This window comes from Flavobacteriales bacterium (assembly GCA_020435415.1).
In the GTDB taxonomy this organism is placed as follows: Bacteria; Bacteroidota; Bacteroidia; order JACJYZ01; family JACJYZ01; genus JACJYZ01.
This window is the reverse complement of sequence record JAGQZQ010000008.1, coordinates 1-57,671: the sequence shown is the minus strand read 5'-3', so window position 1 is coordinate 57,671 and position 57,671 is coordinate 1. Positions and strand designations below refer to the sequence as shown.

53 protein-coding genes and 2 tRNA genes (1 of these 55 running past the window's edge) are annotated in these 57,671 nt (G+C 47.1%); 35 read left to right on the top strand and 20 right to left on the bottom strand.

The features are described from left to right. From KDD36_02870 to KDD36_02825, 10 genes are all read left to right on the top strand, one after another. On the top strand, positions 1 to 147 hold the 3' portion of the coding sequence (locus tag KDD36_02870; GenBank protein ID MCB0395567.1) for a hypothetical protein. Its footprint begins 552 nt before the window's first position; the window shows 147 of its 699 coding nt (coding positions 553-699); its start codon lies off the left edge, out of view; it ends in the stop codon at positions 145 to 147. 217 nt (positions 148 to 364) lie between these two features. Further along, entirely contained in the window at positions 365 to 856 is a 492-nt protein-coding gene (locus KDD36_02865) for a sigma-70 family RNA polymerase sigma factor (protein ID MCB0395566.1), read from the top strand. Further along, positions 841 to 1,440: a hypothetical protein gene (locus KDD36_02860; GenBank protein ID MCB0395565.1), complete on the top strand. Its 600-nt coding sequence runs from the start codon at positions 841 to 843 to the stop codon at positions 1,438 to 1,440. Before KDD36_02865 ends, KDD36_02860 begins: the two co-directional genes overlap by 16 nt. Further along, positions 1,421 to 2,497: a hypothetical protein gene (locus KDD36_02855; protein MCB0395564.1), complete on the top strand. Its 1,077-nt coding sequence runs from the start codon at positions 1,421 to 1,423 to the stop codon at positions 2,495 to 2,497. Before KDD36_02860 ends, KDD36_02855 begins: the two co-directional genes overlap by 20 nt. Before the next feature lie 164 nt (positions 2,498 to 2,661). Beyond that, positions 2,662 to 3,360 carry a response regulator transcription factor gene (locus KDD36_02850; GenBank protein MCB0395563.1) on the top strand — a complete coding sequence of 233 codons (699 nt, stop codon included), beginning with the start codon at positions 2,662 to 2,664 and terminating at the stop codon, positions 3,358 to 3,360. A 147-nt stretch (positions 3,361 to 3,507) separates the two neighbouring features. Continuing rightward, complete coding sequence (locus KDD36_02845) at positions 3,508 to 4,596, top strand: T9SS type A sorting domain-containing protein (GenBank protein MCB0395562.1); 1,089 nt, start codon at positions 3,508 to 3,510, stop codon at positions 4,594 to 4,596. Positions 4,597 to 4,809: 213 nt separating this feature from the next. Beyond that, positions 4,810 to 5,463, top strand: a complete 654-nt coding sequence (locus KDD36_02840; protein ID MCB0395561.1) for a hypothetical protein — start codon at positions 4,810 to 4,812, stop codon at positions 5,461 to 5,463. 34 nt (positions 5,464 to 5,497) lie between these two features. Then, a complete protein-coding gene (locus KDD36_02835; GenBank protein MCB0395560.1) occupies positions 5,498 to 7,807 on the top strand; it encodes a PAS domain S-box protein in 2,310 nt (769 codons plus the stop codon). 78 nt (positions 7,808 to 7,885) lie between these two features. Beyond that, a complete protein-coding gene (locus tag KDD36_02830) occupies positions 7,886 to 8,395 on the top strand; it encodes a cation transporter (GenBank protein MCB0395559.1) in 510 nt (169 codons plus the stop codon). Further along, complete coding sequence (locus KDD36_02825) at positions 8,392 to 9,360, top strand: hypothetical protein (GenBank protein ID MCB0395558.1); 969 nt, start codon at positions 8,392 to 8,394, stop codon at positions 9,358 to 9,360. The genes KDD36_02830 and KDD36_02825 overlap by 4 nt, the downstream gene beginning before the upstream one ends. On the opposite strand, the gene KDD36_02820 is transcribed toward KDD36_02825, so the two are convergent. From KDD36_02820 to KDD36_02795, 6 genes are all read right to left on the bottom strand, one after another. After that, positions 9,340 to 10,578, bottom strand: coding sequence for an exo-alpha-sialidase (locus KDD36_02820; GenBank protein ID MCB0395557.1), 1,239 nt, complete (start codon positions 10,576 to 10,578; stop codon positions 9,340 to 9,342). The genes KDD36_02825 and KDD36_02820 overlap by 21 nt on opposite strands. Before the next feature lie 18 nt (positions 10,579 to 10,596). Next, positions 10,597 to 12,909, bottom strand: coding sequence for a TonB-dependent receptor (locus tag KDD36_02815; GenBank protein ID MCB0395556.1), 2,313 nt, complete (start codon positions 12,907 to 12,909; stop codon positions 10,597 to 10,599). Positions 12,910 to 13,082: 173 nt separating this feature from the next. After that, positions 13,083 to 13,472, bottom strand: a complete 390-nt coding sequence (locus tag KDD36_02810) for a hypothetical protein (protein MCB0395555.1) — start codon at positions 13,470 to 13,472, stop codon at positions 13,083 to 13,085. Between the two features lie 158 nt (positions 13,473 to 13,630). Further along, positions 13,631 to 14,077 carry a helix-turn-helix domain-containing protein gene (locus KDD36_02805; protein ID MCB0395554.1) on the bottom strand — a complete coding sequence of 149 codons (447 nt, stop codon included), beginning with the start codon at positions 14,075 to 14,077 and terminating at the stop codon, positions 13,631 to 13,633. Between the two features lie 17 nt (positions 14,078 to 14,094). Next, on the bottom strand, positions 14,095 to 14,427 hold the full coding sequence (locus KDD36_02800) for a type II toxin-antitoxin system HigB family toxin (GenBank protein MCB0395553.1): 333 nt from the start codon (positions 14,425 to 14,427) through the stop codon (positions 14,095 to 14,097). A gap of 590 nt (positions 14,428 to 15,017) precedes the next feature. Then, positions 15,018 to 15,091 (bottom strand) — tRNA-Asn (locus KDD36_02795). 371 nt (positions 15,092 to 15,462) lie between these two features. Between KDD36_02795 and KDD36_02790 the strand changes: the two genes are divergently transcribed. Beyond that, complete coding sequence (locus KDD36_02790; protein ID MCB0395552.1) at positions 15,463 to 15,810, top strand: hypothetical protein; 348 nt, start codon at positions 15,463 to 15,465, stop codon at positions 15,808 to 15,810. Positions 15,811 to 15,891: 81 nt separating this feature from the next. After that, positions 15,892 to 16,821: a sugar kinase gene (locus KDD36_02785; protein ID MCB0395551.1), complete on the top strand. Its 930-nt coding sequence runs from the start codon at positions 15,892 to 15,894 to the stop codon at positions 16,819 to 16,821. Positions 16,822 to 16,939: 118 nt separating this feature from the next. Here KDD36_02785 and KDD36_02780 read toward each other — a convergent pair whose 3' ends face one another. Continuing rightward, a complete protein-coding gene (locus KDD36_02780) occupies positions 16,940 to 17,605 on the bottom strand; it encodes a YceI family protein (GenBank protein MCB0395550.1) in 666 nt (221 codons plus the stop codon). A 17-nt stretch (positions 17,606 to 17,622) separates the two neighbouring features. Then, positions 17,623 to 17,907 (bottom strand): acetyl-CoA carboxylase biotin carboxyl carrier protein subunit, encoded by a 285-nt coding sequence (locus tag KDD36_02775; GenBank protein MCB0395549.1) that lies wholly within the window; start codon positions 17,905 to 17,907, stop codon positions 17,623 to 17,625. 354 nt (positions 17,908 to 18,261) lie between these two features. Here KDD36_02775 and KDD36_02770 point away from each other — a divergent pair, with 354 nt between their 5' ends. Continuing rightward, a complete protein-coding gene (locus tag KDD36_02770; GenBank protein ID MCB0395548.1) occupies positions 18,262 to 20,973 on the top strand; it encodes a M1 family peptidase in 2,712 nt (903 codons plus the stop codon). Here KDD36_02770 and rnhA read toward each other — a convergent pair. Further along, positions 20,959 to 21,432: a ribonuclease HI gene (rnhA, locus tag KDD36_02765; GenBank protein ID MCB0395547.1), complete on the bottom strand. Its 474-nt coding sequence runs from the start codon at positions 21,430 to 21,432 to the stop codon at positions 20,959 to 20,961. The genes KDD36_02770 and rnhA overlap by 15 nt on opposite strands. After that, the gene (purN, locus tag KDD36_02760) at positions 21,425 to 22,006 is read right to left on the bottom strand and encodes a phosphoribosylglycinamide formyltransferase (GenBank protein MCB0395546.1); all 582 of its coding nucleotides are present in this window, start codon (positions 22,004 to 22,006) and stop codon (positions 21,425 to 21,427) included. The genes rnhA and purN overlap by 8 nt, the downstream gene beginning before the upstream one ends. Before the next feature lie 45 nt (positions 22,007 to 22,051). Between purN and KDD36_02755 the strand changes: the two genes are divergently transcribed. Together KDD36_02755 and KDD36_02750 are read left to right on the top strand one after the other, a co-directional pair. Beyond that, positions 22,052 to 22,618: a hypothetical protein gene (locus KDD36_02755; protein MCB0395545.1), complete on the top strand. Its 567-nt coding sequence runs from the start codon at positions 22,052 to 22,054 to the stop codon at positions 22,616 to 22,618. Next, complete coding sequence (locus KDD36_02750; GenBank protein MCB0395544.1) at positions 22,611 to 23,834, top strand: TlpA family protein disulfide reductase; 1,224 nt, start codon at positions 22,611 to 22,613, stop codon at positions 23,832 to 23,834. Before KDD36_02755 ends, KDD36_02750 begins: the two co-directional genes overlap by 8 nt. Positions 23,835 to 23,838: 4 nt before the next feature. On the opposite strand, the gene KDD36_02745 is transcribed toward KDD36_02750, so the two are convergent. The 3 genes from KDD36_02745 to rpiB all read right to left on the bottom strand — a co-directional run bounded on the left by KDD36_02745 (position 23,839) and on the right by rpiB (position 27,289). Continuing rightward, positions 23,839 to 25,230: an iron-sulfur cluster-binding protein gene (locus KDD36_02745; GenBank protein MCB0395543.1), complete on the bottom strand. Its 1,392-nt coding sequence runs from the start codon at positions 25,228 to 25,230 to the stop codon at positions 23,839 to 23,841. A gap of 17 nt (positions 25,231 to 25,247) precedes the next feature. Then, entirely contained in the window at positions 25,248 to 26,234 is a 987-nt protein-coding gene (locus KDD36_02740; protein MCB0395542.1) for a M28 family peptidase, read from the bottom strand. 611 nt (positions 26,235 to 26,845) lie between these two features. Further along, positions 26,846 to 27,289 carry a ribose 5-phosphate isomerase B gene (rpiB, locus tag KDD36_02735; GenBank protein ID MCB0395541.1) on the bottom strand — a complete coding sequence of 148 codons (444 nt, stop codon included), beginning with the start codon at positions 27,287 to 27,289 and terminating at the stop codon, positions 26,846 to 26,848. Between the two features lie 664 nt (positions 27,290 to 27,953). Between rpiB and nadA the strand changes: the two genes are divergently transcribed. Genes nadA through KDD36_02715 form a run of 4 tightly spaced genes read left to right on the top strand, consistent with a single transcriptional unit; the run spans position 27,954 to position 33,413 of the window. Then, positions 27,954 to 28,889, top strand: coding sequence for a quinolinate synthase NadA (gene nadA / locus KDD36_02730; GenBank protein MCB0395540.1), 936 nt, complete (start codon positions 27,954 to 27,956; stop codon positions 28,887 to 28,889). 3 nt (positions 28,890 to 28,892) lie between these two features. Continuing rightward, entirely contained in the window at positions 28,893 to 30,434 is a 1,542-nt protein-coding gene (locus KDD36_02725) for a toxin-antitoxin system YwqK family antitoxin (protein MCB0395539.1), read from the top strand. Then, positions 30,421 to 32,649, top strand: coding sequence for a PAS domain S-box protein (locus tag KDD36_02720; protein MCB0395538.1), 2,229 nt, complete (start codon positions 30,421 to 30,423; stop codon positions 32,647 to 32,649). The genes KDD36_02725 and KDD36_02720 overlap by 14 nt, the downstream gene beginning before the upstream one ends. Before the next feature lie 14 nt (positions 32,650 to 32,663). Beyond that, positions 32,664 to 33,413, top strand: a complete 750-nt coding sequence (locus tag KDD36_02715) for a response regulator (GenBank protein MCB0395537.1) — start codon at positions 32,664 to 32,666, stop codon at positions 33,411 to 33,413. Position 33,414: 1 nt separating this feature from the next. Here the strand turns inward: KDD36_02715 and rnr are convergent, their stop codons facing one another. Beyond that, positions 33,415 to 35,550 carry a ribonuclease R gene (rnr, locus tag KDD36_02710; GenBank protein ID MCB0395536.1) on the bottom strand — a complete coding sequence of 712 codons (2,136 nt, stop codon included), beginning with the start codon at positions 35,548 to 35,550 and terminating at the stop codon, positions 33,415 to 33,417. 161 nt (positions 35,551 to 35,711) lie between these two features. Here rnr and KDD36_02705 point away from each other — a divergent pair, with 161 nt between their 5' ends. Genes KDD36_02705 through KDD36_02680 form a run of 6 tightly spaced genes read left to right on the top strand, consistent with a single transcriptional unit; the run spans position 35,712 to position 40,872 of the window. After that, positions 35,712 to 35,948 (top strand): acyl carrier protein, encoded by a 237-nt coding sequence (locus KDD36_02705; GenBank protein MCB0395535.1) that lies wholly within the window; start codon positions 35,712 to 35,714, stop codon positions 35,946 to 35,948. Between the two features lie 21 nt (positions 35,949 to 35,969). Further along, a complete protein-coding gene (gene fabF / locus KDD36_02700) occupies positions 35,970 to 37,220 on the top strand; it encodes a beta-ketoacyl-ACP synthase II (GenBank protein MCB0395534.1) in 1,251 nt (416 codons plus the stop codon). A gap of 4 nt (positions 37,221 to 37,224) precedes the next feature. Further along, complete coding sequence (gene rnc / locus KDD36_02695) at positions 37,225 to 37,947, top strand: ribonuclease III (GenBank protein MCB0395533.1); 723 nt, start codon at positions 37,225 to 37,227, stop codon at positions 37,945 to 37,947. Between the two features lies 1 nt (position 37,948). Continuing rightward, complete coding sequence (locus KDD36_02690; protein MCB0395532.1) at positions 37,949 to 38,371, top strand: IPExxxVDY family protein; 423 nt, start codon at positions 37,949 to 37,951, stop codon at positions 38,369 to 38,371. A 4-nt stretch (positions 38,372 to 38,375) separates the two neighbouring features. Then, positions 38,376 to 39,809, top strand: coding sequence for a pyruvate kinase (gene pyk / locus KDD36_02685; GenBank protein ID MCB0395531.1), 1,434 nt, complete (start codon positions 38,376 to 38,378; stop codon positions 39,807 to 39,809). Positions 39,810 to 39,834: 25 nt separating this feature from the next. Then, positions 39,835 to 40,872: a M42 family metallopeptidase gene (locus KDD36_02680; GenBank protein MCB0395530.1), complete on the top strand. Its 1,038-nt coding sequence runs from the start codon at positions 39,835 to 39,837 to the stop codon at positions 40,870 to 40,872. Positions 40,873 to 40,880: 8 nt separating this feature from the next. Here the strand turns inward: KDD36_02680 and KDD36_02675 are convergent, their stop codons facing one another. Beyond that, entirely contained in the window at positions 40,881 to 41,579 is a 699-nt protein-coding gene (locus KDD36_02675) for a T9SS type A sorting domain-containing protein (GenBank protein MCB0395529.1), read from the bottom strand. 86 nt (positions 41,580 to 41,665) lie between these two features. Between KDD36_02675 and KDD36_02670 the strand changes: the two genes are divergently transcribed. The 6 genes from KDD36_02670 (at position 41,666) to KDD36_02645 (ending at position 50,709) form a co-directional block, all read left to right on the top strand. Then, entirely contained in the window at positions 41,666 to 43,126 is a 1,461-nt protein-coding gene (locus tag KDD36_02670) for a hypothetical protein (protein ID MCB0395528.1), read from the top strand. Between the two features lie 198 nt (positions 43,127 to 43,324). Continuing rightward, positions 43,325 to 45,157: a carboxypeptidase regulatory-like domain-containing protein gene (locus tag KDD36_02665; GenBank protein ID MCB0395527.1), complete on the top strand. Its 1,833-nt coding sequence runs from the start codon at positions 43,325 to 43,327 to the stop codon at positions 45,155 to 45,157. Between the two features lie 84 nt (positions 45,158 to 45,241). After that, complete coding sequence (locus KDD36_02660; GenBank protein MCB0395526.1) at positions 45,242 to 46,126, top strand: fructosamine kinase family protein; 885 nt, start codon at positions 45,242 to 45,244, stop codon at positions 46,124 to 46,126. An 81-nt stretch (positions 46,127 to 46,207) separates the two neighbouring features. After that, complete coding sequence (locus tag KDD36_02655) at positions 46,208 to 49,621, top strand: isoleucine--tRNA ligase (protein MCB0395525.1); 3,414 nt, start codon at positions 46,208 to 46,210, stop codon at positions 49,619 to 49,621. Positions 49,622 to 49,624: 3 nt separating this feature from the next. Continuing rightward, positions 49,625 to 50,032 (top strand): TraR/DksA family transcriptional regulator, encoded by a 408-nt coding sequence (locus KDD36_02650; protein MCB0395524.1) that lies wholly within the window; start codon positions 49,625 to 49,627, stop codon positions 50,030 to 50,032. 20 nt (positions 50,033 to 50,052) lie between these two features. After that, positions 50,053 to 50,709, top strand: coding sequence for a lipoprotein signal peptidase (locus KDD36_02645; GenBank protein ID MCB0395523.1), 657 nt, complete (start codon positions 50,053 to 50,055; stop codon positions 50,707 to 50,709). On the opposite strand, the gene KDD36_02640 is transcribed toward KDD36_02645, so the two are convergent. The 3 genes from KDD36_02640 to KDD36_02630 all read right to left on the bottom strand — a co-directional run bounded on the left by KDD36_02640 (position 50,692) and on the right by KDD36_02630 (position 53,635). Further along, positions 50,692 to 50,949, bottom strand: a complete 258-nt coding sequence (locus tag KDD36_02640) for a hypothetical protein (protein MCB0395522.1) — start codon at positions 50,947 to 50,949, stop codon at positions 50,692 to 50,694. The genes KDD36_02645 and KDD36_02640 overlap by 18 nt on opposite strands. Before the next feature lie 290 nt (positions 50,950 to 51,239). Next, positions 51,240 to 52,763, bottom strand: a complete 1,524-nt coding sequence (locus KDD36_02635) for a DUF2330 domain-containing protein (GenBank protein ID MCB0395521.1) — start codon at positions 52,761 to 52,763, stop codon at positions 51,240 to 51,242. A 35-nt stretch (positions 52,764 to 52,798) separates the two neighbouring features. Beyond that, a complete protein-coding gene (locus KDD36_02630) occupies positions 52,799 to 53,635 on the bottom strand; it encodes an RnfABCDGE type electron transport complex subunit D (protein ID MCB0395520.1) in 837 nt (278 codons plus the stop codon). Positions 53,636 to 53,989: 354 nt separating this feature from the next. Here KDD36_02630 and KDD36_02625 point away from each other — a divergent pair. Next, a tRNA-Pro gene (locus KDD36_02625) sits at positions 53,990 to 54,064 on the top strand. Positions 54,065 to 54,239: 175 nt separating this feature from the next. Here the strand turns inward: KDD36_02625 and KDD36_02620 are convergent. Together KDD36_02620 and KDD36_02615 are read right to left on the bottom strand one after the other, a co-directional pair. Then, positions 54,240 to 55,163, bottom strand: a complete 924-nt coding sequence (locus KDD36_02620) for a methyltransferase domain-containing protein (protein MCB0395519.1) — start codon at positions 55,161 to 55,163, stop codon at positions 54,240 to 54,242. Positions 55,164 to 55,201: 38 nt separating this feature from the next. Continuing rightward, complete coding sequence (locus KDD36_02615) at positions 55,202 to 55,708, bottom strand: transcriptional regulator (GenBank protein ID MCB0395518.1); 507 nt, start codon at positions 55,706 to 55,708, stop codon at positions 55,202 to 55,204. 183 nt (positions 55,709 to 55,891) lie between these two features. Between KDD36_02615 and KDD36_02610 the strand changes: the two genes are divergently transcribed. From KDD36_02610 to KDD36_02600, 3 genes are read left to right on the top strand one after another with little or no spacing between them, the layout of a single operon-like run. Next, positions 55,892 to 56,173: a LapA family protein gene (locus KDD36_02610; protein ID MCB0395517.1), complete on the top strand. Its 282-nt coding sequence runs from the start codon at positions 55,892 to 55,894 to the stop codon at positions 56,171 to 56,173. Between the two features lie 29 nt (positions 56,174 to 56,202). Further along, a complete protein-coding gene (locus KDD36_02605) occupies positions 56,203 to 56,721 on the top strand; it encodes a DNA starvation/stationary phase protection protein (protein ID MCB0395516.1) in 519 nt (172 codons plus the stop codon). A 45-nt stretch (positions 56,722 to 56,766) separates the two neighbouring features. After that, entirely contained in the window at positions 56,767 to 57,396 is a 630-nt protein-coding gene (locus tag KDD36_02600; GenBank protein ID MCB0395515.1) for a hypothetical protein, read from the top strand. Positions 57,397 to 57,671 lie beyond the last annotated feature (275 nt).

Below are 57,671 nucleotides of genomic sequence, written 5' to 3'. Positions count from 1 at the left end.
TTGGGTGGTGAATCCAGTTTCTATATAAGGGGATACCTGTTTTTCCACAGCTATATCGCATTCTGTGGCATCACTGCCTTTGTGTGTTTCAGCTATAATCACCATTTCAGTGGCATGGTATGGAACAGTCCGTACCACAATGAATGACCCACTCCTTCCTAATTGTTGATACGATCGTATCTTCGTGCAACACATCAAAAACCTCCTCGTCTTTTGTATAACCGGTAAATGATCCTGGCAGGCCGCACGGCCGGAATTCACCGTTGCGACAACCAGAAAAATTGAGCTCAATTTGAAGTCGGTTTATCAGAACATACACCAGGATATTATTGACCGGTGCAGGCATGGAGATGCCGGCGCACAGATGCAACTTTATAAACTGTATTACAAGGCAATGTATAACACCAGTTTAAGAATTGTAAAGGATGTTGCTGAGGCCGAAGACCTGATGCAGGAAGCATTTCTGGATGCCTTCCGGAAACTGGACAGTTACAAAGGTGATGCATCCTTCGGTTCCTGGTTGAAAAGGATCGTCATTAACAAGAGTCTCGACACGATCAAGAAAAGGAAAATTGTTTGGGAAAGCCTTGATGATCATACCGGCCAGGTGAGGTCCGATGAGAATGAAAGTGAGCCCGATAATTTGAATTATGAAGTTGCAAGGGTGAGAGAAGCCATCTCTGAATTGCCGGATGGATACAGGACCATACTAAGCCTGTACCTTCTTGAAGGTTATGATCATGATGAAATTGCTTCTATCATGGATATATCAAGCTCTACATCCCGGTCACAATTTAACCGGGCTAAAAATAAATTAAGAACCATTTTAAGGGAAAACACATGGCAGACCCATTAGAAAAATTGTTCAGAGACCAACGCGCTGAGTTTGATCAGGCAGAACCACCTGCCGGTCACCTGGAACGCTTTGAACGTCGCCTGAAAGAAGATCAGCACGATCAGCGGAAGCATGGACCTGGAGGTAATTTCTTTACCCCATTGTCCAGAATTGCCGCCGTTCTTTTGATCGGGTTCATGCTGGGATACCTGTACTACGCCAATGACCCCATGGGTTTAAACAAAGCAGCACAAGAGCAGGGTATTGCCCAGGCAAGCCTCGACTTAAGCACCGTCTCCCCTGAACTTGCAGAGGCAAAGACTTTTTTCGACCGCATGCTCAGGGAAAAGATGGCTGATCTGTCACCCTATAAGGAGAAGGACAGCCTGATGTACAAAGAAATTGTGGATCAGCTGAAAGGCCTGGAAAAGGATTACAATGAATTGAGCCGGGACCTGGCAGGAAATCAGACCAGTGAACAGGTGATCAATGCGATGATACAAAACTACCGGCTGAGGCTTGACCTCATTGAACATATTCTGAATTTGAAAAGTCAGGGAGAAGAACTAAAAAATACCTACGAAGATGAAAACATGGAAAGCTAAATCACTAATTGCATTCGGTCTCGCCCTTACCCTGCTGGTGGCCAATGCGTGGGCCATCGTCATAGACGAGCTTACCCGGGAGTGGAAACAATCCTACGAGGTGAACAAAGACGCCACGGTAGAGATCCAGAATAAATACGGAAAAGTACACATCAATACCTGGGATCAGAACAAAGTGGATATCAAAGCCGTTGCCTATGTGGATGTAGATAATAAGGAAAAAGGGCAGAAACTTCTCGACGATATTCATGTGACCATGTCCGGCAGCGCGGACCATGTGAAGGCCATCACGGAGATCAACTGTCAATTAACAGGAAAAACCTGCAATAAACTTAAGATAGATTACACCATCTCCATGCCGAAAAGCAACAACCTCGTTGTACGAAACAAATTCGGGGATGTATTCGTGAATGCACTTGACGGAAACTGTGACCTGAACGTTTCTTATGGAACACTCACATGTGGCAGTCTGTCCGGGCAAAGCAACGTTGTAGATCTGTCCTTCGGAAAGGCCCACCTCGATAAGATTACTTCCTGCAAAATGAATAGCCGCTATTCGGATATCCAGATATCAGAGGTAAACCACCTGGATGCAGATTCGAAGTATTCCAGTCTTCAGGTGGATAAAACCCATAAATTATATAACATTTCTGAGTACGATAAGCTCGTTCAGGTAGGACAGGTAAGCGAGGCCCGAATTGATTGCAAGTTCTCCAACCATAACATCGGCAGGGTAGATGAATACTTGAGCCTGAAAGTGGATTACGGAAACTGCACCGTAAAAAATATCCCCAAAGGTTTCGATGAAGTGGATATTGACTGCAAGTTTGGTAGTGCCGTGATTTACTTTGAAGACGATGCATCCTTTCAATTCTCCGGCTCCTGTTCCATGGGTGGGCTGGACTTTCCCCGTGAAGCCACCAACCTTACCAAAGAATCCAAAGGAGCAACCACCTACCAGGTATCAGGGGTTGTAGGTGAAGACAAGGCACCAACGGCACGGGTAAAAGTAAGTGAATGTAAATACGGTAGCGTAAAGCTTAAGTTCAATCCATGATCAATTACTGATGATAGCGTAGCGGTAATTGGTTACGAAAAAGCGGAGAGCATTCTCCGCTTTTTTTGTTTGGCACCCGCCCGTTTTTCATTTTTTCCTTTCACATTTACCTATTAACTTAGAAGGGAAAACCCTTGCCAGAGTAAGTAGAAATACCTAAAAACATGCTAAGCTGTACAGTCATTGATGACAATCGCATGTCACAAAGCATGCTCAAGAATTTTATCGAGGAAACCGACGAACTGAGCCTTCAGGCGATTTACGATAACGGTACCGAAGCAACCATAGGCTTGATGAAATCCCCCCCTGACCTGATCTTTCTGGATATAGAAATGCCCGACATGACCGGAATGGATCTGATCAAGAACTTGCCGGATTTACCCATGGTCATTTTGGTGACCTCCCATAAAGAATACGCCCTGGAAGCATTTGAATACAACGTAGTGGACTACCTCGTAAAACCTGTGAACTATGCACGTTTTCTGAAAGCCGTGAAAAAGGCGCAGGAGCAGGCAGGGAAGGAAATTGAAACCACCAAAGCCCCCGACAAGGATGAGATATTCGTGAAAGCAGACGGAGCCCTTGTCCGTATCCGAAAAGCGGATATCTTCTATGTGCAGGCTCTTGGAGACTATATTTCCATCCACACCGCCAACCACAAATACACCGTATATTCCACCCTGGCCGAGATCAGTGAAAAACTCGGAGAAGAGAATTTTTTCCAAACACACCGCTCCTATATTGCACGCATTGATCGCATCATGGCCATAGACGATTTCGTGGCCGTTATGGATGGGCATAATGTGCCGGTCAGCCGATCAAACAAGAAGGCCTTACTAAGCAAGCTCAACCTGCTGAAATAGCCACAAACACTGCTTTTCGAACATTTTTGCCCTCCCCGTTCAGCGAGGTCGACATACCGTTCAACGAGTTGTTGGACCCGGTCAACTAATATCCCTTCTAAAGGGGAACGCTTTCCGGTAAACATGGGTGATTAAACAATCAAAACCATGAACCAACAAATCAACACCGTGAAAAAAGCAACCCTGATCCTCGCCTACCTCTCATTGATGATCTCCAATGCTAACGCTACTGTTTATGCCGCAGCTCAAAGCAACGGAATGAACGACGAGTGCAAAGGTTGCAAAGTGCTCAACGCAGATGACGCCCTTGGTTCTGATATGGCTACCTCAGCAACACTGAAAAGCCACGCTTCCAAAACCGGTACTTTTGTATACGAGCGCTTTTCCTTCACCGAAGACGGTATCGCCGGTAACAAGGTAGCCGTAGCCGCTTCAGGGTCCGCTGCCCTGACCGCAACAGAGCTCAGCTCTCTTGAAGTGACCCTGTATAACGACGGTGTTCAGGTAGGAAGCACCTTCACCGGTTCCGATATGACTGTTCAACTTCAGGCTTCAAGTCTGACCGTTTATGAAGTATATTTCTTCGCAGATGCAGACTTCGATGAAATTGAAGTGAAATTGTACGGTGGCGTTGCCGGTGCGGTAAAGCAAATGGAAGTTCATGGTCTCTCTCACACCCCCGGCGCACTGCCTGTCAGCTGGTTGTACCTGAATGCCACCAGCAACGACAACGGAGTGAACCTCGAGTGGGCCACTGCCACCGAGATCAACAACGACTTCTTCTCCGTTGAAGTATGCACTGATGGTGTGTCTTTCGAAGCCATCACAACTGTACAAGGTGCAGGAAACAGCACAACAACCAACACTTATAACATGAATGTTGAGGCTGCTCCCTTCACACGCTACTTCCGCATCCGCCAAACAGACTTCAACGGAAAGAACAGCTTCTCTGAAGTAGTGGCTGTAGCTCCTTCAGCAAGCATCAATGACCTCACCGTACGCCAATCAGATGGTGAAGGTCTTCTGCAAATCTCCTTCCTGCAGGACAACAATGCACCTGCTCGTGTAATGATCACTGACCTCAGTGGAAGAACGATCGCTACCAGCAGCCTCCAAAGCCAGGAAGGTATGAACAGTGTAACCCTGTATGACGTGAACCTGAATGGTCACACCATGTACGTGGTTACCCTGGTGTCAGGAAATTCAGTCCTGTCCCAAAAGATCCTGACACGATAGTCTGAGGCCTGTCTCAGCACGGTGATGGTATGGAAGCCTTTCCATACCATCATTGCATTTTACCCCACCTTCTATCCTGTTTATAGGTGATTTCCCTGATTACCATTCAACGAGAATAAAATACCATTCAACGAGAACCGGGCTCCAACCAACCAAAATCCGATTGATCAGGTGAACTTTTTAAGTAAACATACTTACTAAAACTATCAGACCATGAACCAGTATATGAATCTCCGCCAAGCTGCCACCCTGATCTTCTGCATCGTGATGATGCATATCTCTTCCTCCAACGCACAAATCATAAAGGGCACGGATACCCTCGCCGTAAGCTGGTTGTACATCGATGCCAATACTTCGGAAAACCTCGTGGATGTGAAATGGATCACTGATGCAGAAGTAAACAATGACTTCTTTACTGTGGAGGTGAGCACAGACGGCAACTCCTTCGAAGCCATCGCCAAGGTGAAGGGAAGCGGAACCAGCCCGATGACAAACTACTATAACCAAACCGTGGAAGCCGCATCGTTCCTCCGCTACTTCAGAATACGCCAAACCAATTTCGATGGTAGAAGCAGTTTTTCAGATGTGATCGCAGTGGCACCGGCAACAGAAGTTGGCGAATTTCGGGTTCAGCAAACACCTGACAACGGCGACCTTCGGATCTCCTTCCTTCACAATTCCGATGCACCTGCCTATATCGTAATCACCGATCTCAATGGAAAAATGTTCGCAGACAAACATATTCAAAGCCAGACCGGCCTGAATCAGGTAGACCTACAGAATCTGAACCTGACACCTCAATATAAATACGAAGTCACACTGGTATCGGGCACTTCCTCGAAATCACAAAAAATCCTGACGCGATAATAGCCCATCTCTCATCTATCTCAACTACATTTGTATGAAAGCTACCTCCGCCATCCTATTATCTGACATGGCAAACATCGATTACAAAACGCTGTTTGAAGATGCGCCTATGGCCTATCTGGCCGTAAACAATGAAGGGAAGATCAACAACGTAAACCAGGCAGCGCTCAGCTTATTTGGATACCGGTATAAGAAAGAATTAGTGGGTCTCAATGCCACCGATTTGTATGCTATCGGTAAGATCAGAGGTGCAAAGGCGCAACACGTATTTGACCAGTATGCCGACGGGAAAAACAAGGTCCGGTTGGAAACGGAGATGATCAAAAAAGACGGTTCCCTGTTTTGGGGAGGCATCCATGTCAACGCCATCAAAGACACCCAGGGAAACCTGATCACCCGGCGGGTGGCCATCATCGATATCAGCGATCGCAAAAAATCCGAAGAGAAATACCGGAAGCTTTTCCAGCACTCCAATGGATTGCTCTGTACACATGACATGGACGGTATTGTCCTCACCGTAAACGAGGCGTGCTGCAATGCATTGGAATACACAGAAAAAGAACTGATCGGGACCAGTATCGGAGATTTACTGGCAGACAATACCCGACAGGCTTTCGGACTTTACATCAAAGACATCCTGGCCAACCACCGGAGTGAAGGGGTTATGAAGATGGTATCACGTACAGGAAAAATACTTTACTGGAAATATAGTAACGTAACCCATGAAGAAGATGGGAAGATGACAGTTATAGGCTCAGCCATTGATATCACGGAACTGATCTCGCGGGAAAAGGAGCTGAAGCAAGCCAAACAAATGGCAGAAGACTCATTGCGTATCAAGGATATTTTCCTCTCCAATATGAGCCATGAGATTCGCACACCACTCAATTCTATGCTGGGATTTGCCGATCTGCTCTCCGACACCAGCCTCAACAAGGTACAGTCCGACTATACCTCCATTATCCGGGAATCCACAGAAAGGCTTATTGCGATTGTCAACGACATCCTGGATTTCTCAAAGATCGAATCCGGTCACATCGAGTTCCAGAAGGCGGCCATTCATCCCGACGAACTCATCGATTCCGTGATCACCATGATGTCCAGCAAAGCGTTGATGTATGGCAATAAGGTGACGGCAAAGTGCGACAAGAATTTACCAAAGGTGATCTATGGCGATCCTGTAAGGCTTACTCAAATCCTGATCAACCTTTTAAACAACGCAATCAAGTTTACAGATCAGGGCAAGATAGAAGTTGGTGCGAAAACGATCTCCAAAAAGAAAGGGAAAGCCATTCTCCAATTTTATGTGAAAGACACCGGCATCGGTATTCCCATCGAAAAACTGGAATCCATTTTTGACCGGTTCACACAGGTAGAAAGTGACCATGCCCGAAGATATGAAGGCGTGGGGCTCGGTTTGAGCATTGTGAGCAAACTGGTAGATCTCCAGGGCGGAAAGATCAGGGTAAGAAGCCAGGTGGACAAAGGATCGACCTTCCTGGTGGAGCTTCCCTTTGATACCGAAGGTGAAGACAGCCGGTCAAACAAACTTCAAAAGGGAATCGAACTGGATCATGTGGACCTGGCCGGACGCAAGATTCTACTGGTGGATGACAACCGGATGAACCGCAAACTGGTGATGGCCTACCTTGCAGATACCGAAGCCCACGTGGACCTCGCCATCAACGGTAAGATCGCAGTGGCCATGATGGTCAAGAAGCAATATGATGTGGTACTGATGGACATGCAAATGCCGGAAATGGATGGCTACACCGCCACAAAAGTGATCCGCAACGAACTTGAGGACAAGGTACCCATTGTAGCCATGACCGCCCATGCCCTGGCCGGGGAAAGGGAAAAATGCCTGGCCGTGGGCATGAACGAATACATCTCCAAGCCATTTAAAAGAGAACAACTGATGGGGGTACTGGGTATGTTGTTAAACGCAAAGGGTACCACCAAAAAACGAAAGACAAAGAAAGCCGCCTCCGGCTACCAGCATATCAGTCTGACCGAACTGGAACGGAATACACTCGGCAACAAGGAAGTGATGGAAGAGCTGGTGACCATCTTTCTCGAGGATGCGCCGAGAGAACTGCAACGATTACAAAATGCCGTTGCAGAGAAGGATTACGACCTGTTGCGTCAGATCGGTCACAGCCTCAAATCATCGTATGAGATGTTAGGTGCCAAGGCAGCCTTCCGGCTTCTCCGGGAGATCGAACACTGGGCAGCGGACAAAGAGCCAATACACCGGATTGCCGATAATACACGCTTGCTGTTGAACCTCCACCCGAAGGTGATCAGGGAACTGGATGGGGTGATGGGCAAAGATGGGAAGTGAACCCGGACCGTTCGATTCTACATTCATTTCTTGCACATATACCGTGATTGGCGTAATTTGTGTACATACGATCCATGTATGCGTACTCCGGTCAAACACCTCCTTCTGCTTTTCACTTTCATCACGGCAACGGCTTCTGCTCAGCTGCAATCCGTAAAGATCGGGGTGAACGGCCTCACCTGTTCACAATGCACGCGGAGCACGGAGCTTTCCCTACGCAAGCTCGATTTTGTAAAGGAGGTGGAAATGGACCTGGAACATACCAACGGTGTGATCACCTTCAAGGAAGGAGCAGTCGTGTCCTTTGAAAAGATCGCACAGGCAGTGGTTGATGCGGGCTTTTCTGTTCGTTATTTAAATATTGTATACAAATTCGATAATGAATCTGTCCCTGAAGGAGCCTGCCTTCAGACCGAACAATGGATTTTCCACTTCATTGAACCTGAAACCCCGGTACTAAACGGTGAGAAAGAGTTACAGCTGATCGGCGAAGCATACCTTACTCCCAAAGAATTCAAGAAGTGGAAGAATGTGATCAAGGATTCATGCCAGACCCCGGGTAGTACAACCTATCACGTGAAGCTGTGAGAATCAGATTTTTTACCGGTCTTATATTTCTGAGCATTTCTTTTTCCCTGAAATCACAGGAACTGTTTCCTTTGAACGATCCCGCAAGTAACATTCCAAGGGGTGCGCTCAGCATACGACTATCAAACAATTTTTACAAGAATGAATTGGGGGATGTAAAGCACATGTCCATGCTCCGTATGTCATACGGCATCTCCCCCAGATGGGCGATCATGTTGCAATCCACCGCATCAAACCACCATGGCAGGAATCTTCCGGAAAACTTCATCCAGCCGAACGGAGGTCTATCCGGTGGCTACCATATACATAACCACATCGGCCACATCGGTGATTATCCGTATGTATTCAACGGCTTTATCTTATCCCCGAAGTGGATGTTCTTAAAACGCGATGGAGAAAAGCGCCATCTCAGGGCAGCCTTGTATATGCAAGGTGCCTGGCTGAACATCGCTCCGCACCTCGCCGAAGGAAATCTGAATGGTCAGAACAGCGGATGCGGCGGCGGCGGTATGGTTACAGGCTTGTACAAGCGGGTTGCTCTTTCACTCAATGCTGGTGTTGAGTATCCCTTTGATTACCGGGATGACCCGGCAGGACTCCTGTTTAAATACGGCAGATCCTTGTACATGCATGGTTCTCTGGGTGTACTTACATTTCCATTCAGCTATAAAAGCTATGACCAGGTGAATGTGAATCTGTATGTGGAAATGTTAAGCCGCTGGTACCAGGATGCAGAAATTTATCTTCATGACGAAAACGTACCCGTCTCAAAGAAATCATACCCTGATCTGATCGCCGGGAACTATGTTGAGGCAGCTCCCGGCATTCAGTTCATTTTTGGTTCCAATACTCGCGTGGACCTGGTCACAGGGTTTCCGTTGTACAACCGGTCATACAACAAAGATTATCCCTTCTTTCAAATCCAGTTGCAACGCTACTTTTATTTAGGGCATCGGAACGGTTGAGTCCGGCTTGACCAACTTGTAGTACACCCTTTTGCTGCCGGATTCCTGTTGCGTCCACGCAACCAGAAAACTTCCATCCAACCCTAGTATAACAGGAAAGGAAGCCTGCATACCTTTTTGGCTGATGTTATACTGCGTACCGATGCCGTCCGGGTTGATCACTTCCAGAACGATCCGGTTATAGCTCTCGTCTCCTTCACCGAAAGACTGTTCCCATACAGCGCCGATCGACCCATCTTCCAATGACGATACCTGTGGATGACGGGCATCGGTATTGACCTGTTTTCTTTCCTCGAAATGTGCCCCCTGATCTTCAGAAACGGTACGGTATACCGCCGGTTTGCCACCTGCGGTGAACCAGAAAAAGTGCAGGTTACCCTGACTCCAGGTCATGGATGGACCGGTGTGCGGGCAACCATGTACAAACCAGTTGTCAGGGCTAACGCGGATGGGGTTGGTAAAACTTCGGGCGGAATCCACGGATCTGACCATGGCCATATCACGGATGCTGTCGTTGATGATGTCTCGGTACGCCACATGAACTTCCCCGAGGGGATCCACATACAACTCTGTGCGGCAACATTCACAGGCCAGACTATCAATGACCACCTCGTTACGGAAATCTTCCTTCGTGCTGGCAAACAACACGGGCCGGCCACCGCCTTTATTGGATTTATCCAACCACACGCAGCCCACCTCACCGGTTGGCAGACTGGCCAGATCAAAAAATGAGTGACCCGCTCCGGGTGTGGCATCGTTGTGAACGGTACGTGGTTCTGTCCAGCTTTTTCCCTGATCTTCCGACATCACATAACGTATTTCTCCGGCATACTTGTGAATGCTGTCTGCCAGACTTACGGCATACACGGCAACCACAGTACCATCCGCCTTGAAAGCTACCTTGTTCATGCTTTCCGGATGCGGCTTGGTTCCTTTGGAAGGGGTGACCGTCACCGGTTGACCGAAAGTTCTTCCACCATCACCGGACACCGCATACTTCAGGACGTAGGCATCCTGATCATGCAGTTTCTCCGTCCAACAGATCACCGGTCTGCCTTCATGATCCGTGATGAGGAAGGGATCACTTGCTTCCAGGCTATCGGTCGTTAATACGGTCGGTTGCACCACATCGGCAGCATGCCCGGGATCATTTTGAGGCGGTGGATTGTTACAACCCACCCCGGTCAAAACGATCATTAACATCAAAGAGGTTCTCATAACCTATTGTCTCTTAAATCATTTGTTTTTTCCCTGAAAAGCATAGCTCAGTCCGATGTTCACATTTGAAGGATCACCCAGCGTATAACTGTACCCCCATTGCGACTTGCTGGCCACCACCGCATAATGTTTGTCGGCCACGTTCAGCCAGTTGATCCAGCAACCCAGGCCCTTCCACTCGTAACCTGTTCTGAGGTTAAAAACGGTAAATCCATCATACTCCACCGTATTCGCCGGGTCCATGTAATAACTGTTCATGTGCTGCATCTCTACTCCGATGCGGAAGCCTTTCAGGCGAAGCGGTTTGTACATGACCTCCGCATTGGCGATAAAGCCTGGTGCATTGGCCATATCGTTCCAGGAGTAGTCCTTGCCCTGTTCTACAAAATCCACGAAACGATGAATGGCGTTGGTACCGCTAATGCGCACATAAATATCCTTCCTTGGCGTGACTGTGACACCGTATTCAACGCCCTGATGTTTGGTTTGCCCGGCATTCCGGTTCTCATAAGTGCCATCATCGAGGCGAACGGAAATGATTTCATCCGTGCCATCCAACCGGTAAATGCTGGCATCCAGGTAGAGCTTGTCCTTCACCAATTTGGCCCATCCACCGATCTCATAATTGTAAAATGTGGATGGCTTAAGTACAGGTACTTTTACCCCTTTGTACAATTCTGTGATCTGGGGTGGCACGAAACCCTGGCTGTAGTTTGCATAAACACCGGACTTCCCTTTGATATCATACGTGAAGCCCAGCTTGGGTGAAAGCGCATTAAAGCTGTTCCTGCTATCCGGTGATCCGGAATACGCCGAAGGGTCGAGTGCATTGTCCAGATCATACACAAAGTTGTCGTAGCGTACGGCGGCCACCACACGCAGGTGTTCCAAAGGAGATAGCTCCAATTGTGCATAGGCGGCTGAGTTCAGCACATCCACGGTATAGTCGGACAACAGCGAATCCGTGGTCTCATAGCTGATGTACTTGCCTTTCGGGCTCTTTGCAATAGGAATGTATTTGGCGTAGTAGCCGGAGGGACTGAAATCTTCAGACACACCAATGATCGCTACTACATTTTTCCAGTCAAACGATTGGCGATGTTGTATAACCCCCGCATAACTTTGAAAGTACGCATCGTTGATCTGGCCATGGGCCAGCAAGGGATCTCCGGTACCATTCCAGGGTTTGTAATCGTCCGAAACGAAATACGAAGGATTCTGTTTGATGCTGTTGTCGCGGAACAATGCCGTGAATGTGGTCTTGCTTTTCGGGTTCCAGCGTTGGGTCAGGGTAGACCGGGCACGCAATGCAGATACATCCCGGTAGGTGAAGGTATGCAGATTGGTATAGTTGTGTTCGGCGAACTTGTTGCTGTCCAGGCTACCGGTCATGTCCGAGTAATAGTCGATGAATGACACGCTGTTACTCAGGTCGGTCTTGTCGCTGAAATGGTAATCTGCACGAAGGGTCAGGCCCAGTTTATCAAAATCGCTATGCTCCATGAGGCCGTTTTTTCTTTTGGCATAATACCCGGCAACGGAGACCCCGAGTTTTTTCATGGTGGTGGATGCCTGGAAGTCGGTTCGCTTAAAGCCCAGGTTGTTGGCCTGAACCGCGACCTTGGCAGTCGGGACGGCGCTCGGACCGAAGGTGATGAAATTCACGGCACCACCAATGGCTTCCTGGCCGTAGAGCGATGAAGCGGGTCCTTTGATGATCTCGATATTCTTCACCGTGGCCATGTTGATCTCGATCAGTGCGTTGTGGTTGAACAGGCCGGCCGTGCGGATGGGAATGCCATCTTCGAGATATAGAAAAAGGCTTTTATATCCCAGGGGTTGGCGGATGGACATGGCGTGTTGCTCGTTGCCAAGGTTCATCATGTACACGCCGCTTACCTTGTTCAGCACCTGTTCCAGTGAGTTCGGCTTGGCATCGTTGATGACTGCCGGTGTGAGTGTGGCAATGGCGATCGGCGCATCTTTCCGTTCCTGCACTTCACGGCTGGCAGAGACGATGACCTGTCCGAGCTGCATCACAGATGGCTTAAGGGAAATAATCGTACCTCCCTTCCATGCAAACGTTTGTCCCTGGTAGCCGATATAGGAAACGGTGATGCTGTCGGCCTTTGCCGCTTTGATTTCAAAAATTCCGTTCAAATCCGTGGTTGCGCCGGTTTGTGTACCGGTGATCACCACGCTTACGCCTGTCAGTGGTTCTTTGGTCTGATCGTCGATGACCTTGCCCGAAATGGTTTGCTGGGCATACGCGGTATACGAACTGATCACCACCATGAACATGACCGCAATGAGGTTATGTAGTGGTTTCATTGATGTTGATTAATGGAAATTGGCAATGGACAAAAGACATCGGTTATTGGAAGGGTCACCATCTAGCGACGGTTATCCAATGACCATTGTCTGATTTCTAATGTCCTTTGTCTAATGACTAGCTTTAAAACATTGAGACACATCCTTCCGGTTCGGAAAGATGCTGTTCATCCTTATGAAAAGGAGTGGCGGGGTGGCGGGGTGTCAGGTTTGCCGGTGTAGGTGGTGAGGCTGTTTTCATTTGTAATCAAACGCGCGCCGTTATGGAGCGTACCAAAATCCTCGCATCCGGTTTCGCTTGTCACAAAAAAGGCAAGTACTTCTTTGATGGGTGTTACGGGTAGTTTATTCTGATCGGTACCTGCATCTTCGTCGGCGATTTTTTTGATCTGTGCGGTACGGTGACATTTCCCGTGGCATTTCATTTGGGGCTTGTCCTTATTGATACAAAGCACCTTTGCGATGTAGTCTTTGTTCACGGCATATTCAATGTAGGGAACCGCCGGCCTGAGCAGAATGGATAGGTACAGGGTAAGCAGCGATATGGAAACAATGCCGCGCATGCACTGCAAAGGTATTTTGTTTTGGGGAATAAAAGAATAGCGGAGGGAAAGTTTGAGGTCGCAAAATGCGACGTCAAAAAAATTATTATTGCTATGATTATGATAAAAGAAGTGAAAGTTTCAGCAACAGCAAAACAACAAGGGTGTGAATCCGAAGCCTACGCCTTTGCCCCGTCCAAATCTTTTTTTGTATTCATCAGGCGGGCATTGCGAAAGTGTTTGTTCACTTCATTGACAAGTGGGTAAGGACGGTTGAACGCCGACTGGTTAACCTTGAAATGTTTGGACAAGGCACGGATGGTTTCTTTGGACAGGCCCTTTTGGTAATTGAGGATCTTGGAAACGGTGCCTTTGGACAGCCCCAGTATTTCCAAAAGGTCTTTCGGTTTCAGGCTGTTCTCTTCCATCAGCGATCTGATCAGCTGTACAGGGTCCCGATCATCAAAGGTATTGTGCGCCTCATCCCACTTCTCGATCAGTAAGGTAAGCAGTTCGATCTCGTCGGATAAAACCTTTTTATCCTGAGATATTAAATCTTCCAGGATACGGCAATAGTCGTTGTATTGCTTCCTGGTTTTGATGATGGTGTATTTTAACTGTTTCATATTAACGCCCTAAAAAACTAATATTCACCAACTGTATATTGGTTTCCTTTGTCACACAGCTTTGTATAAGCCGCATGTGTTCCTATCCATTTGACAAATAAATGAACCCTGGTTTTTCCAAAATGATACTTGCATATCATCCGGTACTTGTTGCCCCCAATATCAAATACGACCCTTTCCGAACCACCACCCAGAATATCCGCGCTTCCAAAGGTTGATTTTATATCATTGGGTTCATTCCAATCAGCTCTCCTGATGACCGACAACCAAATCATAAAGGGTTGTCTGCTTTGGACATTTGCCACAGCATAATCCTCTATGGATTGTTTCTTAATCAGGTGAACTCTCATAATCTAACGCGAAGGTAGATAAAATGTTTCCCTTTGTGAAACTTTTTAATTAAGCCGAATATGACTATTTTTTGGATGATTTTAAGCTATTAGAATAATGCGTGTCCTCCTCATTTGTACTATGCTTTGCTATGCTTTTCCGGCATGGTGTCAGAATAGGGAGCACCTGGGTAGGATTGATGCTGAAGGCCATCAACCCTGCGACAGCCTTAAGGTTATACGGGAATTTGATGGGACTCAGGACAATTCACCAGAGAATGTCAAGGTCATTTGCTATGAGTTAGAATGTGCCGGAGGACAACGTCATATCTTCAAAAAGGTGATTCATCCGGTTGGAATGATTTGGTACTTTAAGAATGACATATCCATTTCCGCTGATTCTTTCGAAAAAGAATTGGGACATCGGTGAATATATCCTCAACAAAAACAACAAAGGTGTAACCCGAAGCCACATCCGTTGTTCCATACTCACACCTTTGCTCACAAAAAAACCCCGCTTCTTTCGAGGCAGGGTTTCTATTCGGATTTCCAGTGTGAGTTCTGGCGATAGCGTTCTCCACTCTCCATACTCAGACTCACTCTGTATTTTGCTCCTCCTCTTGGACTTGAACCAAGGACCCTCTGATTAACAGTCAGATGCTCTAACCAACTGAGCTAAGGAGGAGTGTTCCCTATTTTAAAGGGACTGCAATATTACGGCAATGCTGAAACTTTTGCAACTACGCTCCACTGATTTTCAGTGAAGAATGTTGATTTTTGTACCTTTTGCCTATGAAATCCAATACGTACATTAGGTGGCTACTCATTATTATCCTGTTTGGCGGGATACTTATGGCTTCCTGCGGCACTCCCAAACCAATCCTGAACCCTGCAATAAATATCGATACATTGTACTTAAGGGTGCATTATGACAACTCCATTGACTCCACGTTTGTTACAATATTTGACCAGAGATTAAATAACAGTATCTCCCGGTTCAACAAGCAACACCAGTCATTTCGTGCCATTCGTTCGGACACAGCTTCAAGCCATTTCATGAATATAGAAATCGATACGATCAGGATTGTAAGTTCAGGCAATGTTACGGGAAGCGCCATAGCCTCCACTATCGGATTGGTGGGATTGCCGCTGCTTTTGTTGAATACCGATGCTGATTTTGTCATCTTTTTCTGGGTCACACCAATGAATTACACCAAAATGACAGTATCTCTCTCTACCAATATAAATAAGTCGAAACTTGATAAAATCCCCATGGCTGCAACCTCTTCTGGTTACTTTGCAAACTATGAGAAGCGAACGATCAGACAAAGCAAGGCATTTGAAGATTTCCTATACCATCTACTCATGCAGATGGAGTACAAATATGATCTGCGTCGCCAGTAAAATTTCCTGTAGTTACCCCTCGGGTATTTGTTAGGCATTGCAATTTGTAACCGATATCTTTGGGCAAAATCGTAAATAGTTATGAGCTTATTAGTTATCGGAACAGTGGCCTTTGATGCCATCGAAACCCCTTTCGGAAAGACAGATCGCATCATCGGTGGTGCAGCTACCTACATCGGACTTTCCGCCTCCTACTTCACAAAAAACATCAACCTTGTCTCCGTTGTCGGTGACGATTTTCCTCAGTCCGGCATGGACATGATGAGCAAACGCGGCATCAATCTGGACGGACTCGAGATTCGCAAAGGAGAAAAATCCTTTTTCTGGTCGGGTCGTTACCACAATGACATGAACTCCCGCGACACGCTAGTCACCGAGCTCAACGTACTGGAGACTTTCAACCCGCAACTCCCTTCCGGCTATCAGAATCCGGATTTCGTGATGCTGGGTAACCTCGCCCCGGCCATCCAACGTCAGGTGATCGAGCAACTGAAGAACCGTCCCAAGCTGATCGTGATGGATACCATGAACTTCTGGATGGACATTGCCATGGACGAACTGCGTAAGACCCTTACCATGGTTGACGTTCTTAGCATCAACGATGAAGAAGCGCGCCAGCTGTCCGGCGAATATTCACTCGTAAAAGCCGCCAGCAAGATCATGGAAATGGGACCGTCCTACCTGATCATCAAAAAGGGCGAACACGGTGCCCTGTTGTTCCACGGGAAACACGTATTCTTCGCGCCGGCCCTGCCCCTTGAAGAGGTTTACGATCCCACCGGAGCCGGAGACACCTTCGCAGGAGGCTTTATCGGATATATGGCCAGCCGCAACGCCATTGACTTTGAGAACATGAAGCGCGCCGTGATCTACGGAAGTGCTATGGCTTCATTCTGTGTAGAGAAATTCGGAACCGAAAGAATCACCGAGATCGGAACCGACGAACTGGACAACCGTATCAACGATTTTATCCAACTGGTTCAATTTGACATCGACCTGGTGGAAGGTTGATGTTAGTACAGAGTAGATAGTAGTTAGTACAAAGTAGTTAGAGGGTAGATTCGTCTATAGCTGCTCGATTCTTCTAATGTCCAATACTATCTACTAACTACTATCTACTCTGTACTATTTAATCACATGTCTTAACCAACGTCGTCTTTACAAGAATCTCGCCTTCCGGCCAGAACTTGCTTACACCATCAGTTCCTGTGTGACGCTCTGAGCAAGCAGCCTGCAAAGCGGCCACCGCATCCTGGGCATTCCAATGATCAAATTCGATGTGCGCCCGGAGAGAAAGTTCTTCACCTTTAATGGTATAGGTGCCGCCAAAGTCCTGACTGGTGCCGTTCATATTCAGACTGATATTCACACGACCGCTGTCCAGGCCACCTTCAACGCCATTAACTGTTCCGGTCAATACATCGCCACCGGCCATGGTGCCAAAGAATTTTTCTACGATCTTCTTATCACGATCCGCATCTGAAGAATTCACGCTCGAGGTGTAGATGCTGAACGTGGCACCATTCAACACTTCCTGTGGGTATTCAACGGATTTGTCCTGCATCACCGTCAGGCTATCGAAAGTACCTTTCACTTCCACCCTTGCCGTATGCTTGTATGCGGTCCAGAAGGCCTTTGTGGTGGCACCGTCATAGGAATAATGGCAAACAGGTTGTGCTGCTGGTGCAGGTTCCGTTTCTGTTGTTGTTTCTTGCTGGCCGGGTTCACCGCCACATGCCGATAACAATACAGCGACAACACCAACCCATAGTGTTTGGGGGGATAACATTTTCATGATCTGGTTGAATTAGATTAAAACTCGATGAGAATTTCATTTTTCTCCACAGTACCACCCGCCTTCACACGGATCTGGCGAACGGTCGCATCCACCGGTGATTTGATGACGTTCTCCATCTTCATCGCTTCAAGCACAAGAAGAGAATCGCCCTCTTTCACCTCGGAACCATCCTCCACATGAATGGCCAGTACCTTACCCGGCATCGGCGCTTTGACCTCATTCACCTTTTTGGAGATAAGATCATCAAGACCCATGGAATGCAGCAACTGGTCAAATGCATTTTCCACCTTCATGGTCATGCGGTAACCATTCACATCCAAAATGCACGTTTTGCTTTCCTGGTCCCATGACACCAGGTAAACCCGGTATGACTGACCGTCACGAATCACATGCCATACGCCGGGACCATGATCCGATACGTCCAGCGCAAAAGGCTGATCGTTCAGGTTTCCTTCCCATTCGGGCCCCGAACCGGTCTCGACCTTGATCTCCGTACCGTTATGATGGGTAATGTGGTATTCAGGCATGCACAAATATAATGAATGGAGCGATTAAGTGGCGGACAAAGGATGGATTGTGTGGCAAGCCGTGCATCAGTGCTAAAAATAAGGCCGTCTATGAAATGTACCGTTTTTTAAGCATCTTTGACGACTATGATACACGGGTTTTCTCGCATCGGATGGTGTGCACTGTTTGCGACGGCCATCCTCTTCGGCTCTTCATGCCATACCAATAAAAAAACAACCGCCTATACAGGTGAAGAAATGGCGGAAGAAACAATGGACCTGCCTGCTATTCTGGTCAGGCCTATGCCATATCAACCCTCCGAGAAACGCATCAACGACCTGATCCATACCAATCTGAAAATACGGTTCGACTGGTCCAACCAATGGGCGATCGGTGAAGCGGACCTCACCCTCAAACCTTATTTCTACCCCACCTCCACACTGGACCTGGATGCCAAAGGTTTTGATATCCAGTCCGTGGAAATGATCCAGGTGAATGCCACACCACAAATGGCCGCATCCCTGGAGTACACCTATGATACAGCTCAGATTCACATTAACCTCGGGCACGAGTTCCAAAGAACCGACACCTACACCCTCCGTATCCGGTATACTGCCAAACCAAATGAAGGAGCGTCCGGCGGAAGCGAGGCCATCACAGACGACAAAGGTTTGTACTTCATCAACCCGGACGGCAGCGATAAGAAAAAGCCCAGACAGATCTGGACACAAGGTGAGACCGAGTCAAACTCACGCTGGTTCCCCACCATCGATGCACCCAACGAAAAAATGACACAGGAATTCCACATCACCGTGGATAGCTCCTTTAAGACCGTATCAAACGGTACACTGATGTATCAAACGGAGAACGGCGACGGCACACGCACGGATGTCTGGAAACAGGACCTGCCGCATGCCCCTTACCTGGCCATGATTGCCGTGGGTCATTTCTCTGAAACGAAAGACAAGTGGAGAGACAAAGAGGTTAACTACTACGTGGATCCGGAGTACGGAAAATATGCCCAACAGATTTTTGGCAACACCCCGGAAATGATTGAATTCTATTCAAAGAAACTCGGCGTGGATTATGCCTGGGACAAGTATTCTCAGCTGGCTGTTCACGACTACGTATCAGGCGCCATGGAGAACACCACGGCCGTCATCCACGGAGATTTTGTTCAGAAAACAGCAAGAGAGTTAATCGACCGGAATGATGAGGACGTGATCTCGCATGAACTTTTCCACCACTGGTTCGGGGACCTGGTCACCTGCGAAAGCTGGTCCAACCTACCGCTGAATGAATCTTTCGCTACCTACGGTGAATACCTTTGGTTCGAACACAAATACGGGCGCGAAGCAGCAGACATTCATCTGAACGACGACCTGGGCCAATACCTACAAGAGTCGCGGTTCAAGCAAGAGGACCTGATCCGCTACCGCTATTCCGACAGGGAGGATATGTTCGACGGCCATTCATACCAGAAAGGCGGACGCGTATTACATATGCTCAGGAAGTATGTTGGTGATGAGGCTTTCTTTGAATCCCTTCACCGGTATCTCGAAAAGTATCGCTTCAAAACCGCTGAAATACATGATCTCAGACTGGTCTTTGAGGAAGTCACCGGGGAAGACCTCAACTGGTTCTTCAACCAATGGTTTCTGGACAAGGGACATCCCAGTATACTTATCGAATATGCATACAACTCAACGAAGAAGCAACTGACCGTAAAGCTTTCACAGACGCGCAATACGGATTCTTCATTCATTTATAAGTTGCCGATGCGGGTGGATATTTATGTGAATGGCAACGTGGAGCATCACGATATTGTGTTCAGGCAATCCATGCAAAATTTTGATTTCAACGTGGATTCGAAACCAGATCTGGTGAATGTGGACGCAGAAAAAATGTTGCTCTGTGAGAAGCGTGACACCAAGCTTGATGAACAATGGCGCTTCCAATACCGCAAAGCGCCCCTGGTGATGGACCGACTCGAAGCTGTTGAAGCCATCATTGAAACGCAAAGTGATGAGAACAAGGCCCTGCTTATCGAAGCGTTGAGCGACACCCAACCTGACATTGTGAATACCGCGCTGGACGGTCTTGAAATGTACGAGGTTGGCGACTCTTTGGATATTCGACAACAACTGATCACCTTGTCGGGAAAACAGGATTCTTATCTGCGTGCAGCCGGCATTCGGTCTATCGGAACATTCCATGCCGATGATTCATCCCTCAAGGATATTGTAACAAAAGGCCTGGCGGATTCAAGCTACAGGGTGATCTCCGCTTCCCTGCGCACCGCGTGTGCGATGGATTCCATGAACTGCGACAAGTACACGCGGCAGTTTGAAGATGGGACCAACACCACCATTCTTCTGACCATTGCCAATCTGCTGGCCCGTTATGGTGTACCGGACAAGAATAATTTCTTTGATGCCATTTACCCACAGCTCAGCGGATTCGATCGTTATGATTTTTACGATTCCTATGGCGTTTACCTTTCAAAGCAGCCGGATAAAGTGGTGGACAAAGGCATGCAGCGGCTCTTTACGGGCGCCACGGAAGAAAACCACTGGCAGATCCGTTATGCCGCCGTACAGGGAATTTTGCAACTGTGGATCCGCTACTATGTGATTGAGAAAAAACTGAAGATGGAAATGAAGGAGTCCGTTCGCATGGGCGGTGAAAATGCCAGAGATACTTTTGTAGGCCGGGAACTTCAGTTGGCCAAGGATCGAAAAGACCGGCTTCATCAGATGCTGGAAGACATCGCATCCGGTGAAGAGAATGAGATCCTGGCGAACTATGTAAAAAGGGAACTGGCCTCCATCAATGAGTTATCCTCATCCGGCGAATAGCCCGTCTTCGGAAGCCTCATACCCATCATCCCTTTTCAGGTGGCCGTCGGATGCAGCCACGGCAAGTTCGTCGCAGCGCTCGTTTAGTGGGTTATCCGCATGACCTTTCACCCAGCGGAATTTCACCCTGTGCTTTTTGTAGATCTTCAGAAACCTCATCCACAAATCCACATTTTTCTTTCCCTTGAATCCTTTTTTGAACCAATCGAACAGCCAGCCTTTTTCCACAGAGTCCACCACATATTTTGAATCCGAGAAGATGGTCACCGCATGACCTTCGCCTTTTAACGATTCCAGAGCAACGATCACACTCAGTAATTCCATGCGGTTATTCGTGGTATGCCGGTAACCCTGTGACATCTCTTTACGATGTTGCCCTGACATCAGGATGATACCGTAACCACCCGGCCCGGGATTTCCCTTTGCAGAACCGTCCGTATATATCACCACCTCAGCCATGCTGTACTCTTTCTTTTAAAATATTTTCAATCACTCCCGGGTAGCACTCATACTCCAGGGCATGTACTTTTTCTGCAACCGCTTCGGCATCATCATCCGGAGAAACGGCGACGCTTTTCTGGAAGATGATATCACCTTCATCATAATGCTCATTCACCCAATGAATGGATATGCCTGTTTCCGTTTCACCTGCAGCCACAACCGCCTCATGCACCCGGTTGCCGTACATTCCCTTGCCACCATAGCGTGGCAGCAAGGCAGGATGTATGTTGATCATGCGTTTGTCAAAAGCGCGGGTGAGGTCTGCCGGGATCAGCCACATAAAGCCGGCCAGCACGATAAAATCTATGTTTGATTTTTGCATCACCTCCACCATGGCGCCTGGTTGATAAAAGCCCTCACGATTTACCAACACATACGGAATGTGATGATTTTTTGCCCGCTGGAGCACATATGCATCGGGTTTATTGCACAGGATCAGTGCAACGTTAATGTCCGAATGCCCCTTGAAATGTGCGATGATCTTTTCCGCATTGGTACCCGATCCGGAAGCAAATATGGCGATATGCTGCATGTTTATGCTGCCTTTTGGCCGGCAAATTATAAATTTACAGGGACTATGAGTGCTATCCTGCGATATTCTTTCCGGCTCATCCGGCTTTTATGGGTGCTGCCCGCGTTAATGTTCTCATGCCAATCCCATGAACAAACAACCACGCAACACAAGACCTTCTTTGATCTGAAACAATACATTGCTTCGGAAGCCAACCGCCTGACCCGCGAACACCCGAACGTGACGAAAACGGTGACGCTTGATGGACAAATTGAAGAAAAAAATGTAGATGCTGTGGACTGGACCACAGAGCTGGCACCGTTCACTTCATGCAACATCAATGAACCCGCATTGTGGGACAAATACCAGGTTGATAGCACCGGAACTACAGAACGTTTAACCGTGGTTTACCAAAGCCTGAAGGCAGATCTCAAGGTGCAGGAAATACGTGTGCATTTTGAAAATGATCGTTGTGTTGGCGTCCAAATCAAAGCCCGAACGGAGAGTCGTTTGTATGGTATCGTTTCTGATCGGTCCTATGATCCGGATAAGGGTTATGAACTGGAAGGTCAGCAGGATGTGACCGGTCTGCCATCCACGAAGTATGCTGTTAAAACACGTTATCGTGATTAAACGAATCTGGTATTTCGGCCTGGTCATCGTTGCATGTAACAGCGGCGATGGAAACCGGGAACCTCTTGCCAGTGGAAACTGGCACGCGGAACTGGAGATCACCAATGAGGTGCAGCTTCCGTTTTCGTTTCACCTCACCCTGGGAGATGATACACTGATCTCGCTGCGCCATGCGAACGAAATCATCTACTTAAACAACATCCGTTTCACCTCCGATTCCTTTTTCATTCCGGTTGATCCGTTCGATTCCGAGATCAAAGGCACCATCACGCCAGACGGGCAAATGCAAGGTCAATGGCAGGATTATTCCAGAGGCAATGATTACATCCTTCGGTTTCATGCCTGGCCGGACACCATTGAAAAAAGGAATAGCAATGAAGCCGTTTTTGATGCGGGCGGACGCTGGCACACCATCTTTGACAAGGGAAAGGAAACGGAATACAATGCCATTGCTCAGTTTACACAGGCGGGCAACCAGATCACCGGAACCTATCTTACGGAAACAGGTGATTATGGTGTACTGATCGGTGAAGCGGATAAAGATGGATTTACCGTAGGCCGTTTTGACGGTGGCCATGCTTATCTTTTTAAACACCAGGCGGAAACGGATAGTTCATTTACCGGAACCTACTGGTCTGGTATTCATTCGGTCGAAAGCATTTTTGCAGAACGGGATGATCGCTTTACACTAAGGCCACCTGATTCCCTCACCTTTTTGAAGGAAGGTTATGACAGGTTTTCATTCGCATTTCCAGGTTTGGATGGGGACACGGTTCGCATGACCGATAAACGTTTTCTGAACAAAGTAATGATCGTTCAGATCATGGGCACCTGGTGTCCCAACTGCCTCGATGAATCCATTTTCTTTGCAGAGCTATATGGTCGTTACCGTGAACGCGGATTGGAAATCGTTGCCCTGTGCTTTGAAAGAACACCGGAGTTGGAACGATCCATCAAAAATGTAAACAGATTGCGTGCACGTATTCCCGGGCTTGACTATACCTTCCTGATCGCAGGACAGTCAGACAAAGATGCGGCATCGCGCGCCCTGCCTATGATGTCCAGGGTCATGGCTTACCCAACGGCGTTATATATAGATCGGAATGGAAATGTGAGGAAGATCCATACTGCTTTTTCAGGACCCGGTACGGGTGAAGCGTACGACAACCTGAGAAAAGAAACCATTTCCCTCCTTGAAAAACTTCTGGATGAATAGCCGCTTATTCGGGAAAGAATCCTTTCCGCTCCCGGTATAATTTGCTGAATGATTTCGGTGCGATCTGAGGAATGCTTCTATGCTTTCCCCATGAACCTTTGAGCGCATAGTGCAGCACCATGTTCTTGATGCCTGAACTCCCCATGTCCATCATTTTGCGACTCAGCATTCCTTTCCGCCAGAAGTAAATGATGCGTTTTTCAAGCGTGGTTACCTGTCCGGCCTGCGTAGCATCGCTGCGATTGGTGATTAGCAATTTATGAAGATCGATACGTACAGGACATACTTCGGTACACTTACCACACAGCGACGATGCATAGCTCAGGTGTTTGAAGGATTCCATCCCTTTGTAGTGGGGAGTGATGACGGAGCCGATCGGACCGCTGTAGGTGGTTCCATAAGTATGACCGCCAACGCTCTGATAAACGGGACATCCGTTGAGACACGCACCACAACGTATGCAATGCAAAGCCTGACGTTGTTCAAGCTCGGCAAGTAGGTCACTGCGACCATTGTCAAGCAGGATCACATACATTTCATCCGGGCCATCCACCTCATTGTGCTTGCGGGGTCCGCTGACAATATGGTTGTAGACCGTAACATTCTGACCTGTGCCGTGTGTTGACAACAAGGGCCAGAAAAGTCCCAGGTCTTTTACAGAGGGTATTACTTTTTCTATCCCCACTATGGCAATGTGAATCTTGGGAAAACCCACACTCAGGTAGGCATTTCCTTCGTTTTCCGTAAGCGCAATGGCGCCTGCATCCGCAATCAGAAAGTTTCCACCGGAAATTCCCACGCCGGCCTGCTGATACTTTTCACGCAATACTTTCCGCACATATGCCGTGACTTCCTGCGGCGTGCTGCCGGCCGGTAATCCAGCTTTCTCATGAAAGAGTTCCGCCACATCTTCTTTGGACTTGTGCATGGCTGGAGTCACAATATGATAAGGTGTTTCACCGGCAAGCTGCACGATGTATTCACCCAGATCCGTTTCTACAGCCTCAATGCCATTCCCTTCCAGAAAATGATTCAGGTGAATCTCCTCCGTGGTCATGGATTTTGACTTGACAGTCAGCTTTGCGTTGGCCTCTTTGAAAATTTTAAGGATTTCCTGGCGTGCTTCTTCATCATTCTGAGCCCAGATAACCTTGCCTCCGTTCTTTGTGAAGTTAGCCTCGAACTCGATCAGATACTTATCCAGGTTTTCGATGGCCTTGAACTTTTTGGATGCGGCCCGTTCCTTGGCAAGTTCCAGATTGGCAAATTGGTGTTTCCCTTTGACGACGGTTTTATCGTATTGGGAGATGTTAAAACGAAGCTTCCGGCGATGTTCCTTGTCAAAGGATTTTACCTCAGCATCTTTGTGGAACTTTTCCTGCAGACTTTGGCTCATGGGCAAATTTGCCTTGATTAATTTTTGGGATTTAATTCTTCATTCAGCTGAATGCGTTCTTCACGATTCACCAGTTCCCAGCAGGTATAAAATACCAACCGGGTGATCTTTTCCATTTTCTCAAAATCGATCTTGTCTACGGTGTCGGTTGCCTTATGATAATCCTCATGCGTACCGTTAAAGTAGAATATGATCGGGATGTTTTTCTTCGCAAAGTTGTAGTGATCGGAACGGTAATAAAAGCGGTTGGGGTCGTTCGGATCATTATAGGTATAGTCCAGTTCCAGGTTGGTATAGGTGCTATTCGCCTCTTCACTGATGCGGTGCAGCTCATTGCTCAGTTTATCCGACCCGATAAGGTAAACGTAATTGGGATTATCCGCATGTTTTTCGTCCAGTCTGCCGATCATGTCGATGTTCAGATCTGCCACTGTATTCTCAAGCGGATACACAGGATTTTCAGTATAGTACTTTGAACCGAGCAATCCTTTTTCCTCTCCGGCTACCGGCATGATAAGGATGCTCCGACGCGGACCATGCCCGTCTTTCTTGGCCTGCATAAACGCCTCTGCCAGTTCCAGCAATGCGGTTGTTCCTGATGCATCGTCATCGGCACCATTAAACACCTCATCCCCGTCGATCCCTATATGATCATAGTGTGCGGTAAGTACAACGATCTCATCCTTCTTATCCCCACCTTCAATAAAGGCCAGTACATTTTCGGAAGTGAGCCGGTCCGTCGTTTTCTTAACAGACACCATGACATCTGTTTTTGATTCGAATGAATAAGGCTTTTTGCGCTTGGCAATCCTGTCCTTCAAATCCTGTACATCTTTCCTTTTGGCGTTGGTGAGCATGGCATTGGCCATATCAACTGAAATATAGAAGACGGGCATTTGGCCTTCACCGTGTTCTTCTTCACCGCCGATATCAAGCTTCATAGAAGGCTTCTCTATATAATGTTTGAAGTTCCTGATGTTTTCCTCCATCTGCGACGTCACCATAAACAATGCCCTGGCACCTTTATTTGCCGCAGTGCGACTTTTCTTTCTATAATTGGTTGTCCAGGAAGACATTTTGGTACTTCCGGTAATCACCGAGTTACTGTCTGCATCGATAGGTTCACCAACCCACATCAGAAGTGATCTGCCGGCAACATCCAGCCCGTTGTAATCATTATAGTTCTCTTCTTCTATACCAAAACCGGCAAACGTGATCTGGTCTGTGGACCATTCCTGTTCTTCGTAGCCGGGCATATAAAAGAAGTCCTTCATGAAGGTGTATGCTTTGCCATTAATGGTGATGGTGGAACCTGATGAAGATTGTTGAACAATCAACGGGAATTCCTGAAAATAAGTTGAGTCGCGATACGGTGGTATATCCAGGGAACGGAATTGCTCCGCCAGATAGGCTGCTGCCTTTTTTTGCCCGTGCTTACCCGTTTCCCTCCCCTCGTAATCATCAGATGCCAGCACATGCATATGATTGCTGATATGTTCACTGGTAATCGTGGCTGCATACTTCAATGCCAGGGTATCTATAGGGGTATCCGCATTTGCGGGCGCAAAAACAGACCAAAACGATATCAATGTGGCAAGCACTTTCAGTTGATTTCTCATAATGGTATTTTTTGAACACGTTGTGTATGTCTTCCTCCTTCAAAGGAAGTACCTATAAATACATCCAGCATTTCAAGAGCTTCGTTTTCGGTCACATACCTAGCCGGAATAGCCAGGATGTTGGCATCATTATGCTGTCTTGCTAGGGCAGCAATCTCACGGTTCCAGCAAACGGCCGCACGAATGCCCGAATGTTTATTGGCAGTCATTGCAATGCCATTCCCGCTTCCGCAGAGCAATACACCGAAATGTGCCTTTCCGGATTCTATAGCGGAAGCGACCGGGTGAGCAAAATCGGGATAGTCTACCCGGTCTTCCGATGCCGGACCCACATCAAATACTTCGAAATGATTTTTGCGGAGGTACTCTACCAATATACTCTTCAGAGAAAATCCGGCATGATCACTTCCAATCGCGATGGTTTTTTCAGGATTGTTCATAAGATTAAAACAAAAGTAAGGCTTCTGCACCGTACTAAAAAGTGGTGCCAACCTTATAAGAGACGCATTACAGGATAAATTCGCTGCTTAATGAAATATGTCTGCATATACCTTGCACGCTCTTTCTCCAGGGACTTTGATCAGATACCAACGATACAATTAACAAACCCGTGAATAGAATGTTCATTATTCGCGATAATTAAGTTTGGAAAGCACCAAAGAGAAATTGCTTAGACAATCTCACAAATCCTACAAGTGATATTATTGTAAAGTTTCAGGTATTAATGAACAGTTTATCAGGTATTCCGCTCGGCTAAAACCACAAGCTATTTATCCATAACTTTGTTATGAACTGGTCGTTGATAAACTACTTAAAGGATTGTTTACTTGACTGTTAAAATTAACAACCCAAAAGAAATTTGTTCATATAATTTTGATAAAGCACATTACCTAACAAGTCCGGGATTATTTACCGACCGTTTCAACAGACTAATAATATATACACAACTTTAAATCATCTTTAAAAAAATGTATAGTAATGTTGTGTATGAAAGCATAGTCGGGTCTTGTCAGAGTTTATAAATTAGCAACGCTGAAATAAAAACGCACTGAAATGAAATTGGATATGGATAAAGGTTATCTGGATGTTGCGGTTGATCCGACAATGGACCTTTTCCGTGAGATCGGGCAATTGAAAAAAGAAAAGAATGCCATCATTCTGGCTCATTATTATCAGGATCCGGACATCCAGGATATTGCAGATTATGTAGGGGATAGTTTGGGATTATCCCAACAAGCTGCGGAAACAAAGGCTGATATCATTTTGTTTGCCGGTGTTCATTTTATGGCAGAAACGGCGAAGATATTGTCTCCGGACAAGAAGGTTTTATTGCCGGATCTGAATGCCGGTTGCTCCCTTGCTGATTCATGTCCACCGGATGAATTTGCCGCATTCAAAGAACAGCATCCCGGACACGTGGTCATCTCTTATGTAAATTGTTCTGCGGAGATCAAAGCACTTACTGACATCGTTTGTACCTCCACCAATGCCCTGCAAATCGTAGAAAGCATCCCGGCAGATACCCCCATTATTTTTGCACCGGATAAAAATTTGGGAGCATACATCAAGAAAAAGACCAACCGTGAAAACATGGTCATTTGGGATGGAAGCTGCATGGTGCACGAGATATTTTCATTGGAAAAGATCATCTCCCTGAAAGAACAACACCCGGAGGCGTTACTGATTGCCCACCCGGAATGTGAGGATGCGATTCTTAGTATGGCCGATTATATAGGATCAACCACCGGTTTGCTGAAATATGCCACCAATAGCGATCACTCAAGTTTTATTGTTGCTACAGAATCCGGTATACTGCACCAGATGAAAAAAGCGGCGCCGCATAAAACATTCATTCCTGCACCTCCGGACAATGCATGTGCATGCAATGACTGTCCGCATATGAAATTAAATACGCTTGAAAAAGTGTTCATAGCTTTGAAATACGAGCAACCGGATATCGTTTTGGAAGAAGGTCTTAGAAAGAAGGCGGAAAAATCCATTCGTGCCATGCTTGATATTTCAAAAAAGCTTCAGTTATAGTTGATGAAAACCAGGAAGAAACATAGCGCACTTTTAGCCACATTGTTCTCAATGATTTTGTTCGGATCATTGATGGCACAAACTGATGATGGCTTTGTACAATTGTTTCATTCCAATGGTAAAGTGGCCAGTGAAGGGTTGATGAAAAACGGCAAACCCGAAGGACTTTGGAAAAACTATACCGAGGAAGGGCAATTAAAATCCGAAGGCAATCGGGTGAATCATCAACTGGATGGTATCTGGAAATTCTATGGAGAAAATGGAAACATAGAATTGGAAGTGACCTATCGGGAAGGAAAAAAAGAAGGTCCCAAAAATTCCTATGATACGACGGGACAATTGACCATGACGGAAGCTTTTCATGATGATGTGAAGGATGGACCTACCATGCACTATTATGCCGGTGGAGCTACGCACAAATTCATCCCTTTTGTTACCGGAAAAGAAGAGGGTACCGGTTATGAATACGACAAGGACGGCACCATCATTACCATCTGGAAATTCCAGAAAGGATTTATGGTGAAGCAGGAAAAAATTAACAGGAAAGACAAAAATCTACGAAAACAAGGAAGGTGGAAAGACTTTTACGAAAACGGACAGATGAAGTGGGAAGGTGATTACAAGGATGATCTCAGACATGGTATTTTCAAATACTACAGTCCTGAGGGAAATCTCCTTGACATTAAGAAGTATGAAAATGGAGTGGAATTAAAGGATGTCGATGAACTCGTGGTCATGAAGGTAAAAGAAGAATATGATGATAGCGCCAGGGTGAGATCCAGAGGAACGTATAATAAAGATGGTAAGCCTGAGGGAATTTTTAAAGAATATGGCCCGGATGGTTCAATCGTTTCGACCACAGTCTACAGTCAGGGAACCGTGATTGGACAAGGCCTTATGGATGGTGGCGGAATAAAGCAGGGTCCCTGGGAAGAAAATTGGCCGAACGGCAACATTCGCGCTCGTGGTACTTACAAGAATGGAAAGAAAGTGGGTAAATGGCAATATTACCATGACAATGGTCAACTTGAACAAACCGGTGAATATGTAGATGGAAAACCCCACAAGGAATGGAAATGGTATTACCGAGATGGCAAACCACTAAGAATTGAACAATTCAGGTTGGGGAAAGAAGATGGTGAGTTTGTGGAGTATGGAGATAGCGGACAAGTGATTACAAAAGGCGAATACCTGGACGGTTACAAAGAGGGCCCCTGGGTATATGAACTGGAACATTACCGGGAGGAAGGACAATACAAGGACGGACAAAAAGATGGTGTTTGGAAACATTTTCACAAGAACGGAGAACTGCGTTTCGAAGGAGAGTTTCTTGCCGGAATCCCGATGGGAAAACACAAGTGGTATTACGACAATAAACGTTTGAAGGAAGAGGGAAAATACAAATCGGGACGTAAATCTGGCAAATGGATCAAGTACAATCCCGACGGGAGTATCCTGGTAGTAATACAGTTCAAACAAGGTGCCGAGGTAAAAATTGACGGTGTAAAAGTCAAGCCCGAAAGTCCTGCCTATGAAGACCTCTGACCCGGAGAAATCAGCAAATAAGGTCGCCCAATTGTACGAGCAGATCGTACAACAATCCGTAGATGCATATATGATCTTGGACCTGACCAGGATGTTGATCTTGGATGTGAATGACAGTGCGGTGCGGATGTTGGGTTATAAAGGCAGGAAAAACCTATTAGGCAAGAAAGGGATACCCAGAATGATGGGTAAATGGTCGGAAGCCTGGCACAAAAAGATGTTGGGTATCCTCAGGAAGAAGGGTGTTTTCATTCAGAATGTAGCGTTCAAGGTTCCGGTGAGGGGCCGTGTTTGGGCCAATATGAGTGCCCAGATTATGAAGGTGGGAAAGCAAAAGTCTCTTGTTATCCGGTTGTCTGATGTCACCGAAGAAATTGATCGCAATGAAGAACTGGCGAAGACCGAAAGGTATTGGGGAAACATCATGAAAAACCTCAGAGAGAGTTTTGTGGTGATCAATAAAGACTGTCGGATTATTGATATCAGCAATATGGCGGCTGGCTTCAAAAGGGAGGATGTTATTGGCGGCTACACGTACAATTTTGTTCCCGAGAAATTTGCTGACATTGTAAAAAAGAAGACCAAAGAGGCTTTTAAGAAGGCCAAAAGCGTCACTTTTGAGACTGCGGTGGATTCACCTGAGGGAGATACCCTTTGGTATAGTAGCATCCTGATTCCCAATATCGAAGATGGAGAAGTGATCAATGTGGTCAGTATCTCAAGTAACATCACGGAACAAAAGAATGCGGAAGAGCAGCGGTTCCGGGCGGAAAGAGCTGAGGCGACCAATGTTGAACTCAAGAATGAGATCAATGAACGCATACGTGTTCAGAAAGAGCTGGATGATTCCAAGAACTATATTGAAAACATGATCAACAGTTCACCGGATGCCATTGTGGGGTTAGACGATGAACGCAGTATCACAAGTTTCAATCTGGCCGCGGAACGCATATTCGGATACAAGGAAAAGGAAGTCCTGGGAAAACATATCGGTATGCTTGCAGGCGGCCCACAGATTGTATCCAATGTGAAAACGACACTCCAAAACAAGGCCCGTTCTGAATTTGAGATCGTGGGCGTTCGGAAAAACGGCGAGAAGTTTCCTTTATATATTTCCACATCGGTTCTTCTGGACAAGGACAAAAAACGCATGGGGTCGGTCACCATTGCAAGAGACATCACCAAGGAAAAGAAGAGGGAAGAACAAATCCTGGCCAGTGAGAAAAAATACAGGGAACTGATAGAAAACAGTCAAACCCTGATCCTTTCTCACCACCTCGATGGGGAGATTCTGACCATTAATTCTCTTTCTGCAAAATGGATTGGCTATGAACCCAAACAGATCATAGGTAAGAAAACAGTGAATTTTATTGCCAAGCAATACCAGAAAGAATACACGGACTACGTTCGCAAACTTAAGAAGGATAAATTTACAAAAGGTGTCGTGAGGGTGAAGGATAACAAGGGCAAAGACCTGTTCTGGTCCTATAAAAGTTCACTTCGTGAATTGGACGGAAAGCCTTATGTGACCGTATATCTGGAAGATATAACAGAACACGTACGTGCCGAACAACAGGTCAAGGAATCGCTCCGGGAAAAGGAAGTTCTTCTTCGGGAAGTACACCACAGGGTGAAGAACAATCTTCAGGTGATCTCATCCATTCTCAATCTGCAATCTTCCTATGTGGAAGATCAGAACACCCTTAACATACTCCGGGAAAGCCAGAATCGGATCAAAGCGATGGCCTTTATTCATGAAAGTTTGTACCAGGCAAAAAACCTTTCACATATAAACTTTGCTGAGTACATTGAGAATTTGTCTGATAATTTATTTCGTTCATATGGTGTTGTGGATGGTTCTATCGAAATCAAACGGCAGATAGGCGATGTATTTCTAAATTTGGACATCGCCATACCATGTGGCCTTATCGTTCATGAGTTGATTGCCAATGCCCTTAAGTATGCATTTGTTGGCAAGAAGGGTGGAACAGTTGACGTTTCAATGACGATAAGTGGTAGAAAAGCAATTCTGAAGGTAGAAGACGATGGAATAGGTTTACCAAAAGACCTTGACATCAAGCAAACCAAGAGTCTTGGACTACGGCTGGTAATGGCGCTGGCAGAACAGATAGGGGGAAAACTGACCTTGCAAACTTCCGACGCAGGAAGTCATTTTAAGATAGCATTTGATGTGGATAGCACATTGCATAATTAAGACTGACTAGGCATATGGCACAGACATCTATTTTGATCGTCGAGGATGAAAAAATTGTAGCGAAGGACATTGAAAATAGCCTCTCCAAATTAGGGTATAAGATTACCGATGTTGTTTCCTCCGGAGAAGACGCCCTGCGTTCAGCGGGTGAAGTGAAACCAGACCTGGCGCTGGTTGATATTATGTTAAAGGGAGATATGGATGGCATTGAAGCCGCCAAAGAAATGTGGAAAGACATGAGCATTCCGGTCATCTTCCTCACAGCATACGCGGATGAGAGTACCATCAACCGCGCAAAGCATGCGGAACCTTTCGGCTACATCATTAAACCGTTCAAGGAGGTGGACCTGAAGACGACCATTGAGATCGCACTGCATAAGTATGCCCTGGATATCAATGTTCGCAAGGAAAGGGACATTTATTCCGCTATTATCAGCAATACAACGGCCGACAGTGTTTTCGTAAAATCCAATTCCAGACAGAAAAGGGTGAAAGTTGAGGATATCCTTTATGTGGAAGCTCTCAAAGACTACGTAGTGGTAAATACCGTTTCCGAAAGGTATACGATCCATTCCACGATGAAGGACATACAAAAGAAACTGCCAACGAAGCATTTTGTCCGGGCACACCGATCCTTTATTGTGAACATCGATAAGATTGATATTATTGAGGATTCCAACCTGATCATTGGGGTGGATAAAAAGGTTATTCCGATTGGCGGTTCATATAAGGAAGACCTGATGAGCAGGTTGAGCTTTATATAACCTAAAACGCTTCGGAGATCAATCCGAAATCCAATTGTTTTCGCACCAGGTCGGCCTTCTTGATGATGATGGCCACCTTGTCTCCCAGTTGATAGTTTTTCCCGGTCCTTTGCCCGACCACACGGAAATTCTCTTCCTCGAAAACATAATAGTCATCATCAATATCGCGCAGGCGAACCATGCCTTCACACTTGTTTTCCAGGATCTCAACATACAATCCCCATTCGGTCACACCGGAGATAATGCCTTCATAAGTGTTTCCGACCTTATCCGCCAGAAACTGCACCTGCATATACTTGATGGAAGCGCGTTCTGCGCTCACCGCTTTTCTTTCCATTTCCGAAGCATGTTTGCAACGGCTTTCAAGATCTTCGCCCTTCGGACTCGGTTTGTCTGAAAGGTATCGTTCCAAAAGGCGATGTACCATAATGTCCGGGTAACGCCTGATGGGTGAGGTGAAATGTGAGTAATGGGCGAAAGCCAGGCCGTAGTGTCCGATATTTTCTGTCGTATATACCGCTTTCTCCATGGTACGAATGGAAAGCTGTTCGATAATATTCTCCTCATTCGTACCCTTGATGTCTTCCATCAGTTTATTCAGCGATCCCGACAGCTCCTTCTTTGAACGTGTGTTGATCTTATGACCGAAGCGTTCAATAAAATTAGAGAATACATCCAGTTTTTCCTGCCTTGGGGAATCATGTGTACGATACACAAACGGTCTGCGTAATTCTTTGCCGGCGTATTCGGCAACCTGCCGGTTGGCAAGCAGCATGAACTCTTCGATCAGGTGATTACTATCTTTCGATTCCTTCAGGTAAACCTCTACGGGGTTACCAGCATCATCAAACCGGAACCGCGTTTCAATGGTCTCAAATGCGATGGCGCCTTTTTCAAACCGCTCCTTTCGCAAGAGCTTCGCAAGCTTATCCAGTTGCCGCAGTTCTTTTGCGAAGGGACCCTCTTCTCCTTCCAGAATGGCCTGGGCGGTTTCGTATGTAAAACGGTGGTCGGAATAGATCACCGTTCGTCCCAGCCACCTGTTGGTGAGCTTCCCGGCTTCGTTCATCAGGAATACAGCGGAGAAACAAAGCTTTTCCTCTTTAGGGCGCAATGAACAAATGCCATTGGATAACCTTTCCGGTAACATGGGCACGACGGTATCTGCCAGGTAAACGGAAGTTCCGCGTTCATAGGCTTCTGTATCCAATGCACTCCCCGGACGTACATAATGGGAAACGTCTGCAATGTGCACCCCAATCTCCCATGTACCGTCCTCCAATGACCGGATCGACAAAGCGTCATCAAAATCTTTCGCATCAAAAGGATCGATGGTGAATGTGGTGACATCCCGGAAATCCCTGCGTGTTTTTAAGTCTTCTTCTGTGATTTCTTCCGGGATGCGGTTGGCCTCATTCTCCACCTCCTCCGGGAACGATGTCGGGAAGCCGAATTCCAGCAATATGGAATGTCGTTCCACAATTTTATCCCCCGCATATCCAAGTACCTCGGTTATTTCACCCATCGGATTCAGACCGGCATCCGGCCAATCCGTGATTCTGGCAACAGCTTTCTGACCATCTTCCGCGCCTTTCAATTCATCTACCGGGATCATGATATCAAGCTGCATCTTCAGGTCATCAACTTCCAGGTACGCCATTTTCTTGTTGATGTGGATTGTACCTACATATTTCTCCCTGGCCCTTTTCACCACCTCTACCACTTCTCCTTCCGGCCTGTTCCCTTTCCTTTTGGCGAACAGGTATACTTTCACCTGGTCTCCGTTGAGCGCGGTTCCTACATAGCGGGGGCGAATGTATATGTCTTCTTTACTCTCTGGTGAGATAACAAATGCAGAACCTGACAATGTGATCTGAATGGTTCCCTCCAGGTATGCCGGACCTTTTTTCAATTGAAAAGACCCTCTTTTCTGCTTTTGTATCAGATTCTTTTCCTCCAATGCATCCAGAATACTTATGATTTTTTCACGGATCTCCGGGTCACTGGAACCGATTGCCGCAGCTACCTGTTTATGATTAAAAACTTTGGTCGGGGATTTTTTGAATACCGCAAGAACCTGTTCAAGTAAAGAAGTTTGCGTGTTTTTTTGTGGACTGTTACGGCCTTTTCTGCCCATATCGGATGACGGTCTTGTCGAATTAGTCTGAAAGATAAGCAAGTTACTTGGAATAACGCGATCACCAAGGGTTGGCGGTGGCAAAAATTTTTTGAATTTGTATGGATTAATTCATTTATTTGCACCTGTTTTTAACTAACTAACTAAAGAAAGGAGCAGCTATGTCTGACGTAGCATCAAGAGTAAAAGCCATCATCGTAGACAAACTTGGAGTTGATGAAAACGAAGTGACTCCGGAAGCTAGCTTCACCAATGACCTTGGTGCAGATTCCTTAGATACCGTGGAATTGATCATGGAATTTGAAAAGGAATTCAACATTGCCATCCCGGATGATCAGGCAGAGAAGATCGGTACGGTGGGCGAGGCGATATCTTATATCGAGCAAAACGCAAAATAGTCATATTTCCTACCTTTATTCATGGAATTCAAACGGGTTGTTGTCACCGGCTTAGGTGCCTTAACCCCGTTGGGTAATACCGTCGGGGATTATTGGGCCGCGCTACTTAAAGGAGTTAGCGGAGCGGCACGCATAACCCGTTTCGATCCGACATTGTTCAAGACCCAGTTTGCCTGTGAGGTCAAGAATTTTGACCCTCTTCAATATATAGAGAAGAAGGAACTCAGAAGGCTGGACCCATATGCGCAATATGCGATGGTCGCCTCAACACAGGGTGTGGAGGATGCAGGCTTGAATAATGCTTCGTTGAATCCGGATCGCATTGGTGTGATCTGGGGTTCGGGAATCGGGGGATTGGAGACCTTCCTGACCGAATGCACGAATTACATTGAAGGAGGCAAAAACCCGCGTTTCAATCCATTCTTCATTCCGAAGATGATCGCTGATATAGCCTCAGGGCACATTTCCATTAAGTATGGATTCCGTGGGCCTAATTTCACCACGGTATCGGCTTGTGCATCTTCAACGAATGCTTTGATAGATGCCTTTACCTATATCAGAACAGGACGTGCGGATGCCATTGTAGCAGGAGGATCCGAAGCAGCAGTGAATGAAGCAGGTATCGGTGGATTCAATGCCATGCACGCTTTGTCTGTCCGGAATGACTCACCCGAAACGGCATCCAGGCCTTTTGATCTGGACCGTGACGGATTCGTTCTGGGAGAAGGTGCAGGATGCGTAATTCTGGAAGAGCTGGAGCACGCACAAAAGCGTGGTGCGAATATTTATGCGGAATTGGTAGGCGCCGGCATGACGGCGGATGCCCACCACATCACAGCGCCTCATCCGGAAGGACTGGGTGCAAGCAATGTCATGCGCGATGCTTTGCAAGATGCAGGTATGAATGCAGATGAGATAGACTATATCAATGTTCATGGTACATCTACCCCGCTGGGTGATATTGCGGAGGTTGCAGCAATCATCACTGTTTTTGGGGAACACAGTAAAAAGCTGAACATCGGCTCTACCAAATCAATGACCGGACACCTGCTCGGTGCGGCCGGTGCTATCGAGGCCATAGCCTCCATACTCGCCGTCCAAAATAATATCATACCTCCTACTATTAACCATTTTACAGACGATCCTGCTTTTGATCCCGATCTGAATTTTACATTCGGTAAACCACAGGAGAAGGTAGTGAGGGCTGCCCTGAGTAATACTTTCGGCTTTGGCGGCCACAACGCGTCTGTAATTTTCAGGAAATTCGAATAATCCATTGGCCTTTCTCGTCCATAAAAATCCCAGGGACAAGATTATCAGGCAATTTATTATCAACACCTTCGGAACACGTCCCAAAAAGATTGAACTTTACCGACAGGCCTTTACCCACAAATCATATGCCCTTAATCATGGCAACGATGCACTGATGAGCAACGAGCGCCTGGAGTTCCTGGGAGATGCCATTCTCGGAGCTATTATCGCAGACTATCTTTGTGACACCTTCCCTGAAAAATCTGAAGGAGAATTGACCGAGATCCGCGCACAAATCGTTAAACGAAATAACCTGAATCATATCGCATTGGAAATGGGCTTTGAGCCTTTGATCGACCACGCGACCGATTCAGAAATACCACATACATCCCTGGCAGGGAATGCGCTGGAAGCATTGATCGGAGCAATCTATATAGATAAGGGTTATGAGAAAACCCGAAAGGCACTTGTGAAAGCATTGGTCCCCAACCATATTCATCCAGATGAAATCGCGTCGCTAAAGAAGAATGCCAAAAGCCGGTTGCTGGAATGGGGACAAAGGGAGCGTAAACAGATCTCATTCCGGAGTAAAAAGATCACTTTGGCAGAAGGAAAGGATATATTTGAGGTGGTGGTGGTCGTGAACGGAGAAAAGTGCGGACAGGGCAGTGCGGTATCCAAAAAGGCAGCCGAATTTGAAGCTGCCCTTCAAGCCCTGGAGAAGTTGGACGGCACCACTTCATCGTAGCATGGCCAAGAAAAAAATACTGACCCTGGATACGGGGTTTGATTTTATCCTGATCGGGATCAGCAGCCCATTGAAAGACTATCGTTTGTGTTGGGCCATCAACAAACAGTGTGATTTGAAACTGGAGCGGGAGGATGATTTGGAGATATGGCCATCGGGGCAAGTTGCGTCTATTTCATTTTCTTTCTATACATTTGAAGACCTGGAGGATCACGCAACGTTCCATGTCATTGCCAACAAAAGCCGCGAAGGCTGGCTGGTGGCTGAAGCACGTGAGGCCGATTACTTCCTGATGATCAAAGGCCATATGCCACGCAAATCCCTAACTGCGTTGATCAGTAATCTGAAGGCGATCCCGAATGTGTTGACCGCCTACGAAATAGACCCTAACAAGTTAAAGTCTGCGCACAATTTATTGATATAATATAATGATGAGAAAGATTCAAAGTAAAACGAAGATCGTAGCCACGGTCGGACCAGCTTCATCATCCAAAGAGGTTCTTGAAGAAATGGTGCGGGCTGGTGTGGATGTATTCCGGATCAACTTTTCACATAGTTCTTATGATGAGCATGAAAAGATCATCCAGAATATCCGGGCCATTAATGAAGAACAAGGTTTTTACATCGCCATTCTGGCAGATCTTCAGGGTCCCAAGTTAAGAATAGGCGATGTTGAAAATGGCATGGTCGTGCTGGAAGATGGTCAGGACATTGAGATAACCACAGAGGAAGTAATAGGAAATGCCCAACGTCTTGGTGTCCGATATTCTTCCTTTGTGAAGGATGTAAAAGTGGGCGAGAATGTCATGATAGATGATGGGAAGTTGCTGCTTCAGGTTTCTTCGAAGAATGGCCAGTCCGTCACAGCCAAAGTGTTGCATGGCGGTGAACTTCGCTCCAAAAAAGGCCTGAACCTGCCAAACACAAAGATCTCTCTTCCATGCCTGACAGAAAAGGATCTGAAAGATCTCGAGTTTGCCCTGAAGATGAATGTTCAGTGGATCGGTTTGTCCTTTGTTCGCTCGGCCAGCGATGTGCTTGAATTGAAGCATATCATCGCCAGCCATAAACGCAAAACCCGCGTGGTGGCAAAAATTGAAAAGCCAGAAGCCATTGAGGATATCGATAACATCATCAAGGCTACAGACGCGATCATGGTGGCACGTGGAGATCTTGGTGTAGAAGTACCTGCAAAGGAACTCCCACTTATTCAGAAAGACATCGTTAAAAAATGTCTCAAGTATTCCACACCCGTGATCATTGCAACCCAGATGATGGAGAGCATGATCACCAGCATCCACCCAACACGTGCAGAAGTGAATGATGTCGCTAACTCCGTCATGGATGGCGCAGACGCCTTGATGCTTAGTGGTGAAACGTCAGTAGGAAAATTCCCGGTTAAGGTTATTGAAGCCATGCAATCCATCATCACGCATGTGGAAAGCAGCGCCGACATTTACAACCATGAATATCCGCCGGAACAGGAACGCACAGAAAAATTCATCTCTGATTCGATATGCTACAGTGCATGTAAGGTGGTTCAACGGACCGGCGCAAAGGCGATCCTGGGGATGACCCATTCGGGTTATACGGCTTTCAAACTGGCAAGTCACCGGCCCAATGCTAACATTTTCGTTTTCACGGATAACCCGGGCATCCTAAGCATGCTCAACCTGGTATGGGGTGTAAGAGGTTTTTCTTATAGTAAGGAGATAAGCACGGATCATACCATTGCAGACATCAAGTACTTTCTGAAAAAGCATGGTTATATACAGGAAGGTGATCTGATCATTAATATCGCAAGTATTCCTTTGAGTGAAAAGGGACGCACCAACATGTTAAAACTTAGCTACGTAGAATAATTGAACACGCATATTCCCGCATCAAATGAATATCAAACTATTAAAGGAGATCACTGAAACCCCGGGTGCACCGGGCCGTGAGCAACGCATTCGCGAGATTGTACAACGAGAGTTGAAAAATGCGGCTGACGAGATTCTAACCGATAACATGGGCAATATGACCGTCGTTAAAAAGGGACGAAAAGACAAAAAGGTCATGGTGGCTGCCCACATGGATGAGATTGCTTTCATCGTTACCCATATAGATGACCGCGGTTTTATTCGCTTTCATACCCTCGGTGGATTTGATCCCAAGACCCTGACTTCACAACGAGTATGGATTCATGGAAAGAAAGACATTCCAGGAGTGATCGGATGTAAACCGCTCCACATTATGTCTGCCGAAGAACGCACCAAAATGGTGCCGGCTACCGACTACTTTGTGGATGCAGGAATGTCCAAAAAGGAGGTGGAAAAAATTGTGCAGGTAGGAGATACCATTACCAGGGACCGGGACCTGATCGAGATTGGCGACTGTGTGAGCTGCAAATCCCTGGACAACCGGATTTCCGTGTATATCCTGATTGAGGTGATGAAAACACTCAAGACCGTTCCTTATGATGTATACGGCGTGTTTACGGTACAGGAAGAAGTGGGCATCCGCGGTGCATCCGTTGCCGCCCTGCAAATTCAACCGGACTTCGGATTCGGCCTGGATACCACCATCGCTTTTGACGTACCCGGTTCTCAAGCACATGAGTCCGTTACACGATTGGGTGATGGTGCGGGAATCAAGGTGATGGATGCGAGCACAATCTGCGACTATCGTATGGTGGAGTTTATGAAAAAGACCGCGGATAAAAACAAGATCAAGTGGCAAAGTGAGATCCTGCCTGCAGGCGGGACAGATACCGCCGGCATACAGCGCATGACAGCCGGTGGAGCTATCGCCGGTGCGGTTTCCATCCCAACAAGGCACATCCATCAAACCATAGAAATGGTGAATAAGAAGGATGTGGATCAGGCTGTAAACCTTTTGAAACATTGCATCCAGGATCTGGACAAGCACAAGTGGAATTTCTGATCAGGAGGTTAATGCTTCAATAGTTTCAGCGTTGTTCGGTGGCCGCTTGGCCACCCTGCTTCGATAAGGTATATGCCCGACGGCAGGTCATCAACGTAAAACTGGCGCTCGTTTATGTCAAGTTCCTTAACCAGCCGCCCGAACAGATCGCGTATTCGAAGGTATGTAGGGGTACAGGTATGATCCATACCTAACCACGAATAAGTATAGGCAGGATTTGGGTTAACACTTATGTTTCCGCACCGGTCATACCACGGGTCGGACGGGGGCAGACCTACAAATCCGATCACATATACACTGTCTCTGAGCGAATCCCCGTATTGTGTTCCGGGTATATCCGTAGCCGGCCAGATCACTACGGTGTTGATACCAATTCCGAATCCAATGGAATCCTTGCAAGGAAAATTGAGGGTCACCGGCAGGCTGTCATTGGGTGCCATGTTAGTGATTAATGTCAGGGTACTATCATTCGCCACCGTTGTAATGCTACCACCATTGTCCACACCGGCAGACACAATAATATCTCCGTTAAAAACTGCTGAACCCGTGTTCTTGATATATACCGTATACTGAAGGGTATCATTATAGTAGATGCTATCCGGATGTCCCTGAATATAGTTAGGTGAGACACTCAGCGTTGTCTGTGCATAGGCAATACCTGAAAGGGTCAGGAAGCAATACGTAAAGGCAAATAGTAACTTTCTCATTATTCAATCTTTCCAGAACACAATAAAGGTAGTGACCTTTTATTTATACTTTCTCCCTATTTTTATAAAAACATTACGCATCCAAAATGGAAATTCTGGAGCAGATGATCCAATCTCTTGAGAAAGAAGAGTTGAGGCATCTGAAAATATACCTGAGCAGAACAAAAGCTTCTGATGGACGAAAGGATATGGAACTCCTTGATGCGATCAGAAAACAAGTGAAGGGTAAAGTTGGCGAGCCGGACCTGAAAACGAAGTGGCCGGAAATGACCGACAACACCTTTTATCGCTTGCGGAACCGCCTTACACAGGAGATAGGGAAAAGCCTGGTATTGCAAAACCAAACCAGCACGGAGTTCAATACCATAGTACATTACCTCATGCTGGCACGGCATTACAAAGACAGGTCACTGCCGGAGTTGTCTTTATACTTCCTCAAGAAAGCGGAAAAGAAAGCCATAGAACAAGAGTACCACGAACTTCTGGATCTCGTATATCATGAATTCGTGGGTGTTTCCCATGAGACCCTCCTCGTAGATCCGGAGCAGTACATACAACTGAGAAAGTCAAATTGGGACAAGATGTTGCGTAACCGGGAGTTTGACGACATCCTGGCCGTCGTGCGGTATCGCATCAAAAAAGCCCAGAACTTTTCGGTGGAAAAGGCAGGCATGATCAAGTTGCTGAAGAAAGTAATGAAGGAGATGGGCGGACAATCCGAACACCAGCATTCCATGGGTTTTCATATCAGAATGTATCGTGCACTCAGCCGCTTACTTCTCCAGCAAAACGAATTCGCCGCCCTGGAACAATACCTTTCCGAAACCTACCGGACATTTCAGGATGCGGGTTGGTTCAACCGGGAGAACAATGAGTTGCAGGTGGAAATGCTGATCTACCTTGCCAATGCACTCAACAAGATCGGACACCATCAGGAATCGCTTGATAGGGCGGAGGAACTGAAAAAAGTGATAGATGCCCTGGGAACCAGTGGGCGAGAGAAATACCTGTTCAACTATTACAATATTCAGGTGAACAATTATTCCATCCTGAACCTCGGAAGGGCCATCGAGATCCTGGAAAGCATCAAAAAGGAACCTGCCATAGCGCGACATCCCTTTCACATCGTGTATGTGCATCTGAACCTTGCCCTCTCCTACTATGGGATGAAGAACTTCAAAAAAGCCATTTCTGCGGTGGCTGCCCTGATGCGACAGTCAGGCTACCCGAGACTGGACAGAGTGTTCCGTCTCAAGATCGCCGTGATGGAGGGCATTATCCGTTTTGCTGCTGCCGATTGGTTATACGTGTCATATAGGCTGGATCAGGTACAACGGGAGTTCAAGCATCTGCTTACGCATGAAGAACTGCAGCGTGAGAAAGCCATGATCAGTCTGCTAAAAAGCGGCGGCGGAAAACGATCTTTGACAAAGAGATTGCTCGGGTTAACGGAGAAGGTAAGGTCTGCAACGGACGCAGCGGAAAACGATCTGATCAGTTACACTGGCTGGATAGAGGAGACCTACTTACCTATTATGACCGAATAATCCCCGGTTATTTTCATTATAGTTCTAAACTGAACGCGTAAGAATTTACGGGCATTTTAATGCTGATATATAGCATTTATAAGAATGTTTAGAGTGAAACGCTTATTTGTTAAGTGCGTAAGATGATCGCCTTCATTGACTGTGTTTTTTGTATATGGCGCCGCAATTTTGTCGTTGTGAAACAAAAACAACGGAACCATGAAAACAAGTCAAAACAGAAGAAAGCAACATAGGCGCTTCCCATTAGGAAAGGGCGCCCTGATGTTGGTGATGGCAGGAACCATGATGATGGGTGCCTGCACAAAGGAAAAAGAAATACAGGGTCCACCGGTGATAACACCCGGACCATCACCTACCCAACTGGTCTCCATAGACCTGTACGGAACGGTAACAGACCAGAGCAACAATCCGGTCAAAGGAGCCACTGTTACCATTGACGGTCACCAGACCACAACAGATCAGTCCGGGGTTTATGCCTTACCCGACATCCGTGTGAATGCCAAACGTGCGGTCCTCAATGCATCGGGAGCGGGTTATTTCAAGGCATTCCGTGCCTTTATTCCCAGAGAAGGCTCACAGTATACCATGAGTGTTAAAATGGTAAAGAACAATCCGACCCACACCATCAATGCACAAACGGGTGGTACGGCAACACTGTCAAACGGGTCTGAAGTGAAGTTCCCGGCTAATGCAGTCGTGGATGAACAAGGGAACAGTTACTCGGGCACTGTACAATTGGCCATTCAATACCTGGCACCCGGCGATGCATTCTTCGGGGAACTTCTGCCCGGAGACCTGAGTGCAGAACGTACCGATGGAAGTGAAGCCGTGCTTAAATCCTTCGGTATGCTGAATGTGGAACTGACCGGAACCTCAGGCCAGTCATTACAGATCAAGGACGGGGAGGAAGCGGAATTAACCGTAGCGGTGCCTGCCGGCCTCCAGGGTGAGGCGCCGTCCACCCTGCCCCTTTGGTATTTTGATGAGGTGTTGGGCATGTGGAAGGAAGAAGGTGAAGCACAGTTCAACGGAAGTGTGTATGTAGGGAAAGTGAAGCACTTCACCTGGTGGAACTGCGATATGGCTTTTGATCCTGCATATATCGAAGGAAGGGTTGTGGATTGTAACGGGGATCCTGTAGTTGGTGTGGGAATCTACGATAAGCTGGGTGGTTCGGGAGCCTGGACCGATGGCAACGGGAATTTCTCGACACGTGTTATAGAAGGAAGAACCTATGAATTGCATGCCGAGCTGCCAGAGCTGGGTATAAAAAGTCAGATTGAAATGGTAGGACCACTGTCTGCTGATGAGTTATACACGATTCCTGACTTTAAATTGACAGTATGTCCAGCCTATATCTCAGGACGTTTGACCGACTGTGACGGTAACGTAGCCGATGGAATGGTATATGTATCTCATTCCACCGATCCAGTCCAGGTGGTATTCACCACAAATGGCGTTTTCAAAACATACGTTGCACCAAATGAAGATTATACGTTGACAGGACTCACAAATCACAATGAAATAAGTGATCCGATAAGTGTAACGAGCGGCGCACTGGGTGGCATAACCGATATGGGAGATTTTGCTGCGTGCCCATCTGCTTATGAAAATTCGTTCGTGATCGACGGAGGTATTTACTCCAATGAAAAGATCATTTTTCCAACCATCTTCGCGCCAACGGCAACCGCCTGGGCAAACTACAATAGCCCGATTCTGGGGATAACGGCCTATGCGGATGATAACAACGGAGTGTATTATGATAATATGATATTTGGTGTGAAGGCAACTACAACCGGAACATACACAAGTCTTTCGGGAGACCTCACCGTCAATATTTTCCTTGGTGACCTGGCCACGCCTCAGGATACTGTAAACCTGCGCGCGGAGGACATGACCATGGAGATTACTGATTATCCTGCGGTCGGTGGGATCGTACAGGGTACGTTCTCAGGAACAGTTAAAGATCCCGTCTCGAATACCCAATACACCATATCCAATGGCAAGTTTGCAGCCATCCGGCAACAATAATCACCTGGATGAGGGATTAGGCAAATAGGTGATTAGGTTAAAGGGGTGTGGCATATGCTGCACCCCTTTTTTTATCTTGGCAGGATGATGGAAATGTCCGGATTGGTTCAACAAATGGTTAAGATATGGTCGGAAGATACCGGCACAGATGTCGGTGTGAATCGTCTGCGAGCTCTCTCAGGTGGTTCTATCAATCAAGCCTTTTGTTTGGAGACCAGCCTGGGATCCTTCTTCCTGAAATACAATACAGCCAACCGTTTCCCTGGAATGTTCGAAGCGGAGGCACGCGGCCTCAGGCTGCTTAACAATGCCGGTGTCATTCGTATTCCCAATGTGGTGTATGTCGGATCAACACAAAGTCATGTCTTTCTCATCCTGGAATTTCTGGACAGATCCCCACAGCAAAAGGATTTTTGGGAAACATTCGGTCGCAAACTCGCTGCTTTACACCGCTGCTCTTCTGATCAGTTCGGCCTTGACCACAGCAACTACATAGGCTCTCTGACCCAGTCCAACACCGGCCATATCCACTGGCATACCTTTTTTATTGAAGAACGATTGGAGCCACAACTCCGTCTGGCCAGCAATGCCGGATTGATCAGTGATTCGCTCACCGCATCTTTCAAAACCCTTTTCAGTCGTATGGTAGACATGTTTCCCGTGGAACAGCCATCGCTGCTGCATGGGGATCTATGGAGCGGTAATTTTCTCATCGGACCTCAGGGAGAACCCTGCCTCATTGACCCGGCGGTATATTTCGGACATCGGGAAATGGATCTCGCGATGACCCGGCTTTTTGGTGGCTTTGAAGCAAAGTTTTACCGGGCCTATCAGGAAGTCTGGCCGCTTCAATCCGGTTGGCAGGAACGCATGGACCTATGCAATCTCTACCCACTCATGGTACATGTGAATCTGTTCGGAGGAGGGTATCTGTCTCAGGTCAAGGACATTCTGAGACGCTTTGTGTGATGCGGCTCCCGTCCCATCCTCCCTGTTGGTTTTCTCCCCCCGGAAAGGTATATTTGCTACCCTTTTTTTGACACCGGAAACGTGGAGAATAAGTACAAAGAATATCAGAAACTGAACCTGCCCCAGATCGGGGTGGACATGCTAGCGCTGTGGGAACGGGAAAATACGTTTGAGCAAAGCATCGCGGAAAAGGAAGGAAAACCTGCATTCTCATTTTATGAAGGACCGCCATCCGCCAACGGCATGCCGGGTATTCACCATGTCATGGCCCGGACCATCAAGGACCTCTTCTGCCGCTTCAAAACCATGCAGGGCTTTCAGGTGAAGAGAAAGGCAGGATGGGATACCCACGGACTGCCCGTTGAACTGGATGTGGAAAAAAGCCTCGGCATCACCAAGGAAGATATCGGCACCAAGTTGAGCGTGGAGGAGTACAACCAGGCCTGCCGTGAAGGGGTTCTGAAATATAAGGACGTTTGGGATGACCTGACCCGGAAAATGGGCTATTGGGTGGACCTGGATCACCCCTACATCACATTTGAGAACAGCTACATCGAGTCTGTATGGAATCTGTTGCAGAAATTTTACAACAAGGATCTGCTGTATAAGGGATACACCGTACAACCATATTCACCTGCAGCCGGCACCGGACTCAGCACGCACGAACTCAACCAACCCGGCTGCTACCGTGAAGTAAAGGATACCTCCATCATTGCCCAGTTCAAGGTGGTGAAGAATGAGAAGTCGGCCTTCCTGTTTTCTTCCGAAGATGAAGATGTACGCTTCCTCGCCTGGACAACCACGCCCTGGACCCTGCCATCCAACTGTGCCCTGGCCGTCGGAGAGAAGATCACGTATGTGAAAGCACGCACTTTCAACCGATATACATTCCAACCGGTGACCATCATCCTGGCGCAGGACCTGGTGAACAAATATTTTTCAGAGGAGGCCCGATCTGCGGATCTGGCCTCCTACAAAGAAGGGGATAAGTTGATTCCCTGTAAAGTGGAAGCAACCTTCACCGGCAAAGACCTCGAGGGCGTCAAGTATGAGCAACTCATGCCCTATGTACAGCCCGACGAGTCCGAAGGTGAAGCATTCCGCGTCATCCTCGGCGACTTCGTGACCACAGAAGATGGTACCGGCATCGTGCATACCGCTTCTCTCTTCGGTGCGGATGACTTCCGTGTATGCCAGGCCAACAACGTGCCGTCTATCCTGGTTAAAGATGAGAACGGTCAGCCCATGCCGCTGGTGGACAAGCAAGGGCGCTTTGTAAAAGAGGTGACAGACTTCCCCGGATACTACGTCAAGGCAGAATACGAAGCCCCAGGTGTAACGGATCAACCGGATTACAAACCCACCGATGTGCTCATCGCCATCAAACTCAAGGAAGATAACAAGGCCTTTCTGGTAGAGAAATATGCGCATAGCTATCCTCATTGCTGGCGTACCGACAAGCCTGTGCTTTACTATCCGCTCGACTCCTGGTTTGTGCGCACAACGGCGATGAAGGACAAGCTCATCGAGCATAACAAGACCATCAACTGGAAGCCTGCCTCTACCGGAACCGGACGATTCGGGAATTGGCTGGAAAACCTGGTGGACTGGAACCTGTCGCGCTCCCGGTTCTGGGGTATACCCATCCCTATCTGGACCAGTGAAGACAAGTCAGAACAGAAATGTATCGGTTCCGTGGAAGAGTTGAAAACGGAAATCGGGAAAGCCGTGAAGGCCGGGGTGATGACCTCCAATCCGCTGGAGTCATTTAAACCGGGCGATTTCTCCGAAGAGAACTACAATCGCTTCGATCTGCACAAGCCCTATGCGGATGATGTGGTGCTGGTTTCCGATAGTGGGAAGCCCATGCACCGTGAAAGCGATCTGATCGACGTATGGTTCGATTCCGGTGCGATGCCCTACGCACAGTTCCACTATCCTTTCGAGAATGAAGAACTGTTTGAAAAAAATTACCCGGCAGACTTCATCGCCGAAGGGGTGGATCAGACGCGTGGGTGGTTTTTCACCCTTCATGCCATTGCGGTGATGCTCTTCGATTCAGTGGCATTTAAGAATGTGGTGTCCAACGGACTCGTGCTGGACAAGAATGGCAACAAGATGTCGAAACGCCTGGGCAATGCGGTGGATCCGTTCAAGACCATCGAACAGTATGGTCCGGATGCTACCCGCTGGTACCTCATCACCAATGCACAGCCGTGGGATAACCTTCGCTTTGATATAGAAGGTGTGGCCGAGGTGCAAAGAAAGTTTTTCGGCACCCTCCATAACACTTATGCATTCTTTGCTTTGTATGCCAATATTGATGAATTCACGGGTAAGGAAGCGCCCGTTCCAGTGAAGGATCGTCCGGAGATTGACAGGTGGATTCTTTCTGAGTTGCACACGCTGATCGGTAAGACGGCCGCATGCTATGATGATTATGAACCAACCCGTGCAGGCCGGCTTCTGGAGGAATTTCTGGATATGCACCTCAGCAATTGGTATGTTCGTCTGAGCCGACGCCGTTTCTGGAAAGGGGATTATTCAACGGACAAGATATCCGCCTATCAGACACTTTACGAATGTCTGGTGGCGTTGGCAAAGATGATGGCGCCCATCGCACCGTTCTACGCAGAACACCTTTACCGGGATCTGAACGGGATCACAGGACTGGAGAAACATACTTCGGTGCACCTGGCAGAATTCCCGAAAGCCGATCAATCCGTGATCGATACGGATTTGGAAGAACGCATGGAGCTGGCACAAAAGATATCACACATGGTGTTGTCACTCCGGAAGAAAGAAAAGATCAGGGTACGTCAACCACTCAACCGTATTACAATCCCGGTGCTGGACAAGAAGTTCAAGGATCAGGTACAATCCATCGCAGACCTTGTTCTTTCAGAAGTGAATGTGAAGAAAATGGAATTCCTGGAAGAAGGATCGGGCGTGATTGTAAAGCGCGTGAAGCCGGATTTCAAGAAGCTCGGACCTCGTTTCGGGAAGGATATGAAAAGGGTGAGTGAGGCCATTGCAAAGCTGAACCAGGAGGAGATTGCAACCCTCGAGCGGGAAGGGTCGTATGAGATGAATCTTGACGGTTTTAAGGCCGTGGTTGAACTCGCTGATGTGGAAGTTTTCTCGGAAGACATTCCCGGATGGTTGGTGGCCCACCTGGATCGTATTACGGTAGCGTTGGATATCAATATCACCGACGAACTTAAAGAAGAGGGAATTGCGCGGGAAGTCGTGAATAAAGTACAGAATCTCAGGAAAGATTTGAATTTTGAAGTAACGGATCAGATCGCATTGAGGATCCTGAAACACGAAGGGATCAGCAAAGCAATTAATAACAACAAGGATTACATTTGTGCCGAGACCCTGGCAGCATCCCTTGAAATGGTAGGAGAGCTCAGCGGCGACGGCAGTGTGGATGTGGATGTAGATGAAGGCGTGACAACGCGAATACAAATTTTGAAGTACCAGAAAAACTAAGACATGGCAAAAAAAGGAAAAGCCGAAAGCGAAAAGAATCGCTACAGCGATGCGGAACTCCAGGAGTTCAAGGCGCTGATCATGGATAAACTGACTGAAGCAAAGAAGGACCTCGAATTGTTGAGCAGTTCTATCTCCCGTAAGGATGACCATGGTACCGATGATACATACCATTCTTTCAAACCAATGGAAGATGGATCTGAGGTGCTCACCAAGGAAGAAGTGGCCAACCTCGCCACCCGCCAGAAAAAGTTTATCCAGCATCTGGAAAACGCTTTGGTGCGTATCGAGAATAAAACGTATGGTATCTGCAGAGAAACAGGTAAGCTGATCTCTAAGGAGAGACTACGTGCAGTGCCTCATGCAACGTTGAGCATTGACGCAAAACGACAACAGTCTGACGGCCGGTAAACGACCGAAAGAACCGCGTTTTGAAAAAAGCCTTCATTACCATTTTACTGGTCCTCCTGATCGACCAGACCCTGAAGTTCTGGGTGAAAACCCACATGATGATCGAGGACCATTTTTCGGTTTTCGGTGACTGGTTCTACATCCATTTCACCGAAAACAACGGAATGGCCTTCGGGATCACATGGGGTGGTAAATGGGGCAAATTATTTCTCAGCCTTTTTCGGATCGCAGCGGTTGGAGGAATCTTCTATTACCTGACAACACTTGTAAAGAAGAAAGCACCATCCGGACTTATCATCAGCATTGCCCTCATCTTCGCCGGTGCTGTTGGCAACATCATCGACAGCGCTTTTTACGGAGTGATCTTTACAGACAGCTTCCACCGGGTGGCGACTTTTATGCCCGATGAAGGAGGGTATGCCACCTTCCTGCATGGCAAGGTAGTAGATATGCTGTACTTCCCGCTGATGGAAGGGACGTTCCCCGATTGGGTGCCCGGGTGGGGCGGTGAACGCTTCCTGTTCTTCCGGCCCATTTTCAATGTTGCAGATTCATCCATCAGCATCGGTGTGTTCATGATCCTGCTGTTTCAAAAGCGGTATTTTCCGCAGGAGAAGAAAGTAAAAGTGGATGAAGAGAAAGAGAATGCCGAAGTGGTCTCAACTGCTGCTCAGTAGTTCCTCCAGACTCACGCTTTTCAGATAACCATTCCAGTCGCCGGGACTTTCCAGAGCACGCACACGGCGAATACTTTCATCTTTCACGTTGATGGAGATCTCTACATAAAATCCCTGAAGGTGATACATGAAAGTGCGTGATTTACCGTAGTCCACACGCTCATCCAGAAGTTCCCCGTAGGTCCATAACAGGTGGGTCTTCTGATCCATATCAAGCAGATTATACTCCGCGGCGGTCATGCCCGAAAGCTATATAAACTTTTCTATTTGCATGTAAGGTTTAACACTTTTTTTTAACCTGGTGATGTGCAAAGCCCTTCAATATTAGGACCGACAAAAAATAAAGACCCTACTACACTTTGTATAATCTCATTTTGACAAAACCTTAAACTCCCATTAAAGCACAAAGCATGTCAAGGGTTTAATTTTACTACCATTCCGAATAGCATGTGAATGACCCCTTCTCACCGTGATAAAAACAAAAAAGGACGATACACATCGTCCTTTTTTGCTAAACCACAACCTTCCTGTCAGGATGATCGCTCATTGCGCCGTTGCTTCAAACCAAACATCACGGCAGCAAATATCACAAGGGTGATCAGCAGTGACATAGCGCCGGCCAGTAACGATACCATGTGGCCTTTTTGACGGTTATCACTGTCCGTTGCAGGCAGTATGTCAAAACCATTTTTGTTGATGAAATCATCTTCCCCGAACCAGCCGTTGGGATTGGTAATTCGCCGAGCATATTCATCCACATACGATTGATGAGAAGCCACGGACCATCCGGTAAGTGCCGCCAGTTCCTGAAGTTCTTTCTTCCGGCGGGTGGTCACTGTTTGATAGTAATCTTGCGCGGCATCACAGGTCACATCTTCGGTTACAGCATGCTGGATGATGTATCTGCCCTGAAATGATTCCTTGTTCGGAGTCTCGATAAAGGCCAGATCCTGCGGGAAGTTTTTCCGGTTGTAACGAACGTGCATCCGCGTGAAGAACAGGTCTCCCTGATAATTGGATCCTCCCCAGGAGCGGTTTTGCTGGCCGTTGTTCACCCAGAATACACCGGCTTCACGCAGCTCGGCATAGTCTGGTGGGGTGGTGGAACACGGGTCGCACTTTACAAAATTATTGGAGCTGAGGTCCCAGGCATATTCCAGGAAGGCGGCCTTTCCACCCTCTTTTTTGTAACTGGTCTTGAACAGGTCGCGGTAGAAATCACCGAACTTCTGTTGAACGAATTCCGGAACGTTTCTGTTGGAAGGTATTTCCATGGTGCGGTAATTTGCCAGTTCCACGCGGCCTTTACGGGTGAAGGCATAGACGATGAGGTCCTGGTCTCCGGTGGCATTGGCCATGCCCAAACGAATAGGCAAACCGAAACGCGGACTGCGAAACGCGATCTGAAGTGGGCGCAGGGAGTTATAACCCGACATACGATGTGCATCCAGGTTTACTTTCACCACAAAAAATTTCAGACCGTCCTTGATGTATGGGTCCAGTACCTCATGTGCGTTGGCAGGGATTTTATAACCATTATCCGTGAGCCACGATTTCAAACCACCCGACTCTTGTGCAGAAAGAATAAGGATGTCGTACTCCCCTACGGTATAGGAAGCTTCGATCGTTACACCATAATCGGCTTCGGCTTTTTCCTCAAGGTCAAAACCGTTCGCTTCCATTGACACCGGTGCCATTCTTAGCATTTTATCTTTATAAAGCACTTCATAGCAGGGGTTGGCATCATGATATTCCACCAGTCTCGGTGAGGAATAGGCATCCAGTTTGTCGAAGATGCTGTTGTCTGCAATGCGGATATGGTTTCGCTGCAGCACTTCAGGCACCGGTACCACCATGGCAAAATCCTTCACATCGCCTTTGAAGTCGCTGGACATGGTGATGATGGTGCGGTCGCCATCCCGCACCAGGATGACCTGGGATTTTTGGTTGAACAGGGTGGCATCTGCTTTGGCTACATAGAAGCCGCAGAATGCGCTTGCTTGTCCGGAGATCAACCCCAGGGTTGCAAGTAAAATGATCGCTTTGGTTTTCATAACAGTTGATTTTAAGTGAAACATGGTTTGGTTTTTTATGCCTGCACCTTTTGCCAGGTAAAGCGGGGTGCAGTGAAAATGGTATCGAAAAGCGGGGTAAGGGGCGACATGAAAAACAGTGCCCATAAGGGTGCGGTATGGATGTACATATAACCGGAAAGCACGAAGGCCAAAACACCTGTAAGCCCTGCCCAGGCCACACGGGCCACTGCATGACGGGGTGTGGTCATGGGGTCAGTGATCATGAAAAAAGTAAACAACAGGAGTGTACCACTGCTTAGCTGATGCAGAAAATAGTCCATCGGCCAGCCCAGGATCACGTAGTTGTAAAAGAAGTGCATCATCGCATACACACCCAGAAAGGAAAAGGCCACATCAAGTCTGCCCACACGGAACAACACAGCCAGGCTCAGTGCACCTATCAGGATCATGAAGATGAGCGCACTCCCCCACTGTCCGGGCGATACCCAACCCATGCGGGTGATCAGAATCGTGACCAGGATGCCGAAATTGGTAGGATTGAAAATATGTTTGCCGTTGTAGCGGATGAGGAATTTACTCCCCACAGTGAGTAGTCCGCACACCGGTAAGGCCCACCATGCCCCGGCTTTAAACATAAGGCAAAGGCTGAGGGAAGAGATCATCGCACTTTGCCAGGCATTGCGTCCGGTCTTGAACCACTTTTCAAACAGGCGTTGAAAGGTCAGGCAGGATGCGAATATCAGGAGGAAGTCAACAATGCGGGCTTCCCACCCCAGCCATGCCAGCCCGAAAGCCATGAATATGGATTGGCAGATGATCTGTCCGTACCGTGGATCCATTTGGCGGTATCCCTTTCTGAAAGCGGCTCTTTGTGATGAGGTAAAAATCATAACATTCCGTTTTGGTTCTATGGGTGGGATGCATGATTTTTTGGAATTCCATAAACCCAAATCATGCAATAGAAAAAGACTATTGCATGACGCATAAGAAAATCATAGGATACCGATTGTTTGCTTCGAAATAAATTCTTGATTTTCTAATGCGGGATAACCCCAGCTAATACATATAGTTCAGCGCAAAAAGGCGCCTCCTAATGCATAATCTGGGATAAAAGAATAATTTCCCAAATGCCTGGATGCCATGTCACAAATCCTCCGGCTGGGGATGCCGGTCGGAAGGATATATTTTTCCCACAACCAGAAATATTGCTATTTTTGCCAGCCCGGAAATAATTCGGGGAATATCGGGGTGTAGCTCAGCCAGGTTAGAGTACACGTCTGGGGGGCGTGTGGTCGGTGGTTCGAATCCACTCACCCCGACAAAATGAAAGCCATCGGATGAGATGGCTTTTTTTCTTGAAGAGCATACACGTAACGCTTGCGTTTAAGTGGAAGCGAATCAAGAAAAAAGAAAGGCCGACGCCAGGAGGGCTTTGGTTTTGCCCCCCCCCTTCCTGGATCACGCTGTAATCCACTCACTCTGTATAAGGAAACATCACATTTTCCTGGCGCTGATGATGTAATAACTGAAGTTCCTGCGGGACAAGCCCAGGAACATGGTCAGCATGGGTGCCATCAGATTGTTCCAGCGCTCTTTCGTCATGATGCCGTTTGATGAAAACATGCGTTTTACAAGAAACCACAGTACGGTAAACGGGACATGCGCCACGGAAGGTGCCACACGCCAGGATGCATCCCTTATCCGAATATCCGTAAAGCCATGCCGGAGCAGCGCTTCCCGCACCTTGTCAATATGACCAAGCTCCTTCAGTGCCCAGCAACTGCAAAGCTTTTGGTATATGGATGCCGTCCAGCCTGTCATCTTTTCGGTTTTAACAAACCCATCAGCCATGACCATTTTCTTTCCGGGCTTCAACACCCGGGCCATTTCCCGGATCAGGTCTTCCTTTGATGCTCCCCCGGCATAGCAACCACTCTCCACAGCATACACGCCATCCAACGAATTATCTTCAAACGGCGTGGAGGTATAGTCCCCCTCCACAATCTTCACCCGGCCATCCAGGCCAGACTCCCTGGCAAGGCGTGTTCCCTGATCCACCTGCCATGGCACGAGGGTAATCCCTTTCAATGACATGGCAGGAAAATGCTTTGCGATGTATCGGGCGGTGGCTCCCAGGCCGCAGCCCATGTCCCCTATCAAAGCAGATTGATCCTTTGAAATATCCATTGATCTGAAGATTTCAAGGTTCATCCGGTCCAGCATTTTCTCCCGGGAAAAGGGATTCATACCCCAGTGAAAGTATCCGAAATGCATATTGTACGACGGACTCCATGTTTGGTAGTCGGGACCTGCCTCCTCATAATACTTCAGAATTTTCTGTCGTGTAGACAACTGCATGGGCTGCTTATAAGCCAATTCGCGGTTATCCACCTGATCAACCACCATTATACCTTTCATTATTTTCAACTTTAATTGAAACTTATGTGCAAAAAAAATCACTTGAACATTTTAAGCAGCTTTCCGAAGAACCAGTTCTGCTCTGCCTTAACGAACGTACCCAGCGTCATATCCATCTTTCCGGCAAAATCGGAAAGGTCTGCAGTTACCTTCTTAAAGGTTGTGATCTCTTTTGACTTCTTGTTCTCCGGAATGGCCTTCACCTGGTTAAGCATACGCAACACAGGGTCCAGTTCCCTCTTCTTCCTCTCCTGCGCCACTTGCGTTGCCAGCACCCAAACATCCTTTTCAGCCGAGAAGTACTCCTTGCGGTCTCCGGGACGGCTTTCCTTTCGTACGATGCCCCATCCGATGAGTGCCCGCAGGTTCATGTTCGCATTCCCTCTTGAAATACCCAATTGCTCCATCACCTCATCGGTGGTCATAGCATCGGGTGAGATCATGAGCAACGCATGAATCTGGGCCATGGTGTGATTGATTCCCCAGCTTGAGCCAAGGCTACCCCATGCCTGTATAAACTCCTCCCGTGCTTGTTTATAATCCATAGTACAAATGTAGCAACATTATTGTATTTTCAAAATATAATGAAAACAAATTCACCTAAAAACAGGCACCATGAGCGGAATCAACAACCCCAATTGATCTATATCAAATGAGATTGCATTCCTTTTAAGAACCTTTGTAAATGTGCAGCGAGGAAAGAAGAAACCGATGACGAGGGATGATTTATGAAAAACACGATCACCCTGATAGCAGCCACGATCATATTTCTTTTTGTCGTGTCCTTTACCTTGCAAAATTCAGCTGACATACCGCTGAAAATTCTTTTTTGGGAGTCACAAGGCTCTCTGGCCATGATGATCGCGCTGACATTTACATCGGGCATTCTGGTTGCCATCCTTGCCCTGCTACCAAAAATTATCCGGCTCAGGCATGAGCTCAGGGAAACTAATAAAAAATACAGCCTTCTTCAAAAACAATCGATACAGAAAAGCACCAACAAAAATTAACACACCCTAATCAAACACAATCAACACCCATGAAAACCAAAGATAAACCAATGAAGACCTACGCCAAACTCGGGTTTTCCCATTTGGAAACAAAAGAGATCGTTGAAAACCTCAACATTCTTCTGGCCAATTACCACATACACTATCAGAAACTCAGAAACTTCCATTGGAATGTGGAAGGTCCCGATTTCTTTGACCTGCATCAGAAGTTCGAGGAGCAGTACAACGAAGTGAAGCTCAACATCGATGCTGTTGCAGAACGCATCCGGGTATTCGGTAAAAAACCGCAAAGCACTCTAAGAGAATATCTGGAAACTGCCGGCATCGAGGAAACATCGAGCGCCCTCACCTCAAGGGAAATGATGCAGGAAGTACTTTACGATTTTGAGAAACTGATCTCATATATGATGGATGTCATCGGGTCCGCTAACCGGATCGGCGACACTGGTACGGTGGACATGGTTACCAAATTCATCCGCCGCATGGAAAAGAAACACTGGATGTATTCCTCCTGGCTCAAGCAAGAGCGTGTGTATGAAACGGCGTAGCCTATCAACCTTCAGTTATAAACCAATAAATAAAACCAAATCACCATGGATACCAAAGAATCAACGATAAAGGAAACCGCCAAACAAAAGCTGGACGAATGGAAGAAAACAGCGCGGCAAATGAAATCGCAACTGGAACTGAAATCCGGCGAAGCGAGGGATGAATTTGAAGATCAGAAAAAGACCCTTCATCAATGGGTCGATCAAACCAGGGAACGCCTGGACGATTTACAGGATACCGGTGGAGATGAGCTAAAAAAACTGAAACAAAAGTTAGAAACGCTTCGCGAGCAGGCTGCCGAAAAAAAAGCAGATACTGAAGATCGTTTCAAAGCAGAGCAACAAAAGATCATGCATCAGATGGGCGAAGTAAGAGCTCAGGCAGAAACGCTTTACAAAAACACCCGTGGCAATTTAAAAGACACAGCGGAGGACATCGATGAGCAACTGGACCAGTTCCACACACGCTTTGATCTGTTCAAGCTGCAACTTCAGCTTGGTAAACAGGAAGCCTCGGATGTGTGGCAGAACAAGAAAAAGGAGCTTTCACGATCCCTTCAGGAATTCAATTCCAAGCTTGAAAAAGCGGAAGACGCCGCATCTTCCGGCTGGAATAATTTTTCTTCCGAGATGTCCGAAGCATGGAAGCATATCAAAAAATCGGTGACATCCTGATCTTTACCACCCCTATCAAAAGGGTGGCATCGGATCTGCGAAACCAAATCAGGAGTGGATGCAAACAAATTTACAACCATCCATTACGAATAAGGGAAGACATCCCGGCTTGCCAGGTGATGCATGGCGCCATCTGGCAAGCCGGATTTCTTGTCAATTAAACCTAAGCATTGAATCAAACGACATCGACTGTTATGATTTAAATAATCAAGACCTTATTAACACATAGACGTACCCAAATGAACAGAATAAATTTAACCAGAGCGATCTGCCAT

What these genes read in the sequence shown, in the direction of transcription:
- KDD36_02865 (MCB0395566.1), top strand. Translation starts at nt 365, where the DNA reads ATGCAACTTTATAAACTGTATTACAAGGCAATGTATAACACCAGTTTA.
- KDD36_02860 (MCB0395565.1), top strand. Translation starts at nt 841, where the DNA reads ATGGCAGACCCATTAGAAAAATTGTTCAGAGACCAACGCGCTGAGTTT.
- KDD36_02855 (MCB0395564.1), top strand. Translation starts at nt 1,421, where the DNA reads ATGAAAACATGGAAAGCTAAATCACTAATTGCATTCGGTCTCGCCCTT.
- KDD36_02850 (MCB0395563.1), top strand. Translation starts at nt 2,662, where the DNA reads ATGCTAAGCTGTACAGTCATTGATGACAATCGCATGTCACAAAGCATG.
- KDD36_02845 (MCB0395562.1), top strand. Translation starts at nt 3,508, where the DNA reads ATGAACCAACAAATCAACACCGTGAAAAAAGCAACCCTGATCCTCGCC.
- KDD36_02840 (MCB0395561.1), top strand. Translation starts at nt 4,810, where the DNA reads ATGAACCAGTATATGAATCTCCGCCAAGCTGCCACCCTGATCTTCTGC.
- KDD36_02835 (MCB0395560.1), top strand. Translation starts at nt 5,498, where the DNA reads ATGAAAGCTACCTCCGCCATCCTATTATCTGACATGGCAAACATCGAT.
- KDD36_02830 (MCB0395559.1), top strand. Translation starts at nt 7,886, where the DNA reads ATGCGTACTCCGGTCAAACACCTCCTTCTGCTTTTCACTTTCATCACG.
- KDD36_02820 (MCB0395557.1), bottom strand. Translation starts at nt 10,578, where the DNA reads ATGAGAACCTCTTTGATGTTAATGATCGTTTTGACCGGGGTGGGTTGT.
- KDD36_02815 (MCB0395556.1), bottom strand. Translation starts at nt 12,909, where the DNA reads ATGAAACCACTACATAACCTCATTGCGGTCATGTTCATGGTGGTGATC.
- KDD36_02810 (MCB0395555.1), bottom strand. Translation starts at nt 13,472, where the DNA reads ATGCGCGGCATTGTTTCCATATCGCTGCTTACCCTGTACCTATCCATT.
- KDD36_02805 (MCB0395554.1), bottom strand. Translation starts at nt 14,077, where the DNA reads ATGAAACAGTTAAAATACACCATCATCAAAACCAGGAAGCAATACAAC.
- KDD36_02800 (MCB0395553.1), bottom strand. Translation starts at nt 14,427, where the DNA reads ATGAGAGTTCACCTGATTAAGAAACAATCCATAGAGGATTATGCTGTG.
- KDD36_02790 (MCB0395552.1), top strand. Translation starts at nt 15,463, where the DNA reads ATGAATATAGAAATCGATACGATCAGGATTGTAAGTTCAGGCAATGTT.
- KDD36_02785 (MCB0395551.1), top strand. Translation starts at nt 15,892, where the DNA reads ATGAGCTTATTAGTTATCGGAACAGTGGCCTTTGATGCCATCGAAACC.
- KDD36_02780 (MCB0395550.1), bottom strand. Translation starts at nt 17,605, where the DNA reads ATGAAAATGTTATCCCCCCAAACACTATGGGTTGGTGTTGTCGCTGTA.
- KDD36_02775 (MCB0395549.1), bottom strand. Translation starts at nt 17,907, where the DNA reads ATGACCATGAAGGTGGAAAATGCATTTGACCAGTTGCTGCATTCCATG.
- KDD36_02770 (MCB0395548.1), top strand. Translation starts at nt 18,262, where the DNA reads ATGATACACGGGTTTTCTCGCATCGGATGGTGTGCACTGTTTGCGACG.
- rnhA (MCB0395547.1), bottom strand. Translation starts at nt 21,432, where the DNA reads ATGGCTGAGGTGGTGATATATACGGACGGTTCTGCAAAGGGAAATCCC.
- purN (MCB0395546.1), bottom strand. Translation starts at nt 22,006, where the DNA reads ATGCAGCATATCGCCATATTTGCTTCCGGATCGGGTACCAATGCGGAA.
- KDD36_02755 (MCB0395545.1), top strand. Translation starts at nt 22,052, where the DNA reads ATGAGTGCTATCCTGCGATATTCTTTCCGGCTCATCCGGCTTTTATGG.
- KDD36_02745 (MCB0395543.1), bottom strand. Translation starts at nt 25,230, where the DNA reads ATGAGCCAAAGTCTGCAGGAAAAGTTCCACAAAGATGCTGAGGTAAAA.
- KDD36_02740 (MCB0395542.1), bottom strand. Translation starts at nt 26,234, where the DNA reads ATGGTGACGTCGCAGATGGAGGAAAACATCAGGAACTTCAAACATTAT.
- rpiB (MCB0395541.1), bottom strand. Translation starts at nt 27,289, where the DNA reads ATGAACAATCCTGAAAAAACCATCGCGATTGGAAGTGATCATGCCGGA.
- nadA (MCB0395540.1), top strand. Translation starts at nt 27,954, where the DNA reads ATGGACCTTTTCCGTGAGATCGGGCAATTGAAAAAAGAAAAGAATGCC.
- KDD36_02725 (MCB0395539.1), top strand. Translation starts at nt 28,893, where the DNA reads ATGAAAACCAGGAAGAAACATAGCGCACTTTTAGCCACATTGTTCTCA.
- KDD36_02720 (MCB0395538.1), top strand. Translation starts at nt 30,421, where the DNA reads ATGAAGACCTCTGACCCGGAGAAATCAGCAAATAAGGTCGCCCAATTG.
- KDD36_02715 (MCB0395537.1), top strand. Translation starts at nt 32,664, where the DNA reads ATGGCACAGACATCTATTTTGATCGTCGAGGATGAAAAAATTGTAGCG.
- rnr (MCB0395536.1), bottom strand. Translation starts at nt 35,550, where the DNA reads ATGGGCAGAAAAGGCCGTAACAGTCCACAAAAAAACACGCAAACTTCT.
- KDD36_02705 (MCB0395535.1), top strand. Translation starts at nt 35,712, where the DNA reads ATGTCTGACGTAGCATCAAGAGTAAAAGCCATCATCGTAGACAAACTT.
- fabF (MCB0395534.1), top strand. Translation starts at nt 35,970, where the DNA reads ATGGAATTCAAACGGGTTGTTGTCACCGGCTTAGGTGCCTTAACCCCG.
- KDD36_02690 (MCB0395532.1), top strand. Translation starts at nt 37,949, where the DNA reads ATGGCCAAGAAAAAAATACTGACCCTGGATACGGGGTTTGATTTTATC.
- pyk (MCB0395531.1), top strand. Translation starts at nt 38,376, where the DNA reads ATGATGAGAAAGATTCAAAGTAAAACGAAGATCGTAGCCACGGTCGGA.
- KDD36_02680 (MCB0395530.1), top strand. Translation starts at nt 39,835, where the DNA reads ATGAATATCAAACTATTAAAGGAGATCACTGAAACCCCGGGTGCACCG.
- KDD36_02675 (MCB0395529.1), bottom strand. Translation starts at nt 41,579, where the DNA reads ATGAGAAAGTTACTATTTGCCTTTACGTATTGCTTCCTGACCCTTTCA.
- KDD36_02670 (MCB0395528.1), top strand. Translation starts at nt 41,666, where the DNA reads ATGGAAATTCTGGAGCAGATGATCCAATCTCTTGAGAAAGAAGAGTTG.
- KDD36_02665 (MCB0395527.1), top strand. Translation starts at nt 43,325, where the DNA reads ATGAAAACAAGTCAAAACAGAAGAAAGCAACATAGGCGCTTCCCATTA.
- KDD36_02660 (MCB0395526.1), top strand. Translation starts at nt 45,242, where the DNA reads ATGATGGAAATGTCCGGATTGGTTCAACAAATGGTTAAGATATGGTCG.
- KDD36_02650 (MCB0395524.1), top strand. Translation starts at nt 49,625, where the DNA reads ATGGCAAAAAAAGGAAAAGCCGAAAGCGAAAAGAATCGCTACAGCGAT.
- KDD36_02640 (MCB0395522.1), bottom strand. Translation starts at nt 50,949, where the DNA reads ATGACCGCCGCGGAGTATAATCTGCTTGATATGGATCAGAAGACCCAC.
- KDD36_02635 (MCB0395521.1), bottom strand. Translation starts at nt 52,763, where the DNA reads ATGAAAACCAAAGCGATCATTTTACTTGCAACCCTGGGGTTGATCTCC.
- KDD36_02630 (MCB0395520.1), bottom strand. Translation starts at nt 53,635, where the DNA reads ATGATTTTTACCTCATCACAAAGAGCCGCTTTCAGAAAGGGATACCGC.
- KDD36_02620 (MCB0395519.1), bottom strand. Translation starts at nt 55,163, where the DNA reads ATGAAAGGTATAATGGTGGTTGATCAGGTGGATAACCGCGAATTGGCT.
- KDD36_02615 (MCB0395518.1), bottom strand. Translation starts at nt 55,708, where the DNA reads ATGGATTATAAACAAGCACGGGAGGAGTTTATACAGGCATGGGGTAGC.
- KDD36_02610 (MCB0395517.1), top strand. Translation starts at nt 55,892, where the DNA reads ATGAAAAACACGATCACCCTGATAGCAGCCACGATCATATTTCTTTTT.
- KDD36_02605 (MCB0395516.1), top strand. Translation starts at nt 56,203, where the DNA reads ATGAAAACCAAAGATAAACCAATGAAGACCTACGCCAAACTCGGGTTT.
- KDD36_02600 (MCB0395515.1), top strand. Translation starts at nt 56,767, where the DNA reads ATGGATACCAAAGAATCAACGATAAAGGAAACCGCCAAACAAAAGCTG.